Origin of the sequence: Ralstonia flaminis (assembly GCF_958415495.1) — a bacterium.
Lineage (GTDB): Bacteria > Pseudomonadota > Gammaproteobacteria > Burkholderiales > Burkholderiaceae > Ralstonia > Ralstonia flaminis.
Window position 1 is genome coordinate 340533 of the sequence record NZ_CATZLL010000002.1, and the last position, 57671, is coordinate 398203.

Consider the following 57671-nt stretch of genomic DNA (forward strand, 5'->3'; position numbering starts at 1 on the left):
GCTCGCGCCCGTCATGATCTACGGCGACGACGTCACCCACCTGCTGACCGAAGACGGCATTGCCTACCTCTACAAGGCGCGCTCGCTGGAGGAGCGGCGCGCGATGATTGCCGCCGTGGCGGGCGTCACGTCCATCGGCCTGCGACATGACCCGGCCAAGACCGAGCAGATGCGCCGCGACGGTCTGATCGCCCTGCCCGAAGACCTCGACGTGCGCCGCAGCGATGCCAGCCGCGAACTGCTCGCCGCCAAGAGCATCGCCGACTTGGTGGAATGGTCCGGCGGCCTGTACGACCCGCCTGCACGCTTCCGGAGCTGGTAATGGAGAAGACCTTGCATCGACCCTTGCCGGCCAGCCCGAAAGCGCGTGCCAGACGGTTGGCCGCACTGGTGGAATCCGCGCTCATCGACGAGGTGACGCTGTCGCCCAAACCCGGCCTGGTGGATGTGCGTGGCAATGGCGCGCATCACGATCTCGACTGGACGCTGATGGTGCATTCGGCCCAAACCCTGCGCCCGGCGTTTGAAGCGATGGCACTGGCTGGCGCACAGATCAACGCGCCGCTAGCGCTACGCGAACGCATCGGCCGCCTGGGCCGTGAAGGCGAAGCGGCCATGCTCGATGCCACCGGCGGCATCAACACACACCGTGGTGCCATCTGGGCGCTCGGCCTGTTGGTAACAGCTGCCGCGCAGGCACCGCATGCGTTGGATGCCGCCGCCGTTGCGAATCGCGCAGCACGCCTGGTCAACATCCCCGACCGCTTTGCGCCCTTCTCGACTGGCCACAAGGGCGAGCGCGCGTGCAACGACTACGGCGTTGGCGGCGCCAAGGGCCAGGCCTGTGCCGGCTTTCCGCACGTGATCAAGGTGGCGCTGCCCGCATTGCGCCAGGCGCGCGCCGCAGGCATCCGTGAAGACCACGCACGCGTAGACGCGCTGCTCGCCGTCATGGCCACGCTGGACGACACCTGCGTGCTCGCACGCGGTGGCGCGGAAGCATTGCGTGTCGTGCAAACCGGCGCCGCAACGGTACGCGCTGAAGGCGGGCTCGCAACGCCGCAAGGCCGCCGCGCCTTCCGCCTGCTCGAACAAGACATGCTGGCGCTGCACGTGTCACCCGGTGGTGCAGCCGACCTGTTGGCCGCCACGCTGTTCCTCGACCGCCTGCCCGCAAGCGCGCATGCAGCGTCTGATCTCGAATCCGCTCATCAGGAAACCGAACATGGAGCGTCTTGATTTTCAATTCACCGGCGGCGCACCTGCCAGCCGACGTGCGTATGCCGGCGTGGTCGGCTCGGGCGACCTGGAGGTGCTGCTCACCCCTGGCAACACCGGCCAGATCGACGTGGCCATCACTACCTCCGTCAACGGTATGGGAGCGACGTGGCAGGCGCAGCTTGCGCGCGTGTTCGGCTCGCATGCGTGGCCGGCGGCCAAGATCACCATCAACGACTTCGGCGCGACACCAGCCGTGGTGCGGTTGCGGCTCGAGCAGGCGCTTGAAGCGCTTGCCCAAGCGTAAGGAGAGGCCATGTCACGCAACCCGATTGAACGCGACAGCTTTATCGAACGCGATGCCCGCCGTCGCGCCATTGCCCTGCTCGACCCCGGCACCTTCCGTGAATTGCTCGATCCGTTCGAGCAGTTGACCTCCCCCTGGCTACCGCGGCAGGGCATCGTCACGCAGGCCGACGATGGCGTGGTCGTCGCACGCGGCACGCTGGGCGGCCAACCCGCCGTGGTGCTCGCCATTGAAGGCGCCTTCCAGGGCGGCAGCATGGGCGAGGTGTCCGGCGCCAAGATCGCGGGTGCACTGGAACTGGCGGCCGAAGACAACCGCAACGGCATCCCCACGCGCGCCGTGATCGTCTTCGAAACCGGCGGTGTGCGCCTGCAGGAAGCCAACCTTGGCCTCGCCGCCATTGCCGAGATTCACGCAGCCATCCGCGCATTGCGCGTGTACGGCCCGGTGATCGGCATCACCGCAGGCGTGGTCGGCTGCTTTGGTGGCATGAGCATCGCCGCCGGGCTGTGCAGCTACCTGCTGATGACGCGCGAGGCACGCCTCGGCCTCAATGGCCCGCAGGTGATCGAGCAGGAAGCCGGCATCGAGGAATACGACTCTCGCGACCGCCCCTTCATCTGGAGCCTGACCGGCGGCGAACAACGCGCTGCCACCGGCCTGGCCGATGTGTGCATCGAAGACGATTCTGTCTCGATTCGCGCGCAAGTCATTGCATGGCTGCAGGCGGGGGCGCCCAAACACCAGCGCAGCGAGCAGGTCGACCACTACCTCGAACAACTCGCCGCCGTCGACACCTCGCGCCAGGCCACGGCCGAAGATGTACGCACGCGCTACGCCGCCAAGGATCAAGCATGAGCCAGACCGAACTCTCTACGCGCGGCGCAACCTGGATGCGCGCACTCACCGGCGGCACGCCGGCTGCGGGCTACGGCAGCACGCTGCAAGTCATTGATGCCACACTGGCAAACCAGCCCGCGCGCTACATCGCCGTCGTACCCGATGCTCAACACCGCTTCCCGCGTGCCCGCAACGGCGAAGTCGGCCTGGTCGAAGGCTGGCAACTCGCCCGCGCCGTGCGCGATGTCATGGCAGAAGACGCCGGGCAAGAGAAGAAGCGCGCCATCGTCGCCATCATCGACGTAGCAAGCCAGGCCTACGGGCGCCGCGAAGAGGCGTATGGCATCCACCTCGCATTGGCAGCGGCAGCCGATGCCTACGCTGCCGCACGACTTGCCGGACACCCGGTGATCGGCCTGATCGTCGGCCGTGCCATGTCGGGCGCGCTACTTGCGCACGGCTACCAGGCCAATCGCCTGCTCGCACTCGATGATGCCGAAGTGATGGTCCACGCCATGGGCAAGGCCGCCGCCGCACGCGTGACGCTGCGCTCCGTGGCCGATCTGGAACGCCTAGCGCAAGAGATCCCGCCCATGGCCTACGACATCGCAAGCTTTGCATCCCTCGGACTTCTGTGGCGGTTGTTGAAGGTCAAGTCTGCCGACACGCCCGACGCCTCCGACATCGACACCGTGCAAAGCGCACTGGCAGCCGCGCTGTCCGACATTGCGGCAGACCCCTCGCGCGGCCTGGAGAGCCGGTTAGGCGCGCCGCTGCGCAAGGCATCGTCCGAAGTACGCGAGCGCCTACGCGCGCAATGGAACGCACAAGTGGAAAGCGCGTAGCGCATGGAGAAATGACCTGGCCGCTAACCCATGCGCCCAGACGGTGTGGCCGTACCCTGCCCTAGATGGCGCCTTGAATTTCTGTTGCAGGGAGGAAAAAGAAGGGAGGCTTGTCTGAGCGAAGCGAGTTTGCCTCCCTTCCCTCCCTGCGACAGAAATTCAAGGGAGGGGTCGCCATCTCGGGCGCGCCTTTCTTTGCTTACTTTCTTTGGCAAGACAAAGAAAGTGAGTCGGCCCCGGCAGGGGACGAAACACAAGATGCACCACCAGCAAAAAAATAGTCTTCCAACCTCGATCACAACAACCCAACAACAGGCGACCCATCGCCGTTCCCAAAGGAGACAAAACGTGATCATCTACGGTACGACCCTGCTGGCGCTCTGTCACATCGCCGGCCTCTTCCTGGGCGACTTGCTCGGCCAGGCCATCGGCGTCAAGGCCAACGTCGGCGGCGTAGGCATCGCCATGTTGCTGCTGATCTTCGCGCGCCTCTACCTCCACAAGCGCGGATTGATGCCAGCCGCCACGGAAGCCGGCGTCTCCTTCTGGGGCGCGATGTACATCCCCGTGGTGGTAGCGATGGCCTCCACGCAGAACGTGGTGACGGCGCTGCGCGGCGGCCCCGTGGCGCTGCTGGGCGCAATCGGCGCGGTGGCGGTATGCGGCGTGTGTATCGCGCTCATCAACCGCACCGGCAAGGCGGAAAACCGGCAACCGCTGCCGCCGCTGCCTGAATCCGAACAGGCCCGCGCCTAAGGAGACCTACCATGTTGTCAATGCTAGAGAAGGTTCTTCAGCACAACGGGCTGGTAGCGGCCTTTGCGCTGGTCGGCATCGTCATGGGCCTGTCGATGTGGCTATCGAAGAAGTTGACGTTTGGGCGCGTACACGGCTCTGCCATCGCCATCATGATCGGGCTGGTGCTGGCCTACTGGGGCGGCATACAGACCGGCGGCGAACGCGGCCTGGCTGACCTGAAGCTGTTCGGCGGCATCGGCCTGATGGGTGGCGCCATGCTGCGCGACTTCGCCATCGTCGCTACCGCCTTCGAGGTGCAGGTGACCGAGGCGCGCAAGGCCGGCCTGATCGGCGCTGTTTCACTGCTGCTGGGGACGGTGCTGCCGTTCATCGTCGGGGCCTGCGTTGCCTACGCCTTCGGCTATACCGATGCAGTGAGCGTCACCACCATCGGCGCGGGAGCGGTCACGTACATCGTCGGGCCGGTGACGGGCGCGGCGCTGGGTGCCAGCTCCGACGTGATGGCGCTGTCGATTGCCACGGGGCTCGTCAAGGCGATCCTGGTGATGGTCGGCACGCCCTTAGCGGCCAAGGCCCTGGGCCTGAACAACCCGCGTGCGGCCATGGTGTTCGGCGGGTTGGCGGGTACGGTCAGCGGTGTGTCGGCCGGGCTTGCCGCCACGGACCGGCGCCTGGTGCCCTACGGCTCGCTGGTGGCGACGTTCCATACGGGTCTTGGTTGCCTGCTCGGGCCGTCGGTCCTGTTCCTGGCCACGCAAGCGCTGCTGCGATGACACCCACGCCGCTGCGCGCGCACGATTTGCTGTGGGTGTCCGAGATGCCGGCAACAGCAGACGGCACACCCTTGCCGGACTGGGCACTTGCGGCATGCCGGCAGGGGGCGCCCGTTGTCGTGCGCCGGGCACCGCGCGGCCCTGATGGTGTGATCCCGGTGGGCCTACGCGGCAGCGCGCGGAGCGAGCGTTGCGCGGCCACCGTGGCCCTCAGGACCATCACACGCATCATCACGCCCGAAGCCCTGGCGTCCACAACCGCCACCATCGCTAACGATGCGCCATTTGCAGCACTCCGTACCTTGCATGCGTTGGCACCCGAACTCAGTGCACTCGGTTGGGCATGGGGTCCGACCGGCGGTACGGGCTTTACGCTCGCCAGCGGCTTGCCGGTGCTGCATGCGGACAGTGATCTCGACCTCGTCATGCGCATGCCGCACGCGCCATCCAGTGCGCAGCGCGATCACCTCGTCGGTCTGCTGAGCGATACCGAATGCCGCGTGGACTTGCAGATCGACACCGGCCACGGCGGCTTCGCCCTACGCGACTGGCTTGCCTCGCCTCACAAGACGCTGCTCAAGACTGACCACGGCCCCCGCCTCGTCGCAGACCCATGGAGCGATGTCGCATGAGCGTCCTCTTCATGTTCCCCGGCCAGGGCAGTCAGCGCGTGGGCATGCTGCGCGCGTTGCCTGAGGACCCCGCCGTCGCGCAAGCGCTGGCCGAGGCGGGCGACGTGCTGGGCGTTGATCCGCTCACACTCGATACCGCAGAGGCATTGCAGTCGACCGTGGCCGTCCAGCTATGCCTGCTGATTGCTGGTGTGGCCGTGGCACGTACGCTGGTTCGACAGAACGCCGCGCCGGATATGGTGGCGGGCCTGTCGATCGGCGCGTGGCCCGGCGCGGTCGTGGCAGGCGTGCTGGATTTCAGCGACGCACTGCGGCTGGTCCGCCTGCGCGGGCAACTCATGGAAGACGCGTATCCGAGCGGCTACGGGATGGCGGCCATCGTCGGCCTGGCCGAGCCGCAGGTGGGTGCCATCGTTGCGCAAGTCCACTCAGCGGCAACGCCCGCCTATGTGGCCAACCTGAATGCGGAGCGGCAGATTGTCGTGGCGGGCAACGATGCCGCGCTCGCGCAGGTCATGACACGTGCGCAAACAGCAGGTGCATCGACGGTGGCGCGGTTGTGCATGGCGGTACCGTCGCACTGCCCGTTGCTCGATGCGCAAGCTGCTGAATTGTCTGCTGCCGCTGCAAAGGTGACACCGCACGCGCCGCAACGCACTTACATCAGCAGCAGCCGTGCACGCGCGCTCTTCCGCGCCAATCTCATCGTCGAGGATCTGGCCTGGAACATGGCGCGGCCCGTGCTCTGGCATGACACGATGCGGCATGCGTTCGAGCGTGGCGCGCGGCTGGCGGTGGAGATTGCAGGCAACAGCGCGCTGAAGCGCCTTGCGCAGCCCGTCTTTGCGGACGATGCCGTCTTTGATACGAGCGGCGGGCTCGATGTCGTGCGGGTACGGATACAGCGCGCGAACAGCCGATAGCGCACAAAGAAAAAACGGGGCACTCGGCCCCGTTTCTTCTTGCTACTCGTCTTAAACGATTTCCCGCGTCTCCAGGAACTGAATGTCCGGAAACCGCTCCTGCGTCAACCGCAGGTTCACGTTGCTCGGCGCCAGGTAGACGTAGTCACCCGCGCCATCCAGGGCCACGTTGTGGCCAGCCTTGTCGATCAGCTTGTCGATGTCTTCCGGCTTGCCCCTGAGCCAGCGGGCGGTGGCGCATTCGTGCGGTTCGAAAATCGCGTCGACGCCGTATTCGTGCTCCAGGCGGTGCGCCACCACGTCGAACTGCAGGATACCGACCGCGCCCAGCACCAGATCGTTTGATGCAATCGGGCGGAACATCTGCGTGGCGCCTTCTTCGGCCAGCTGCTGCAACCCCTTCTGCAGCTGCTTGAGCCGCAGCGGATTGTTCAGCCGCGCACGGCGGAAGAATTCCGGCGCAAACGATGGGATGCCCGTGAACTTCAGTGCCTCGCCTTCGGTAAACGCGTCGCCCAGGCGAATCGTGCCGTGGTTGGGCACGCCGATGATGTCGCCGGCAAACGCCTCTTCCGTCGTATTGCGGTCCTGCGCCATGAAGGTGATGGCGTTGTTGATGGCCACCGTCTTGCCGGTCGACACTTGCAACAGCTTCATGCCGCGCTCGAAACGGCCCGAGCACACACGCACGAAGGCGATGCGGTCACGGTGCTTCGGGTCCATGTTGGCCTGAATCTTGAAGACGAAGCCGGTGAACTTCTCTTCCATCGGCTTGACTTCCCGTGTTTCGGTCGGGCGCGCCAACGGCTCCGGCGATTGGCCGACCAGCGCGTCGAGCAGCGACTGCACGCCGAAGTTGTTCACCGCCGAGCCGAAATACACCGGGCATTGCTTGCCGGCCAGGAAGGCCTCTTTGTCGAATGTGTGCGAAGCACCGCGCACGAGTTCGATGTCGATGCGCAGTTCTTCCGCCTGCGAGCCGAGCACGCGGTCCAGTTCGGGGTTATCGAGCCCTTGGATCAGGCCCGCAGTCGCACCCTTCTCGCTGTCGGCGTTCGGGTCGAACAGCTGCACCGTGTCGTTCACCAGGTGATACACGCCCTTGAACGACTTGCCCATGCCGATCGGCCACGTCATCGGCGCGCACTGGATCTGCAGCACGCTTTCGATCTCATCGAGCAATTCGATGGGCGCGCGGCCTTCACGGTCGAGCTTGTTGATGAACGTAAGGATGGGCGTGCTGCGCAGGCGGCAGACATTGAGCAGCTTGATGGTCTGCGCTTCCACGCCGTTCACGGAGTCGATCACCATCACGGCGGAGTCGACTGCGGTGAGCGTGCGGTAGGTGTCTTCCGAGAAGTCTTCGTGGCCCGGGGTGTCGAGCAGGTTGACGATGTAGTCACCGCCGTCGTTCTGATACGGGAACTGCATCACCGACGACGTGACCGAGATGCCGCGCTGCTTTTCCATCTCCATCCAGTCGGAGGTGGCGTGGCGGTTGGCCTTGCGCGCGCGCACAGCGCCAGCCATCTGAATGGCGCCGCCGAACCACAGCAGTTTTTCCGTCAACGTGGTTTTACCCGCGTCCGGGTGGGCAATGATGGCGAACGTCCGGCGGCGCCGGATCTCCTGCTGCAGCGTACTCACGGGCAAAAACCGAAAGGGAGGGGTGAAAAATGCGGATGAATGCACACAGGGTGTGTGCGCCGGCCGGCGGGGGTCATCCTGACGGCCGATGGACTGCCCGAGCGGCGTTGTCAATCCGGGGCAGCCGATATTGTACGCGATCGGCGACCTTGCTTAGGATCAACTGACCCGATGCACAAGCGAGGGAAACTCCGTAGGAACCGTCCGCCGGATGGTGGAGACCAATACGTTGTCGGAATGCTCCGACAACCCTTTCGGAGACGGTGTTATCGAAGTTGTCATGAAGCTCCCGTATTGTGGAGTCCGTCGCGAAACCCACACGGTGTGGTGCTTCGCGACATTGAAAGAAGTTAAGAAGTAAGGAGTCCAATCGTGCGTAGTCGAACCCCTGTCGATCCCGCAGTGCAGCGCATTCTCGAGACCACCCGCCGTGCGTGGCAACTCGACGCAGAAAGCCTGCGTGCGGCGCGTCAGCAGCGTGCCGCCAATCGCCGCAAGCGGATCAAGGCTTTGCCGCAAGACAGCCTGCGGGTACTCGCAGCGCTCGCGCTGCAAGCGGAAATCCTGGCCGTGCGCAAGACCGTGGTGACGGTCGGCTAGTTGCGCAGTTTTTTGCTTCACCCGTATCAAGGGCCACAAGTCGTGGCCCTTTTGCTTTGGGCCGGATGGCGTTGGGGGCATGGCAGTTGCTTGGCGGTATTGACCATTGCACTGCAGGAGCCCCTTCATGACCGAGCTCAACCCCAAACCGCCCGCCAACGGCGCCACCATCACCACCCTGCATCCGCAGATCGACCATACCGCGCAGCGTGTGAAAGACGCCACAGCCGAAGGCATTGACCGGCTGGCAGGCGTCGTCTCCAACGCGCTCACACAATTCGACCGGCGGGCCGAGCAGTTGAAGACATTGCACGCAAACGCGTCAGAACAGGCCAGCAGTTCCATGCACCAGCATCCGGTGCTGACCATTGGCCTGGCGTTTGTGGCGGGTGTGCTGCTGGAACAGTTGACGCGGGACTAGCCCCCGCTGTCGCGCGCGCCATTGGCCGTAGGGGCCGCATGGACCGTAGGAGCCGCGCCGGGTGCCAGCGCCGAATTGAGCAGCGCTGCCCGTGCGGCAGAACCGGTGATGGCCTCCGCCGCCCTGGCAGCCTCTTCCTGGCGGCTGCCGAACAGCAGCGCGTACTGGCGCGTCACCAGTGCGCCAAAGAAGAAAATCTGCGCCGAATAATAGATCCACAACATCAGCGCCACCACAGACCCGGCCGCACCGTACGACGACGCCACGGCACTGCTACCGAGGTACAACCCGATGAAACGCTTGCCGAGTGTGAACAGCAGGGCCGTCACCACCGCGCCCAGGGCCACGTCGCGCCAGGCCACGCGCGTCTCAGGCAGCATCTTGAAGATGGTGCCGAATAATAGCGACACCACCGCAAACGCAAAGACGGCAGACAGCGCCTCCGCCACCGGTGCGAAGAAGCCTGCGCCTGCCCAGATCTCCCCCCAGAAACGCTGAACCACCGCCAGCGCCGCATTGACGATGAGCGACACCAGCAGCAGAAAAGCCAGCACCAGGATCAGGCTGAACGACAACAGGCGCGCGCGCAGCAGCCCCCATAAGCCGGACTGTTGGCGCGGCGGCACCTCCCACAGTTCATCCAGGCTGCTCTTGAGCTCGGAGAAGGCGCTGGTGGCGCCAATCACCAGCAGCGCAACGGCCATCACAGCGGCAAACAGGCCGTGGCCGGAGCGCTTGGTGGCGGCCAGCACCGTCTCCACCGCCGCCGCACCTTGGTCGCCCACCAGGCCTTTGATCTGCCCGAAGATCTCGCCGCGCGCAGCCTGTTCGCCAAAGAACAGCCCGGCAATCGAGATGACCAGCACCAGCACCGGCGCCATCGAGAACAGCGTGTAGAACGACAGCGCCGCGCCCTTGCTGGCGGCGCGATGCACAGACCACTGCCGCGCCGCACCCATCAGCACGTGGGTGGAGCGCTTGAGCACGTCGCGGTCGATCAAGAAAGCGGCCAGGCGCATGAAGGGTCCTTGAGGAGGGCGGCACGCGCAAACCCGCGCCGCCTTCGAGCGTAGTCAGCCCGCAGCATACGCGCAAGCAGGGGCGCTGGCTCAGTCGCTCAGTCGTCACCGCCGCCCAGCAGCCGGCTCAGGAAAAAACCCGTACCGAAGGCCAGCGCGATCGTCGCCAGCGGATGCTTACGCATGCAGGCCACCGCATCGCTTGCAAAGCGCTGCCGTGATGCACGCCACTGCTCGCGACGGGCGGCGGCTTCATCGAGTACATCAGCAGCCGCGCCAGCGGTGCGGTCAATGGCCTTTGCGGTGGTCGCCTTCACGCGCTCGGCAGCCTGCGCCACGTCTTCGCGGATCAGGTTGCCGCTGCCATCGGATTTGGGAAACGGATGGGTCTGGGACGGTTCCATGGGTCTGCGCTCCTGAGATTGCATCGCGTGTGGATCGGTACGCGCACGAGGTTGGCTGCGCCCTCACCTGCGCCCGGCGACGAGGCCCCAAAGCAGACTCACCACGAACAGCACCACGAAGATCATGAACAGGATCTTGGCAATGCCGGCTGCGCTGGCAGCAATGCCGCCAAACCCAAGGGCGGCCGAGATCAGCGCGATGATGAAAAAGATGACGGCGTAACGCAGCATGGCAATCTCCTGTGCGGTGGGGTAGGTTTGCCGCGGATGCGGCAGAGACTCCCCATGGCCAGCAAGCGGCGTACCACGCCCGCAAAATCGTCGATACGCGCCGCCTATGCCTCGGTGGCGTGCGGTCGGCCCGACGCCGGGCCGGCGCTGTCGTCACCGTCTTCGCTGTTGCCGTATTCCTCCAGCCGGTTGTAGAGCGTCTTCAGGCTAATGCCGAGCAGCTCGGCGGCGCGCTTCTTCACACCACCACATTGCTCCAGCGTGGCCAGGATGATCTTCTTGTCGGCACTGGCCAGTGATGTGCCCACCGAAATCGTCAGCGTGGAGCCGGACGTGGCCTGCGTGCTCGACACCTGCAGCGGCACGTTGGCCGTGTCGATGCCCGCGTCGTCCGACAGGATGAACGCGCGCTGTACATAGTTGCGCAGTTCGCGCACGTTGCCCGGCCAGTTGTAGGCGCGCAGCGTGTCCATCGCGGGCGGCAGAAATGCCTTCTTGGTGTTGTTCTGTGCGTTGAGCTGATCCAGGAAATGCTGCGCCAGCAGTTCAACATCCTTGCCGCGCTCGCGCAGCGGGGGCAATTGCAGCGGGAACACGTTCAGGCGGTGATACAGGTCTGCCCGCAGCTTGCCGTCGGCCACGGCCTCTTCGGGATCGCGGTTGGTGGCGGCGATCACGCGCACGTCGGAATCAATCTCGCGGTTAGTGCCCACCCGCATGAACACGCCGGTCTCCAGCACACGCAACAGTTTCACCTGCAGCTCGATCGGCATCTCAGTAATTTCATCGAGGAACAGCGTGCCGCCGTTGGCGCGCTCGAAGTAGCCCTTGTGCTGCCGATCGGCGCCGGTAAAGCTGCCGCGCTCGTGGCCGAACATTTCCGACTCGATCAGGTTGGGTGAGATGGCGCCGCAGTTGACCGGCAAGAACGGCTGCTTGCGGCGCAGGCTCAAATCGTGAATCGTCTGCGCGGCCAACTCCTTGCCGGTGCCCGACTCGCCGATGAGCAGCACCGTCGCCTCGGTGGGTGCCACGCGGCTCACCTGGTCATACAGCGTCTGCATGACCGGCGAGTTGCCGAGCATCTGGCCGAACAGACCCAGCCGGCGCAACTCGCCGCGCAGGTTGCCGATCTCGGCTTTCAGATCCCCCGGGCGCGGAATGCGCGCAAGCACGGATTTGAGCCGCTGGAAATTGACCGGCTTGACGAGGTAGTCGGCCGCGCCCATGCGCAGCGCCTCGACGGCGGTCTCTACACTGGCATGGCCCGTCATGACGATGATCTCGGTGCCGGAGTGCGGCGCGATGTCTTCCATCAGATCCATGCCATTGCCGTCGGGCAGCAGCAGATCGATCAGGATGGCGTCGGGGCTGTGGCGCGACATCTGAATGCGCGCATCACGCAGTGAGCCAGCCTGCGCAGTGGTGAATCCTTCAGCGCTCACCAACTCACCCAGGGCGGCGCGAGCATTGGCATCGTCTTCGACAATCAGAATATGTGGCATCTCGATTCGATTGGTGGCCGGCGGTTCGATTGGACCGTCGGCGGTCAATGCGCGGGGCAACTGCAGGCCTTCCATGCGCGGGCAGGCGGCAGGTGCAAAAAGTATTCCATCGCATGCACGCTCGGCGACGGGCGCTGCGGTTGCGTCCCGAAGCCCTTGTCGCCAATGCGCAGATCGGTAACTTTTACACGCTCTCGTGCAAGAAAAGGCTCGGAGGCGTCACTCCGAGCGGTCGGCCCAACCAAACAGGCGTGATCTCAGCATAGATGAGAAGGTCACGGCTTCGCCACCCGCTGGCCCGAATGGACACGATAGGCCGCTTGAAGAGGAGAAGCGGGAGTAAAACCTGCGCCCCGCCAACGTTTCGGGCCTGTTTCTTGTCAGCGTTTGGCCGACAGGATGGCCGAAACGTCAGCGCATGCCTGACATACAACGCGCTAGGGCGGCCCCGATAATGGCTCAACTTTTTAACACAATGTGACGGGATGACGACGCGCCAAGCCACCGGGAGCCAGCATCGCTGAACAAGCGGCTCCGTGCCGGGACGTCCCCGTCGTGACCGACCAGAGGGAGCCATGTCCTTGAGCGAAGCCAACGCGTTCGATCGTGCAATCACTGCCGGGCGCCTACGTTGCCCCCCTGGCCTGGCCGGACTCGCCGAGTTTGACGATACCGATCACACGCCGGCAGAAGCCGACACCTCTGTCAGCCAAGTCAGACAGACCATCGCGGAACCCGATTTCGGCCACCTCTATGGCCGCTCGCCAGTGATGCGCGCGCTGTACAGCCAGATCGGCAAGGTGTCGAACACGCTGGCCACCGTGCTCATCATGGGTGAGTCGGGCACCGGCAAGGAATTGATCGCGAGCACGGTGCATGACATGAGCGCCCGTGCGGACCAAGCCTTCATCGCCGTCAACTGCGGCGCCATTTCGCCCAACCTGATCGAGTCCGAACTGTTCGGCCACGAGAAGGGCAGCTTTACCGGCGCAGCGCAGCGCCATATCGGCTACTTCGAGCACGCCAGCGGCGGCACCATCTTCCTGGACGAGATCACCGAGATGCCGGTGGAGATGCAGGTCAAGCTGCTGCGCGTGCTGGAGACCGGCGTCTTCATGCGCGTGGGCGGCACCGAGCCGATCCAGACGCGCGTGCGCATCATTGCGGCCACCAACCGCAACCTGATGGAGGCTGTGGCCGACGGTACGTTCCGCGAAGACCTGATGTACCGCTTGGCCGTAGTGCCGCTGCACGTGCCGCCGCTGCGCGATCGCGACGACGACATCGAAGAGCTGGCCCTGCACTTTCTTGCGCAGTTCAATGCTGCACACCAGACGGACAAGGTGTTCTCGCGCGCGGCACTCAGCGTATTGCGCAACCATGCATGGCCCGGCAACGTGCGTGAGTTGCGCAACGCCGTGCAGCGCGGCTACATCCTCGGCGAGAAGACCATCGAGCTGACCGCCCCGCTGGCATCGCCGCGCGGCCCCGCGCAGCCGAGCGTCAAGGAAGGTGTGCTGAGCCTGTCGGTGGGCGTGACGCTGGCCGATGCGCAACGCACGCTGATCCTGGCCACGCTGGCGCACTTTCATGGTGACAAGCGCCAGGCCGCCAAGACGCTGGGCGTGAGTTTGAAGACGCTCTACAACCGGCTCGATCTCTACCAGAACACCGCTGCCGCCGGCATGGCGGCCTGATCCAGCACGCCCTCGACGTTGCATATCGCACGCATCCACGCTGAGCACGTCAGCGTGGATGCGTGCGCGTGCGCTGGCCCGGGTGCTCATGCGGCGCGCGGCGCGGCACGGGCTCCGTGGTTGTGTGCGCGGCGCACGCCGTTCGGCCCGCCTGCGGTAGCGTCAAGGATGGGACTCGCATGGCGGGCCTCCTCATGGGTTGTTTGCTGGATGGGTCATTTAGAGCCGCTAACAAAACCCTCCTGGCGTCGTTACGCCTCCTTGCCGTACTTCTTGTACTGTCTGCGTCGGCGCGCCTAGCCAGGACCGCTACGCTGGGTTTTGTTAGCGGCTCTTACTGGCCCTGCTTGGCCGCACCCGACGGTGCCGCCGCGTCATTGCCGCCCGCTGCCTTGCCTGAACCCGCCGTATCACCTGCGCTGGCGCCGCCCGATCCGCCGGACTTGCTCGAAGATTTCGCGTGGTGCGACGTCTTATGCTTAGCCTTAGGCTTGGCACCATCGGCATTGCCGTCAGCGGCCATGGCATCCGCGCCCGTCTTGGACGCATTGTTAGGTGCATCTGCTGATGCGGGGCTGGTCTGGGCCTGGGCTGCCATGCCGAGGGCCAGGATGGCACCCGCGAGGGCAGCAGTCAGCGTACGTGGTTGCATCGGTTTCTCCTTACATGTGGCGGTGACGGAACGCGAAGCCGGCGTGCGGCCGGCTCCCTGGTCAGCGCAGCAACACATATACCTGCCATGCCACCCGTTGCCATTGCACGATACGGCCCATGTGTGCGGCAACACTGTCATGTGCCGGCAACAATGTGCATATAAAAACGACACGACCATGTAGAAACGGCGTGCCCGCCATCGGCAAAGCCTTGTCGCGTCTGCGTTTACTGACATGGCACACGCTTTGCATCTGAGGAAAGTCATGTCGGTCGCAAGACTGGCGCCCACTCACCCAAGGAGGCAAGGCGAATGGTCAAAGCCGCTCTCGAAATGCGTGCAAAGCAGCATCTCGCGCTGACGCCGCGACTGCAGCAGTCCGTGAAACTGTTGCAGTTGTCTGCCAACGAATTTGCGCAGGAAATGCAAGAAGCGCTCGCCAGCAACCCGTTCCTGGAAGAAGTCGAACAAGAGACTGGGCAGCAGGCCCAGGCCGACGGCATGCTGCACACAGGTGAGGTTTCCTCCGCCATCGGGCCAAACGACGTTGCTGCTGACACTACGCATGCAAATGAAGCACCGCTGGAGACCACCACCAGCGCCATCGAAACCGATCCGGCCATCGCTGCATCGGAAGAGTTTCCTGCTGACTTCAGCACCTATTACAGTCACAACGGCCACCACCATGGCGATGGTGAAGACAGCGACATCGGCGAGTGGGTACACGCCACCCCGAGCCTGCGCGAGCACCTGCACGAAGAACTGCTGAGCTACCGCCTGTCGGAACGCGACCGCGTGCTGGCGCAGACCGTGGTTGAAGCCCTGGACGACGATGGCTACCTGCGCCAGCTGCTCTCCGAGCTGATGCCGATGGCACCTGTAGAGCCCGTGCCCACCGAGAAGGAAATGCAGATCGCGCTGGCGCTGGTACAAAGCATGGACCCGCCGGGCGTGGCAGCGCGTGATCTGTCCGAATGCCTGCGCCTGCAGATCGAAGCACGCCCGGCCGATACCGAAGACGAAGAACGTATTCAAGAGATCGCGCTGGATGTCGTGCGCAGCCATCTGCCACGTCTGGCCAAGCGCGAGTTCGTGCAGATGCGCCGCGCACTCGGCTGCACCGAAGAGGAACTGCGCGACGCCTGCGCATTGATCCGTGGGCTGGACCCGCGCCCGGGGCAGCGCTTCTCGCAGGCGCATGCGGGCTACATCGTGCCGGATGTGTTTGTCACCAAGATCAAGGGCAAGTGGGTGGCCGTGACAAATCCGGCGGTCGCGCCATGCGCGCGCATCAACAAGGTCTATGCCGAACTTTTTGCACAGACGCGCGGCCACCACCGCACGCCGCTGGCGCACCAGTTGCAGGAAGCGCGCTGGCTGATCCGCAACGCGCAGCAGCGCTTCGCCACAATCCAGCGCGTGGCCGAGGCCATCGTCGCGCACCAGAAGCACTTTCTGGAATACGGTGAAGTGGCCATGAAACCCCTGGTGCTGCGTGACGTGGCCGAAGAGCTCGGCCTGCATGAGTCGACCATCTCGCGCGCCACCGGCAACAAGTACATGGCCACACCGCGTGGCCTCTTCGAGTTCAAGCATTTCTTCTCGCGCCAGCTCGCCACCGACACAGGTGGGGCATGTTCAGCGGCAGCGGTGCGGGCGTTGCTCAAGGAAATGATCGAAGCCGAAGACGCCGATGCGCCGCTCTCCGATGTGTCGCTCGCCAAGATGCTGGCTGAGCAAGGTGTGATCGTTGCGCGCCGCACGGTGGCCAAGTACCGCGGGCTGATGCGCATTGCACCGGCCGAGATGCGCCGCCAGGTCTGACCACGCTGCCCACCAACAGGAACCAACAGGACGCCCGTGCGCAAGCTGCCAAACCATCTCGCTCACCACGACCGCGCTGACGATGTTGCAACCTCGTCGCTCCACTTGGCCGATGTGACGATGTTTTGGGCGGCGGAGAGCGGCGGCGTCAAGCGCTACCTGCGCGCCAAGCACGACTTCCTGCGGGATACACGCTGGCGGCACACGCTGGTGGTGCCGGGCACGGCAGACGATGCATCCAACGAGGTTGCCGTGGTGCCCGGCGTACCGCTGCCGATGTCCGCAGGCTACCGTGTGCCGTTGCGTTGCGGCCCGGCCGAGCGTGCACTGTGTGCGCTGTCGCCGGACCTGATTGAAGCAGGTGACCCTTACTGGCTGGCGTGGGCGGCACTGCATGCGGGCACGCGGCTGCACGTGCCGGTGGTGGCGTTCTGCCATTCAGATTTGCCAGCCTTTTTCCGCCGCCTGGGCGGACCGCCCGCCGAGCTGGCAGCAGCAGCCTACGCACGCAACCTATATCCGCACTTCGACACGGTGTTCGTGCCCAGCCGCTACATCGCCCAGAAGGTGGCCGACCTGGGTGTGCAACGCATTGAACTGCAACCGCTTGGCGTGGACACGCGCCTGTTCCACCCCGCGCGGCGCTCGCTGCGCTGGCGCGAACAGCTTGGCCTGCCGCGTGACGCGCGCGTGCTGCTTTATGTGGGCCGCTACGCGCCGGAAAAGAACCTGCACGTGTTGTGCGACGCGGTGGACAGGCTCGACGATGGCAGCGTGCTGATCACCATCGGTTCTGGTCCGACGCCACCACGCGGCAAACACGTACGCGCCTTGCCATATGAAGGTGATGCGCAGCAGTTGGCTGCGGCCATGGCCAGCGCCGATGTCTTCGTGCATGCGGGCGATCAGGAAACGTTCGGGCTCGTCGCACTGGAGGCCATGGCCAGCGGCGTGCCTGTGGTGACGTGCTCGGCGGGAGGCTTGGCGGAGTTGGTGCACGAGACCGTCGGCTATGCCGTCCCGCATTGCCGCGCAGATGATTTCGCGCAGGCGCTGCGTGCGCTACGGCAACGCGATCTGGTGGCGCTGGCGCATGCCGCGCGCCGCCATGCCATGCAGTACGACTGGCGCGCGGTGCTGCCGCAGTTGCAGCACCGCTATCTGACGCTGCTCGGCCAGCAGGCAGACAGGGTGAAAGAAACGTCGCGCCCGGCCCATGAGCGCCTGCGCGCCAATCACAAGCGATAGCCCCAAAACAGACGAGCCCATCCCCATGTCGCGCTACTTGGTCATTGCCATGCACGATGTCACGCCTGCTACCTGGCCGGCGTGCATGGCCTTGCTTTCTGCGTTGGATGAAGTCTGCCCAGTACCGAAATCGCTGCTGGTGATTCCCAACTACCATCAGGCGCCCACCGCACGCAACAGCGAGCGCTTCTGCCGCCTGATGACCGAGCGCCTGGCCCTTGGCGATGAGCTTGTCCTGCACGGCTACGCACACCTGGACGACCAGCCCCCCGGCGGATTCGTAGACCAGTTGATTCGCACACGCTATACGGCAGGTGAAGGCGAGTTCTCGGCGATTCCGCTGGCAACTGCGCGTGCGCGCATGGAGGCCGGTGCCGCCTGGTTTGCCGCCAACGGCTGGCCGCTGCATGGCTTTGTCGCACCGGCGTGGTTGATGAATGCAGCCACATGGCAAGCACTCGATGCGCTACCGCTGCGCTACACGACCACGCTACAGCGTTTTTACTTGCTGCACCCGACGCGTGCGCTGAAGGCGCCCTGCCTGACCTACAGCGTGCGGACCAACACACGCCGGCTGGTGTCGCGCTATTACCTGCGCTGGCTGATGCGGCAGCATGCCAACACGCCGCTGCTGCGCCTGGGACTGCATCCGGCGGATGCCGCTTATCCAGACGTCATCCGCCACTGGCAGGACCTGCTGGCCGTCTGCCTGGAAACCCGCATGCCAGTGACCAAGAACGGCTTTGCGCAGGTGTTTGCGCAGGCCTTGATGGGCGGCCCGGAGACCTCCCCGGCCGGTCACCCGCTGACGTCCTATTAGGGGCTTGGCTGCAATCCTGCGAGCGCGATCTCGATACGCTCCTTCCCTTTGCCGGGGTTCTTGCGTTTGAGCGACAGCACGCCGATTTCGCCCGTCGTACGCGGGTGCGTACCGCCGCATGCCATGCTCGCAAAGCCTTCCACTTTCCAGTAGCGGCGCTGCAAGGCGACGTCGGTGTAGCCTGTCTGGATCGGCAGGTCAGCCAGCACCAACGCTTCGGTCTCGCTCAAAAGCGTCGGCAGCAGACCAGCGAGACTGGTGTCGTGCATGAAATCGATGCGCGCCTTGTCGGCAGAAATATGCGCGCCAATTCGCGTGATGCCCGGGACATGCTGATAGATCAACTGCAGCACCATCTCGGCGGCGAAATGCAATCGCATCAGGCTGTATCGTCGAGGCCAATCGATGACCACGTCCACCGCTTGACCGACCTTGAGCGTATGGTCCTCATGCAGTCGATAGATGATGTCGAGCGCGTCCTTGCGCGCCTCTTCAACGGCATACCCGCCGATGCTGCCGGCATCGCTTTCCTGTCCGCCCGAGAACGCGAAGAATATCGTTGCTTCCAAACGGACTTCGGCGCCGTCCACGCTGGAAACAGTCGGCCGATGTTGGGTCAGATAGGCGTCTTCCCAGAAGAGCTTGCGTGCCATGGCGCGTCAACAAGTCCGATGAATGGTGGTCGGCAAAGGTAGCACACAGGCTGGCGCATGAGGCGGCTCAGGGTTTGTGTTCGTCGGGGCTGTGCGAGGGCTTGCTAACGTCGCCACGCTTGTCGGCCAACTCATCGGCACTGCGGTTGGCGACCTGCCGATCATGGTCTTCGCGATTGGCTGTGCTGCGCTCGCGCACGACGCGTTCAATGCCCGGTGTGTTGTGCAGGTCAGTGTCGAGCTGCCCGCTCTCGATGCCACGTGCCGCTTGCTCGATGTTGGCGCCCGTCGCCTACAGCCGCGCCTGCACGCGCAACGCGCGCACCAGATCGTGCGGTGACACCGGTTTGACCAGATGCTCATGAAAGCCACTCGCCAGCGCGCGCACGCGGTCGTCCGGCTGCGCAAATGCGGTCAGGGCAATCGCCGCGATCGGTGGGGTGCCGGCGGACACGCGCTGCCGTTCCCACCAGCGGATCTTCTGCAGGATCACGTAGCCGTCTTCATCCGGCAGCGCGATGTCGCACACCATGACTTGCGGGCGCGCCGATGGCCCCCAGGCATCGAGCTGCAGGATGGCTTCCTGGCCGGAGCCAACACTGCCCACATCCGCCCCCACCTGCGCGAGCAACGTCGCCAGCGCATCGCGTGCGTCCTGTTGATCATCAATCAGCAACACGCGCAAACCGGCCAATGAAGGCAGTGGTCCGTCATGTGCAGGGGCGTCAGCCAGTGGTCTGGTTGTGAATTCGGCACCGGCATGCAGCGGAAGATAGACGGTGAACGTCGCACCACGATGTTCGCCATCGCTGTGGGCATGCAAGCGGCCGCCATGCAATTCGGTCAACCGCTTGACCAGCGCCAACCCGAGCCCCAGGCCGCCGGTACGCCGCGTGTGCGAGTCGTCTGCCTGACGAAACGGATCAAACAGATACGGCACAAAGGCCGGCGCGATGCCACGGCCGTTGTCGCGCACCACGATACGCGCGACATCACCCACCAGATCGGCCGACAGCCAGACGTCACCGCCTTCCGGGGTGAACTTGATGGCGTTGGTCAGCAAGTTCCAGACAATCTGCTGAATGCGATCCGCATCGCCATCAATCTCGTGGGCCGCCAAGGTGGAGGAAGCATGCAGCGTGATGCGGCGGTCGGCCGCCAATGCGCGCACGCTGTTGAGCGCACTTTCCAATGCAGTGCGCAGCGTGAAGGGCTCACGCGTCAGCCGCAGCTTGCCGCTCATGACACGTGTGGCGTCGAGCAGATCCTCGATCAACCGCACCTGCTGCTCCACACCCGCCTTGATCCCGGCCAGTGCACGCTGCATCAATGGCGCGCCACCCGAGATCTGGTTTTCGAGCACGTAGGCCCAGTTCTGAATGCCATTGAGCGGCGAGCGCAACTCGTGCGACACCACTGCCAGGAACTGATCGCGCGCCAGGGCTGCAGCTTCGGCCTGGGCGCGCGCGGCTTGTTCACGCAGCAGCAGCGCGTTGCGTTCGCGTTCGGCCTCGGTGCGCTCGGTCACGTCATAGACGATCAGCAACGCCGCCTCCATCTCGCCCAAGCGATCGGCCTCGGGAATCACGCGCGCGTTGTAGTGCGCAAAGCGTGTGGGCTCAACATTGGCTTCCAGGTGCAGCGTCAAGGTTTGCTCGGTGCCTGTCTCGAATGCCAATCGCGTTGCCTCATCGAGTGGGCCGGTCACGCTGGCTGGCAATGGCGACTCGGCGAGTGTCTGGCCAATCATATCGGCGGGTGTCACACCAAAGGCATCGGTCACGGCGCGGTTTACGTAGACACAACGCAGCTCACGATCGAGCCGTGCAATCACGTCCGGTGCATTCTCGACCAGGGTGACGAACTCGCGCTCATGGCGAAAGCGCTCACGCTCGACTTCCTTGCGCTCGGTAATATCTTCCACCATGCACACCAGCGCCTGCACGCTACCGTCCGGCCCGCGCTGCGGTGTGTAGGCGGCGTGCACGAAGCGGCGCCCAATATCGTGCGGATACTCCAGCTCCATCTCGAAATCGACACGGCGGCCGGCAAAGCCTTCGGCCAAATGAGCGAGCACTCGCGAATAGGCAACGTCCCCCATCAGTTCACGTAGATGGCGCCCCAAAACGTCGTCCATGGGCAGCCCGAAGCGTTGCGCGTAGGCGCGGTTCGCGAAACGCACGCAATGCGCGGTATCGACCTGCACCAGCGGAAACGGCACGCTCTCGGTCAGCCATTGCAACTGGAATTCGGATTCAACGAGCGTGGTCAGCGCCTGCTGGCGCTGCGTCACGTCTTCGAGCAGACCCACGGCGTGGGCCGGTGCGCCTTCGGTGTGCGGCATCAGATAGCCGCGCTCGCGCGCACGGCGCTCAAGCTGATCGGCATCGATCCAGCGATACTCAAGCGTGAAGCCCTGCCCACGTGACAGGCCACCCCAGGCCGCGCGCAACGCTGCGTGATCATCCGGGTGAACATATGCCAGCCAGTGCTCGCGGGTACCACACAAGGCGTCAGGCTGTACCCCCCAACTCCGGGCGGCGGCGCTCACGTGCAGCCGTGTCCCCGCCAGCGGATCATCAACCCAGAACACATCGAGATGCCGGCGGCCGGCGGGCGCAGGCATGGCAGGCTGCGTGCCGTGCGGCGTTGCCGGCAGATTGGCTGCTGATTCGCTCATCCCATCCCTTTGGCCCGCCGGGCGTGTGCCGGCACATGATCATCCTATCTAGGGCCAGCAGTTTTCGTTCCCGGGCCGGCACAAACGAGCAGTGCCCGGTGTTGGCGGGCGCCCGCAACGCGCGAACGCGCTTATTTTTATTTCGACGGCAATTCGGAAGCCGTCTGCGAGGCGCCATTGGCCTGCGCCACCAGCACCCGAATGGCGTTTGGCGTGACCGCCCCTAAGCCACCGGCAGGCAGGGTAGTGATCAGCCAATCGGCATTGTTGGCCAGACTGAACGGTTGCGATGCGAAGATGACATTCTTCGTGCCCGCCGTCGTCACGCTCACTTGGTACGTGCCGCCGTCCAGATAGATCGAGTCCTGCGTGCTAACCGGCGATGCGGAGCCGTATGCCGCGCCTCCCATGGTTGGTGAGAGGGTGGTGATGTCGGCGTTCGGCGCGGTCACGTACACGTCAACGTTGTTCGCGTTGTACGACGCGTTGAAGGTACGCACACGCGCCTTGTCCGAGAGAATCGACTTGTTGTACGGATCATCGATGATCGACAGGCTGGTCGCAGTGCCGGTGGCCGCGACGATGGCCAGTGCGGTGTAGCGATGCCCATTGGCTGGGGAAAAACTCGCCGATGCCAGTGGCGCTGAGGTGCCTGCGCTCGCAACGGTCGCAACAGCTGACCCCGAATCGATGCCGAAATAGTTGCTGACGCTCTTGAAGCCGACATTGGCAATCTTGACGGTGCCGTTCACGCCAAAGTCAACGTTCTGGATGAACGGATTGGCATGCACCGTGCGGTATTGCGGCGCGCTGGTGCCGATGATCTGGCCGATGTCGTCATCGCCACCACCGCACCCCGCCAGTACGCCCAGTGAGCCCAACGCAAGCACCGTGGCAATCTTCCTGATCTGGTTCTTCATCATCTTCAACCTCGGAGGAGAGTGTTTTGGAGCGGGCGGCAACCCTGCTGCGCACCCGCGTGTGTTGTCGTCCAATGCAACGCTCCCGTACCGAGCACAGCGCGTGCCTGCGCTGTTGAATCACCACTCCAATTACACGCGCACCGCTGTATCCGAGCCCGCCTCGCTATACTTGCGCGATCCGCTCCTCCCATGCACACGACGCGTTCCAGCATGTCCGAACCGCGCCCGGCAGACGCCGCGCCTCCTCCCGAGAAAGCCGCCTCCCAGGCGGATCTGCAAGCATTCGCACAGGATCGCGAGCGCGTGCAGGCATGGCTCGAAGCACGGGCAACGGGCGGACGCGCAGTCAGCGCGTCAACGCTGTCGCAGTACCGTGTGGAAGCAGAGCGCGTGTGCTGGTATGCGCGCACGTTCGGCAAGCCAATCGCCCGTTGGCTGCGCGATGACGCCATCGCATATCTGCGCTTTTTGCAAGAACCACCTGCCTGGGCCATCAGTGCGCGCGGCATCGAACGCGACGACGCCAACTGGACACCGCTGCGCGGCGCGCTCTCGGCACGCTCCACTCGCCAGAGCAGCGTGATCGCAGCCAACCTGTGCGGCTGGCTGCTGCGCACCGGCTATCTGCGCACGAACCCGTTTCTCGACGACGACGCGATGGTCATCACCGTGCCGGAGCCGGCCGCCACGTCCTCAGCACCACCAGTACCGCCAGTGGTGGCCGGTGCATCCGAAGCCGCGCTGAATGCCTCCGACATGACGCTGCTGGTCGATGCGGTGCGTGCACGTGTGGCGCTGGGGCGGGAAGCCCGACTGCGTCAGGCACGCGATCGCTTCCTCGCGGAGCTGCTTGCGCATGCGGGCCTGCGTGTGTCGGAACTCGTGAGCGCGCGTATGGGCGATGTCGCGCTGCATGCTGTACCCACAGCGCAAGCGCCATCCGACGATGCGCTGCCGACATCCGTCTGGTTGCTGGCGGTCGGCAGCGGACGTGCACAGCGGTGGCTACCGTGCGATGCGTTGATGGTCACGCTACGCGAGTACCGCGCGGCGTTCGGCTTGCCGCCGCTGCCGTTGCCAAACGAAAGCACGCCGCTGCTGCTGTCAATCCGCAAACGCTCACCACGTCGTGCCGACGGCAGCATCATCGACTCTCCCGCCCTGCGCCGCGATTTTGGTGAGCGCAAAGGCATTGCCTCACGTTCACAGCTGCTGCAGATCGTCAAAGCCATGTTGATCGAAGCCGCGGACTACGCACGCACCCTCGGCCAGACCGAAGCGGCGATGCGTCTGGCGAATGCCTCGCTGCGCGGTGTTCGTGGCGCGCACCTGCGCGAGCGGCTTGCCGCGGGTGAGGCGGTGGCCGACGTGGCCCATGCGCTCGGCCTAGCAGCGTTGCCGACGACCGCAGCACGCGCACGTGAAGCCAATCTGACCGCCAGCATTGCCGAGGCGGCACGCAAACTGGCCACACCGTCGGCCTGACATTCCTCCACATATCACGCAGAAACGGGTACGCAGTACGTGCTTTCTCCGTGTTCGCACAGATCGTCGAGATCGATTGTTGACTGCATTCTCGCAACAGTTGTCGCTCACATCGTTCGCAGAATTGGGTACGCCCGGCCGCCCGATCGTTCACATCCTTACGCAGAAACGGGTACGCTCACACCCAAAATTGCACGCAGAAACGGGTACGCTTTGGGCACTCGGCCATAAAAAACGCGGACCCGAAGGTCCGCGCTGTCTGATTGGCGACTGGCAGCACAACGTGCTCAGTGCCCTCCCGAGAGGTAGAAGAAGCGGAACAGGAACACCGCCGAGATGATCCACACGATGATCGGCACTTCGCGCATACGGCCCGTGAACAACTTCAGGCCCGAATACGTAATGAAGCCGAACGCCACGCCGTTGGCGATCGAGTAGGTGAACGGCATCATCAGCGCCGTCAGCACGGCGGGCACAGCCTCGGTGGTGTCTTCCCAGTCCAAGTCAACCAGCTCGCGCAGCATCAGGCACGACACATACAGCAGCGCGGGCGCCGTCGCGTAGGCAGGCACCACGCCAGCCAGCGGCGAGAAGAACAAGCACAGCAGAAAGAGCACCGCCACCGTCAGCGCGGTCAAGCCCGTGCGGCCACCGGCCTGCACGCCCGATGCGCTCTCGATGTACGCGGTGGTCGACGACGTGCCCAGCAGCGAACCGGCCATGATGGCCGTGCTGTCGGCCAGCAGCGCCTTGTTCAGGCGGTCCATCTTGCCCTGCTTGAGCAGGCCCGCACGGTTGGCCACACCCATCAGCGTGCCCGTGGCGTCGAACAACTCCACCAGGAAGAACACCAGCACCACGTTCAGAATGCCCACCGACAGCGCACCCATGATGTCGAGCTGCATGAACGTCGGCGCCAGCGACGGCGGCATCGACACCACACCGTGGAAGGTGTTGCCGGCAAAGAAGAAGCTCGCCGCCGTCACGGCCAGGATGCCGATCAGGATGGCGCCTTTCACGCGCAGGTGGTCCAGCGCCACGATCAGAAAGAAGCCGATCACCGCCAGGATGACCGAGGGCTGATGCACATCGCCCAGCGTCACCAGCGTCGCCGGGTTCCCGACGATCAGCCCCGCGCCACGCAGCGACACGATGCCCAGGAACAGCCCGATACCCGCCGTGATCGCCACGCGGATCGAATGCGGAATCCCATTGACGATCATCTCGCGGATGCGGAACACGCTCACCAGCAGGAACAGACAGCCCGAGATGAACACCGCGCCCAGCGCCGCCTGCCACGTAAAGCCCATCCCTTTGACCACCGCGTACGCAAAGTAGGCGTTCAGGCCCATACCCGGCGCCATCGCGATCGGGTAGTTCGCGTACATCCCCATGATGATCGTGCCGGTCGCCGCGGCGATGCAGGTCGCGACGAACACGGCGTCGTGCGGCATGCCTGCGTCGGCCAGGATGTTCGGGTTGACGAAGATGATGTACGCCATCGTGAGGAACGTCGTCAGCCCGGCGAGCACTTCCGTGCGGACGTCGGTCTGGTGTTCCTCGAGTTTGAAGGTGCGTGTGAGCCAGTTCATGCGGGTTGTCTCCTCTTGTTGTGAAGTGTCATCGCTGGCCAGCCCAGGGTAGGGCCGTGTCCCCCAATGCACGCCCACCACGGGGCGAGGCTACTCTGAACATGATTCCGGCACACCAAAGCGTGGCGGTCAAAATGCTGTGCATTCGAATGAAATGATGGAAAACGCGTCGACCACGTGCCAGTCGGCCGGCGCACGGGATGCGCATGATGCCCGAAACGTAGGCGCTCTGCACGCGCGCTTCCTCGCATGTCCACCTGTCGGAGCGTGGCCAGCCGCGCCACATAGAGCGTACCCATTTCTGCGAAACCGCAATGTGGAGCGATCGGGTTGGCGATTGGCGTACCCGTTTCTGCGCAGCCTCTCGCAGAAACAGGTACGTGTTGCAGGAAAATAGGTGTCGTGCAGCCCAGGCACTGGGGACTACGGCTCGGGCGTACCCGTTTCTGCGTGGCTCCCGTTGGCGATACGTACCCGTTTCTGCGCGCCAACACATCTTCCGCCTAGTGAGAAGCGAACCTGTTTCTGCGAGCCGAAACGGATTGGCGCGTACCCAAATCTGCGTGCCTGCTCGCAGAAACGGGTACGCAAGCGATGCAGCTCATAACGGCAAGCCGTTGGCGAATAAGGGTTTTTACCCGCAGAAACAGGTACGCCCCTGCCAGGCGACTCCCGTTCGGCAGATCTCCGTCCAAGCGGCCACCCTCAAGTTTCAGCGATGAAAGTTCTGGTGCCTGGTGCAAGCCGACATTCAGGAGACTCGACGCCGATGCCATCACCAATCTGCACTTTCGCAGAAACGGGTACGCATAGGTTTGATGAACTTGCAGCGAAGCTGGCGCTCGCTTTTCCATAGAACCTAGTAAATCAATGCATGTAGAGTGCGCATCTTTCGATGGCGCGCAGATTTGGGTACGCGTGAACGCTAGCGGCCCGCCGATTGGAGCGCAGAAACGGGTACGCTTTGGGCCTTAGCGCACTTTCTGGCACGTAGACATGGGCGTTTCGGCCGCAGAAACGGGTACGCATCGCCAGAGACACTGCGGATTTGGACCGCCTGCGGCCATTTTCTGTGGATAACACTGTGGACAACCTCATGTTGTCCCCGCAGAAATGGGGACGGGCTTTGCGCAGAAGCGGGTACGGTTTCGCGCAGAAGCGGGTACGCAAGCACGCAGAATCTGGTTCGCACCCTCGCAGAATTGGGTACGAAATACCCCCCTGAACCCAGTGCTGGCAAGGCTTTGCGGGGCGCGTATACGGTTTACTTGTAGTAAACGTAGAAGGTATAGATAACTTGTAGTCAGGAAAGGTCTTCCGTGGACAACCCTTCAGGTTGCCCACCGACGCCCTTCCCGCAACAACGAATGAAAATCGGAGAACGTACCCAATTCTGCGTGACAAGGCGAAGGCGTTTTAGTACAAAGGCTCTGAACAAATCTTGCTCACCATGGTCACGAAACGCCTTACACCCAACGGGAAGCCGGACGACAGTTCGCCTGGCCGCATCATCGTCCCCTCGGGAGGGCAAGTCATTGCCGCACCAGAAAAATTCCAGCGACTCTTCGACGAAGCTCAGGCGATGGAGCGCGAAGACGCGTGGCAAAGCGGCGAAGTCGGTTTCCTCAGCCGTGCCAGCGTGCAAGTCACCCTCCCCTACCGTGCTCCCAAGGGCTCGCCACCCGTTTGGACGCGCTCAAGCGGCAATATCTCGCTGATGATTCAACCTGGGTACTTCACCCAGCAGCGCTCCGAGCGAGCCACCAATGGGCGGCAGCGCATCGTCTCGGAGACGGTCTCGTTTGGCTATCCCTATGGCTCCTATCCACGGCTGATGCTGGCCTGGATCGGCAAGGAAATCATGGCCAAGAAAAAACGCGGCGAATTCCAGGGAACAGTGGAAGACCGGCGCATCTCGCTCGGCAACTCGCTATCGGAGTTCATGTACAACCTGGGCATTCCGATGGCCACGGGAGGAAAGCGGGGCACCATGACGCTGGTGCGCCAGCAGATGATTCGCCTGTTCTCGGCAACGATTGCCATCGTGCAGAACAAGTCAGCACCCAGCAGCCAGAATCAGAACCAGGAACCACTGTCGATCGACCGTATCGGCTACCTGTTGGCAGATCAACTGTCGACCTGGTGGGACCCGATGCAACCGGGGCAGGGGTCAATGTTCGAGAGCTTCGTGGTGCTGTCCGAACCGTTCTTCAACGAGCTCGTGAATCGTCCAGTGCCGGTAGACATGCGGGCGTTGAAGGCGCTTAAGCAATCGCCGTTTGCGCTCGACGTCTATTCGTGGCTCACCTATCGCTTCTTCACAATCCAGAAGCGTACAGAGATCCCTTGGGAAGCCCTGCAGATGCAGTTCGGCACCGAGACCGAAAGCGAGCGGAAATTCCGCGCGCTATTCCGCAAGGCGTTGAAGGACGTGCTGGTGGTCTATCCGGATGCCAAGGTAGACGCGGACTCATCGAAGGCGCTGATCCTGCAGCCGTCGCGCACCAGCGTACGAAAGCTAGCCTGAAGCAGAATTCATTTGCTGCAAGCAAAAGAAAAGGGGAGCCGAAGCTCCCCTTTTTCATCTCAGGCAATCAACCCGAAATGCTTATTCCGGCTTGATTCCAGAGGCTTGCAGACCCTTCGGGCCTTGCTTCACCTCGAAGGTGACCTTCTGGCCGTCCTTCAGGGTCTTGAAGCCCGAACCCTGAATTTCGGAGAAGTGCGCGAACAGATCTGCGCCGCCGCCGTCCGGAGTGATGAAGCCGAAGCCTTTGGTTTCGTTAAACCATTTGACAGTACCCGTGGCCATGCAAAAATTCCTTTAAATAACAAAAAACACGTCGTCCAGCCGATCCGGACATCGCACGAAGAGTCCGGCTGATTCCGAATCCTGCGTAGACAAAGTCTTCAGACGACTGTCTAAGCATCATAACCAGTTTGGAGCACAGTGTCGATGGTCCGTATTTCTTTGAAATGTCGCTTTTCCGCACGCGCTGGTAAACACCTACGATGCCCGCAAGTACCGGGCAAACACAGGACGTTATGCGCCAAAGACGACATTTACATCTCAATTTAGGCGGGTTGAACTCCGCTTGCACCTAGTCGACCGTATTTTTTATTTATATAAATTGAATTTTATTGATCTTGTGTTTTCTCGGCCTCTTCCCTAAGATGAGCGCTGCTGACTTTCAGCGCTGAAAGTGGAGGGCCAGTGAGCGCCAAGATCGTAACGGTATTCAATCAGAAGGGCGGGTGCGGCAAGACAACGGTCAGCATGCACATTGCCGGAACCCTCGGCCTACGCGGCAGTAAGACGCTGCTGGTCGATATGGACGAACAAGGCACGGCCACCCGATGGGCGGCACAGGCGCCAGACGAGAAACCGTTTCCCGCGTCGGTGATCGGCCTTGCTCCATCTGGTGGTGCTATGCACCGGGAAGTTCGCAAGTTTGTGGGTGACTATGACTACATCGTGGTCGATTGCCCACCTGCAGTACATTCCCCCTCTTCATCCAGCGCGTTGCTCATTTCTGACATCGCCTTGATTCCAGTCGTGCCCTCACCGCCGGATCTCTGGGCGGCGGTCGCGGCAAAGGCGCTTGCACAGCAGGCGCAAGTAACCAACGAAACACTGCGGATTCGCGTGCTGGCCAACATGGTTCAGCGACGGGTATCGCTCGCCAAACAAGCCATTGAAATTCTTGGTGACGACGGTGACATCCCATTGATGGATTCCATGATCGGTTCTCGCTCGGCCTTCCGAGAGTGCCAGGCAATCGGTGCCACTGTGCATGGCGTGCATGGCGCGAGAGAGGCGATCAATGAGGTCGACATCATGGTCGACGAGGTGTTGCAGTTGTTGCAGGAGGAACGTGTATGAGCGCGAAGTTGAAATCGCTCAAGGATGGGATGCTGGCGGGTATCGCGGCAGAGAAAACCAAAGCGACTCCGGTTGACCGGTTTGCATTGGCTGAACAGGCCATCACTTCACATCCGCGCGGCTTGCTCGGGCAGCCCGCGGCACCTGCTTTCAGCGCTGAAAGTCCTGCCCCCGCGAACACTTCCGAGCGCCGCGTCGTCAAGGTTCCGCTGGAGCGCTTGCAGGAGAACCCGCTGAACGCCCGGCGTATCTACGATCCGCAGATTGTGCAGGAACGGGCGGCTTCGATTGCCACGCACGGCCAGCAGACGCCTGGCTTGGCAGCGCCTGATCCCAAGAAGCCGGGCTGGTATGTCCTGATCGACGGCCACTACCGCAAGCGCGCTCTCGCTGCCGCAGGTAAAGCCGAGATGGACTGCTTCATTGAAGACGGCCTGTCGGACATCGATTTTTACCGCTTGTCGTTTGTTCTGAACGAACAACGTTCGGGGCAATCGGTGCTGGACAATGCAATCGCCTGGCGGCAGTTGTTGGACGAAGGAAAAGTAAAAAAAGAAGAAGATATTTGTGAGATTACCGGCGTGTCGGCAGGTACGGTCAATAAGACTCTGGCTTTGCTGAAGCTGCCGGAAACCGTGCTCGACGTCATGAAAGAGCGCCCCGCGGGGATCGGAATTGCAACCGGCTACGAGTTGACGTTGTACTTCAAGAGCGCGGGAGAGGAACGTACACGCGAACTGGTGCATCGCGTGTTGGAAGAAGGCTTGTCAAGCCGCGACGTTGAGCAGATCCGAAAAGTGGCCCAGGAAGGGCGTACCCGGAAGGTCAAGGAAGTCAGCCGGCAATACAAGATTCGCAGCAGTGAAGGTGATCTTCTCGGCACAATCAAGGAGTGGGATTCCGGCCGGGTCATGCTGGACGTGAAGTTGGAAGATCGGGCTTCTCGCGAGTCCCTGGTGGAAGCGCTGAAAAGCCGCTTCGGCTTGGACATCGCCCTGCTGTAATACCCTTTCAGATCATCAGAAGCGCCCCTCGGGGCGCTTTTTTTTCGCCCATACGCCCGCTCGCCGGTCCTCGAGAGGGGAGGGCGTACCCATTTCTGCGTCCCCGTTGCCTGCATGCTCGGTTGTCAAGCAAGCCCCATTGCACCGCCGAAAGCGCTCCTGCAAACGCATTCCGAAGGCTTCTTTTGCCGCCCCGAGCATGAAAACGCCGCTGCAACTATATAAAATCACTATGTGAATAATGACTACTTACTATCTAATATTGATGTTTTTAACCCTTGATGTACACTGTTCGAACATTAGATTCATCCATCATGTCCAGACCCGGTCTCCATTTCTCGCCTGAACAGCAGTTGCGAATCGTTGATGCGATCCAGCGTCTGGATGTCGCCTTCCCGCATGACAACGCGGTGTTTCTCGATGAGGTGATCGAGGCGGTTCATGCTGTGACACGTCGCGTGTATGGCGCACGCCGATACGCACAGTGGTTGGCTGAAGCCGGGGTACAGCGTCGGCCAAGCAACACCACGTTGCAGAAGGCGGTGGATCGTGCGCGGGGCCGTGGTGATACGTCCGCGGGTTCCGCCGTGGAAGCGGTCTCACCATGGCCGATTCCATGGACGCTCGCAGAAACGGGTACGCTTCCGGCGCCAACTGGTCACTCGGCCCGTGAGGAGCGTGATCGGGTGGCGTCACGTGCGATCGGTGCGCCAGGCGCTGGTGCTGAGTGGATGGAGGCACGTATCCGCGCCGAAGTTGCCGAACGTGCGTTGGAGCACGAAGCCGCGCGCAACCGACAACTGCAGGCGGCAATGGCGGATCTGGAGCGCCGCCTTGGGGAGGCCCTGGCGACGGCGCCGGCCACCCCGCCCAAGCTGACGGATGCGACGCTTGAGCGTCTGGAGCAAACCTTCGAGACCGTCGCGCGCCTGGAGGGCGCTGCCAGCGCGCTGGCCGGCACCGAGCGCTTCCTGCGCCTGCAGAACGACGCCGTGCGCCAACAGACCCAAACTGAAGCTGACCAACTGCGCCAGCGTATCCGTACGCTGGAAGCCGAAGTCACACAACTTCGTACCCAAATCGATGCCTACCGCCGAGTTCCAGAACGGTCCGCGCCGGTCTCGCGCGGCTGGGTCAAGCCGTCTTCCTGATGCGCTGTTAGCGTGTGCTTACTGGTCCGTCGCACCGCAAACGGGTGTCGATGGTCTCGCAGAATTGGGTACGCTTTTCAACTTTCGGCGCTGAAAGTTGGGTCGGCAGACTTGCAATCGCTTGTAGGAACGGCTCGCCGGACAGCGCTCGAATGCGCTCGGGAACTGTCCATCCCGCTCCGCCAAAGGGCTGACCCGCAGGCACATGGCTTGCTCATGACGTTACGTCGCATCGATGGAGTTGTCATGAACGAGAAGATCACCAAGGCCGTGTTTCCCGTGGCGGGGCTCGGTACGCGCTTTCTGCCCGCCACCAAGGCCAGCCCGAAAGAGATGTTGCCGATTGTCGATAAACCGCTGATTCAATATGCGGTGGAAGAGGCGGCAGCTGCGGGCATTACGGAGATGATCTTCATCACCGGTCGCGCCAAACGCGCGATTGAAGACCACTTCGACAAGGCGTACGAGCTGGAATCGGAGTTGGCGGCCAAGAACAAGCAGGCCCTGCTGGAGATGGTGCAATCGATCAAGCCGCCCGGCGTCGAGTGTTTCTATGTGCGCCAGCCGGAAACGTTGGGGCTGGGCCATGCGGTGCTGTGTGCGCAGAAACTGGTACGCGACGAGCCCTTCGCCGTGATCCTGGCGGACGACCTGCTGGACCACCAGCCGCCCGTCATGCAGCAGATGACGGAGCTGTATGACCACTACCGCTGCTCGATCGTCGGTGTTGAGACGATTGCACCGCAGGCGACGCGCTCGTACGGCGTGGTGGCGGGTCGAGAGTGGGATGACCGCTTGGTCAAGCTCGACGGCATTGTCGAGAAGCCCGCGCCAGAGAACGCGCCGTCCAATCTAGGCGTCGTCGGGCGCTACATCCTCACGCCGCGCATCTTTGATCATCTGCGCAACTTGAAGCCCGGGGCGGGTGGTGAATTGCAATTGACGGATGCCATCCAGAGCCTGCTCGCCGAAGAGCAGGTTTTGGCGTACCGCTATCGCGGCCAGCGCTTCGACTGCGGCAGCAAGCTTGGCTACTTGCAGGCCACGGTGGAATTTGCGCTGCGCCATCCGGAAGTGCGCGCTGACTTTGAGGCGTACCTAGCCACGCGTATGGATCTGCTGCTAGCGCAAGAAATGGTGGATGAAGCGGCCCCGCTGGTGCGCGACACCATTCCGCTGGGCGTGGCCGCTTGACGTTCCTTGATGATTGTCCCCGATCGACCGTGCGGGTTTTCGCACAGCCTCCACGGCCGATTCTGGAAAGCCGCACACTTTCCTTGTTCTCGTTGATCCGGTGATCTCCTGCAAAGCCTTGTCCCAAGGGCATTTGCAGCGGATTGTTGTGTCTGCGTTCCGCATGGAATGCTTCTTGAGTAAGAGCGACACCCATAAACCGGCGGGCCTTCGACAGCGCCGCCGCAACGCTCCAAGGAGACACCATGACGCAGCCCCAGGCTGGCGCGGTCACGGGCGAATTCACGCCCACCCAAGCCCCCACCAAAGACACCCCCGCAGATGTGCGTCGCCGTCTGCGTTCGATTTTTTCCGGCTCGGTCGGCAATCTGGTCGAGTGGTATGACTGGTATGTGTACTCGGCGTTTGCGCTGTACTTTGCCAAGTCGTTCTTCCCCAAGGGTGACCAGACTGCCCAGTTGCTGAATACCGCGGCGGTGTTTGCCGTCGGCTTCCTGGCACGCCCGGTGGGCGGCTGGCTGATGGGCATCTACGCCGACCGCTATGGCCGAAAGCGCGCGCTGTTCTTCTCGGTGGTGCTCATGTGCATGGGCTCGCTCATCATTGCGCTCACGCCAAGCTACGCGACCATCGGCGTTGCCGCACCGGTGCTGCTGGTGCTGGCGCGCCTGCTGCAGGGCCTGTCGGTGGGCGGGGAGTACGGTACGTCCGCCACCTACCTCAGCGAGGTCGCCAACAAGGAAAACCGCGGCTTCTTCTCCAGCTTCCAGTACGTCACGCTCATCGCCGGGCAACTGGTGGCGCTGGCGTTGCTGATCGTGCTGCAGCAGTTTGTACTGACGCATGAGCAGTTGGAGGCATGGGGCTGGCGCATTCCGTTCTTCATCGGCGCGTTGTGCGCACTGATCGCAATGCGCATGCGCTCGCACATGGAAGAGACGCAGTCGTTCACCGCTGCGAAGGACAACAAGAAGCGCGGCACGCTGGCCGAACTCGCCAAGCATCCGCGTGCGGTGGCCACCGTGGTGGGCCTGACGCTGGGCGGCACGGTCGCGTTCTACACGTACTCGATCTACATGCAGAAGTTCCTGGCCAACACGGTCGGCCTGTCGAAAGACCAGGCCACGCTGGTGTCCGGCGCCACGCTGCTGCTGTTTGCGATTCTGCAACCGATCGTGGGCGGATTGTCTGACCGCATCGGCCGTCGTCCGATCCTGATCGCGTTCGGCGTGCTGGGTACGCTCTTCACGGTGCCCATCATGACCGGCATCAGCCAGACGACCAACGTATGGACGGCCTTCTTCCTGATCATGGCCGCGCTGGTGATCGTCTCGGGCTACACGTCGATCAACGCGGTGGTGAAGGCCGAGCTGTTCCCGGCGGAAGTGCGTGCGCTGGGCGTTGGCCTGCCGTATGCCCTCACGGTGTCGATCTTTGGCGGCACGGCCGAGTACATCGCGCTGTGGCTCAAGCAGGCCGGCCACGAGTCGCTGTTCTACTGGTATGTGACGGGCACGATCTTCATTTCGCTGATGGTGTACGTGTTCATGCGCGATACTCGCAAGCACTCGCGAATCGAACATTGATGCATTCATGACCCAACCCGACGGCCACGCCGACCTTGCCCACCCCGCACGCGGGCGCGGCTGGCGGCTGGCCGTTGCGCTGGCGATGGCCGCGTGCTGCGCGGCGGCAGGGTGGGGCGCCTACGCCGTCGCCCTGCAACGCTACGTTGCCACGCGCGCTGAAGAAGCCGGCCAGCGCACCACCTTTTACGCGCAGAACCTGCGCAGCACGCTGGCGCGCTATGAATCGCTGCCGCGTCTGGCTGCACTGGAGCATGTGCTACACGTTGCGCTGCTGGAAGGCTCGCAGGCGGGGGACGCCACCATGCGTCGTGCCGCCAATGCCTATCTGAAAGAAGTCCAGGCGGCCACCGATCTGGCTGCCGCTCACCTGATCAATACCACCGGCCTCACGATTGCGGCCAGCAACTGGGATCTGCCGACTTCCTTCGTCGGCCAGAACTACGCGTTTCGCCCGTACTTTGCCGAGGCCATGCGCGAGGGCCTGGGCCGCTTCTACGGCGTGGGCAACACCACCGGCGAGACGGGCTATTTTGTGGCCGCCCCTGTACGCGAAGGCACCAAGCCGATCGGCGTGGTGGTCGTGAAGGTCAACCTGGACGCCTTCGAGGCATCGCTTTCGCGCAGTGGCGACACGGTGCTCCTGGTGGATCGCCATGGCGTGATCTTTCTGTCTTCCGTGCCTGAGTGGAAGTACCGCACACTCGGTACGCTGAGTCCCGAACAGCAAACTGCCCTCGACGCGACGCGCCAATACGCGCCGCACACCCTCACGCCGCTCGACACACAAGCCGGGGGCGTACCCTTTTCTGCGGACCGGCCACCCCAGGCCGTACGCGTTGCGCTGCCCGGAAAATCGGTGTCGACACTGCGTGTGCAGTACCGGCCCGTGGGATTGCTTGGCTGGCAGGTCGTCGTGCTGATTGACCCGCGCGATGAGCAACGCACCGCCCTGGTGGCCGGTGCCAGCGCAGCGTTTGCGATGGCATTGGTCTTCTCCGTGTTCGTCGCGCTGCGCCTGCGTACCCGCCGACGCGAAGAGCAACGCCGCGCACGCGCTGCCCTGCGTGAAGTCCAACGCGACCTGGAAGCGCGCATTGCCCAGCGCACGGCTGAACTGACTTCCGCCAACACCGCGCTCGCCAGCAAGGTCGAGGCACTCGACGCCACGCAGCGCATCCTGCGCGAGACGCGCGATGCTGCTGTGCAGGCGGGCAAGCTCGCGGTGCTGGGTCAGATGGCCGCCGGCATCACGCACGAACTCAATCAACCGCTCACCGCGCTGACTACCCTGTCCGACAACGCCAATCAGCTTGCGGAGCGCGGCCGCATCGACGAGGTGCGCGGCAATCTCACCCTCATCAGCCAGCTTGCCAATCGCATGGGGCGCATCGTCTCTCACATCAAGGCGTTCTCACGCAAGGGTGATGCGGCGCGTGCGGCGGTGTCGGTGGACGAGGCGATCCGCCAGGCGCTGATGCTGGTGGAAACCCGCCGCCGTCAGGTGGGTGTGACGGTGACAGCCCCACCGGTGTCGGCCGACCTGGCTGTCTGGGCCAACGCCGTGCGCCTGGAGCAGGTGCTTGTCAACCTCATTCGCAACGCCATTGATGCGATGGCCGAGACCTCACAACCAGAATCCGCCGCTGTCCATGTGAGCGTTGAGCCCATCGAGAATTGGGTACGCATCACCGTGCGCGACTTCGGCCCGGGTATCCCCGCCGACGTACTGCCGCGCCTATTCGAGCCCTTTTTCACCACCAAGGACGACGGCCAGGGCCTTGGGCTCGGGTTGGCAATCTCACTGGCCATCATCGAAGATTTTGGCGGACGGCTGGTGGGCCAACATGCCGACGACGGCGCTGGCGGCGCAGAATTCGTCATCGAGCTGGAACGTGTCGTAAAACCGCATGCCTGAAAACGTCTCTCCTGATCTGTCTTCCCCCATCGATCACGCGCCTGTCTTCCTGATCGAAGACGACGACGTGGTGCGCCTGGGCTGCGAGCAAGCGCTGACGCTGGCGGATGTGCCAGTGCAATCCTTTGCCGATGCGGAAAGCGCGCTCACAGCGCTCGGCACACAAACACCGGCCGTGGTTGTCACCGATGTGCGCCTGCCCGGCCGTGACGGCCTGGCCGTACTGCGCGAGATGCTGCAGCACGATCGCCAATTGCCCGTCATCCTCATCACCGGCCATGGTGATGTGACGATGGCCGTGGCCGCCATGCGCGCCGGTGCTTACGACTTCATGGAGAAGCCGTTTCACTCCGAGCGTTTGGTCGACGTGGTGCGGCGCGCGCTGGAAAAGCGCAGGCTCACGTCCGAAAACCTGCGCCTGCATGAAGCGTTACAGGCGGCGCTGCAAGGCCGGCAGGCGTACCCACTGATCGGCCAGAGTGCGGCCATGCAGAACGTGCGCCGGCTCGTCACCGCGCTGGCGCCGACCGACGCCGACATCCTCGTCACCGGCGAGACCGGCTCGGGTAAGGAAGTGCTCGCTCGCGCCATTCACGAGGGCAGCCGGCGGCGCGGCCCGTTTGTCGCGCTCAATTGCGCGGCACTGCCCGAGTCCGTGTTCGAGAGCGAGATGTTCGGCCACGAGGCGGGTGCCTTCACCGGCGCGAACCGCCGTCGCATCGGCAAAATGGAATACGCCAACGGCGGCACGTTGTTTCTCGACGAGATCGAATCGATGCCGCTGGCGTTGCAGGCCAAGCTGCTGCGTGCGCTGCAGGAACGCAGCATCGAGCGGCTCGGCAGCAATGCCAGCGTGCCGGTCGATTGCCGCGTGGTGGCAGCAGCCAAGGTGGATCTGAAGGAGGCGTCGGATCGTGGTGCGTTTCGCGCGGACTTGTACTACCGCCTGAACGTCGTGTCGATTGCGCTGCCGGCTCTGCGTCAGCGCGCGGAAGACATTCCGCTGCTGATGGCCCACTTTCTGCAGCAGGCGGGCCTGCGTTATGACCGCGCCGTGCCGGATTGGTCCGCGCAGGACATGATGCGCTGGCAGCACCACGACTGGCCCGGCAACGTGCGTGAACTCAAGAACGTGGCCGAGCGCTTCTGCCTGGGGTTGGACGACGGCCTGGTCGCAACGGAGGCGAGTCAGCACTCGTTGGCCGGTCGCATGATGGCGGTGGAGCGCGCCACCATTGAGGAGGCGCTGCGTGCCACCGAAGGCAACGTCGCCCGCGCTGCCGATCTGTTGGCCGTGCCGCGCAAGACGCTGTACGACAAGCTCAATCGGCACGGTATCGAGCCGGATCGCTTCCGACCCAACTAACGCAGTGCCCTAACGCAGCGACGACTCGCCGATCTTCCTGCCGCCCTGCGGCGGCCAGCACGTTGCTGCCAGCAGCACGGCAACCACGGCGTAGACGGCCTCCGTTACCGCCAGCGGCAGCACGTGCACCTGATAAAGCGCAGCAGGCAGGTCGGCCAGTGCGTGCAGCAGAATTGCCAGCACGACCATCGCAAAACGCCGCTGCCGCACCGCGTACCACACCACCAGCGTCAGGGTGAACTGGATCAGCATTGCCGCGATGCGTTCGACCGCCGCACCCGCAGCCAGCCACGGCGAGAGCTGCATCAGCATCGCGTGTATCGTGCCGATCATGGATTCGGCGCCACTGGCCGCCAAGCGCGTGTCCAGATCGCCCCGTTTGGCGGCGATGCCAAACATCACCGTCTGCGCTTGTGATGCCGTGCCGACCAGCCACGCCTCGATGCCAGCATGCCCGAGCGCGTAGGCAACGGGGGTGGCTGCGCCACCGGGCTTGCGCGTGAGAAAGCGCAGACCCAGCCAGCGGCCGAACTCTTCGAACAGCCCCGCCATCAGCGCCCCATAAATGACGAACAGCGCGGGTGCGCGCAGCCATTGCGCCGTCACCGGATTGAGCTGCAGCAGATAGACATGCAGCAGGCGCTCCAGCACCAGCGCAAATACGACGAATACCGCCGCACCTACGAAGATGTCGCGCCACGCCAGGTCAAAGCGCCGGCGTAGCCAGAGCCACGCGCCAATCGGCACACAGGCGATCAGCACGGCGGCAAAGGCATGGGCGGCAAGGGTGGTAAGTGGAACGGTTGGCATGGCGGATGACGCAGATCAGGTTGCCCGCATGCTACCTGAGGGGCGTGGCCGCCTCGGTGGGCACCGCCGCGCGTCCCTGACGGGGCGATTGTTACAATGTATGCGGGCGGCAGCAGGTGCCGCGCTTCTTGGCAGGGCAGACGGTCGTGAAACGCATGTTTTGGCGGTGGATCTGGGTGTGTGGCGTGGGCATCGGTGCCATCGGCATGGCCGTACCCGCACGGGCGGCGCGCTGGCACGAGTACCTGACGACGACCTCGGTAGCGGCCTCGATCGACCGCAATTCACTGCGCTCGAACCATATCGGCCACAAGACCTTTCTGGCCCGCACCGTGCTCAAGCGGGGTGAGCGCCGTGCTCATGGCACCCGCTATCGGCCAGGTACGGTGATCCTCTCGCGCCAGGAGATCGACTGCCGCCGGCAGCGCATCCGCCTGGTCGACTATGTGGTACGCGACCCTGGTGGCGCCACGCTCGACTCCGATACTGCCGCCGGCGCACACTGGATGCGCATCCGGCCGGGTACGCTGGCAGCGCGTTCGGCCGCCTACGTCTGCGCGCGTCACTAGACCGTTGCGTGCATGCGCCGTCGGCGCACTGGCAACTCGACACCAGCCTGCGGGCATAGCACTATGGTGAGCGCTCCCTATCACTGTTGGCTGGCTACTGTTCCTGTCCAATGAAACTCACCCTGAAGTCGCAGGCGGCCATCATGGCGACCGTCATCAGCGTGACGGCGGTGAGCCTGTTTGGCTGGTCGCAGCGCGAGCCGATCCGCCGCGAGATGATGGCGCAGATCAAGGCGCAGCAAACCACGCTGGTGCGGGAATCCGCCGACGATCTCAAGCAGCGGCTCGATGCTTACCTGGGTGTGCTGGAGCGCACCGCGCAGCAGATGCATACGGTGCGATTCGAGACGCCGGAGCAGCGTACCCATTTCTTCGAGTCCATCCTGCCCACCAGCGGCCTGTTCAACGGCATGTTCCTGGCGTCGGCTGACGGCAAGGTCACGGCAACCTCGCCGTACCGCGAAGGCGTGATCGGCATCGATATCACTGACCGGGACTACTTCAAGCAGGTCATGGTGGTCGACCAGCCGACCATCTCCGAACCGCTGCACAACCGCGTGGGCGGTGAGCCCGTCATCATCCTGGCCGCCCCTGTGCACGACAAGGATGGCCGCCTCATCGGGCTGATCGGCGCAGCGCTGTACCTGCTTCAGCCGAACTTTCTGGGGGACCTGCGCGATATGCGCGTAGGCCGGACAGGCCATGTCTACCTGATCGAGCGCGGGGAGCACCCCGTCTACATCGTGCACCCCGATGCCGACAAGACGCTCGCACCGCTTGATGCCGATCCGGCCATTGCGGCGGCGTTTCGCAGTGATCTGGCCGCGCTGCCAGGGCCCGGCGGCGACGTCGTCACCACGCAAGACATCATCGCCACCGGCTGGACACTGGGTGCCGTGCTGCCTGGTGCCGAGGCCAACCGGCAACTCTTCATCATGCGCCAGCGCTTTCGCTGGTCACTCGTGCTGCTGGCTGCGCTGATTGGTGTATCGGTGTGGGCGGCGATGCTGTGGCTGCTGCGCCCGCTGGGCCGCTTGCATGCCGCCATGACGCAGCTCTCGCGCACCGATTTGCGTGACGCGCAGCCGCTGGCGTTGCCCAGTGCTTCGGCGGAAATCGAAGCGGTTTCCACCGCGTTCCACAAGCTGATGGGCGAGGTGACCCGCCAGCGCGCCGAGCTGGAAGCCGTGAACGATGCATCGCCGATGGGCCTGTTCCGTACCGATGCTGCTGGCCGCACGGTCTACGCCAACGAGGCGTATCGACAACTGCTTGGTGCCACGCATGAAGAGGCGCTGGCCGACGTGTGGCTGGCCCGCCTGCACCCGAACGACCGGGATGCCAGGGAAGCGGGCTGGCGCGATGCCGTCGCGCACGGTACCGGCTACAGCGCCGAGCAGCGCGTGATCGTGCCGAGCATTGGCGAGCGTCTGCTCGTGGTCAATACCGCGCCTGTGCGGGTAGATGGCAAGGTGGTCGGCCACGTCGGCGCAATGGAGGACATCACCGAACGCGCACGCGCCGAGCAGGCCTCGCGCGTGCTGACCAAGATTCTCGATTCCACCACCGACTTCGTCGCGCAGACCGACCTGCTCGGCAATGTCACCTACATCAACCCGGCTGGCCGGCGCTTTGCCGGCATCCCGCTGGAGGCCGACGTGCGTACCCTGACCGTTGGCGATTTCTATCCGCCGGAGACGCTGGATTGGCTGCGTGAAGTGGCCGTACCCGCCGCAGCGCGCGACGGCGTGTGGATTGGCGAGACCACCGTGCGTGGCGTCAACGGTGAGGTTGTGCCGATCAACCACATGATCATCGCGCACCGCAACCCGGGCGGCTGGATGGAACACTTCTCGTCCATCATGCGCGACATCACGCAGGACAGAGCCGCCAAGGAAGAGCTGCAGCGCAGCCGCGAAACACTGCAGACGGTGACGGATGCACTGCCCGCCCTGGTGTCCTTTGTCGACACGAATGAGCGCTTCCGCTTCCTGAATGCCGCCTACGAGAAGGCCTACGGACGGCCTGCCGCCACCATGCTCGGGCAGACCGTGCGCGAGGTGGTGGGCGAGGACGGCTACCGTAGCCTGTGTGACTCCCTGCGGCGCGCGCTGGCCGGCGAGACCGTCGTCTTCGAACGCGAATATCGCGGCCGTGACCTGTACCGCTGTGAAGAGGTCAGCTACCTGCCGCAGTTCGATGCACAGGGGAACGTGGCCGGCGTGCACGCTGTCACGCTCGACATCACCGAGCGCAAAAAGCAAGAGCTACGCTTGCGCGCGCTGACCACCACCGATCACCTGACAGGCCTGCTCAATCGCGCCGGCTTTGATGAGCGCTTGCTCGCCGCGCTGGATCAGGCGCGTGTGGCTGACACCGTGGGTGCGCTGCTGCTGCTGGATCTGGACGGTTTCAAGGCGGTCAACGATACGCACGGCCACTCCGTGGGCGATGCACTGCTGCGCGCCTTCGCGCAGCGCCTGGCGCGCGCCGTGCGGCCGTATGACGGCGTAGCGCGCTTTGGCGGCGATGAGTTTGCTGTGGTGCTGGAGCAGCTCCCGCACCTGGACGATGCCAAGACTGTCGCGCGCAATGTCCTTGCTGCGTGCAACAAGCCGTTTCGCCTGGGCGAGATCACCGTGCAGATTGGCAGCAGCATCGGCCTGGCGGGTTTTGATGGCCGGACGCTGGCGCAGAGCGTGGTCTTCGAGGCCGCCGATGAGGCGTTGTACGAAGCCAAGTCGCGCGGCAAAGGCCTGTTTGTGAGCGCGGACGAGCTTTCGGCGGGCTGATTTCGCGCTGCCGCACAGCACGCAGAAACGGGTACGCTCGATGGCGTTTTGGCGCTGCTGTGCGGTCAATGCTGCATCACAACAACCGCCCCCCAGGCTGGGCGGCGGACAATCCCCTATCGCACGGTCGTGCGCTTTCCGGTAAAGTCCCGCGACTGACTGCGCGTGCCGGCCACCCTGGCGCGCCGCACAAGAGCGCTGTACCCATGGCGCCTTCGCTTCACACTCCGACGCACTCCGATGCGCGCATGCCCGATCCGGCATCGCTCGTCGGGCAGGTCTCTTGCGGTCTCGCCAACACTGTCTTGTGACGCGAAACCCGGGCAGACACGCGGCCGGACGCGATGCAGGGCGCATGCGGGGGAGCGACGGTGTTGGGCCAGCGCATCTTCGAGACGAATCGCATTCACGCAATCGCGACGGACAAACAAGGAGCAGGTTCGCATGCAAAAAATGATCAAACGGCTGCTGTTGACGGCAGTGGCTGCGGGGGCGGCAATCGCAACGGGCGCAGCATCGGCAGCCCAGGACATCAAGATCGGTGTGGCTGAAGCACTGTCGGGCGGCGCAGCCCAGTACGGCGTGGCCATCCGCAACGGCTTCCAGCTGGCGGCTGACGAGATCAACGCCGCCGGTGGTGTCAACGGCAGCAAGATCGCGCTGGTGATCGAAGACGAGCAGGGCAAGAAGGAAGAGGCCATCAACGTCTTCAAGAAGCTGATCTTCCAGGACAAGGTGGCAATGGTGTTTGGCCCCACGCTGTCCAACTCTGCGCAGGCGGCTGACCCGATCGCGCAGGCCGCCAAGACGGTGGCCTTCGGCACTTCCAACACGGCAGACGGCATCACCAGCATTGGCGATTACGTCTTCCGCAACTCCGTGACCGAAGCCGACGTGCTGCCGGCCACCATCCAGACCGTGGTGAAGAAGGCTGGCGTGAAGAAGGTTGCCGTGCTGTACGGCAACGACGACGTCTTCACCAAGAGCGGCTACGACAACTTCAAGAAAGCCCTGGAAGACCTGAAGATTCCGGTCACGACCACCGAGACCTTTGCCAAGGGCGACGTGGACTTCAAGGCCCAGCTCACCAAGATCAAGGCAACCAACCCAGATGCGATCGTGCTGTCAGCACTGATTGCTGAGGGTGGTCCGATCATGGTGCAGGCTCGCCAACTCGGCTTGAACGTGCCGGTCATTGGCGGCAACGGCATGAACTCGGTCAAGGTGTTCGACCTGGCCAAGGACAAGTCCGATGGCCTGTGGGTGGGCAGCCCGTGGTCGATCGAGAACCACACGCCGGAGAACACCAAGTTCATCACCGCTTACACCGCCAAGTACAAGGCTGCGCCGGACCAGTTCGCAGCGCAGGCGTATGACGCGATGTACATCGCGGCTGCAGCGCTGAAGACGGTCAAGTTCAGCGGCAACCTGGAAGCGGATCGCAAGGCCGTTCGCGATGCGCTGCCGGCAGTCAAGCACACGGGTGCGACCGGTGCGTTTGCGTTCCGCCAGGTGACGGCACGCGGCAAGCCGGCCGGTTATGACGCTGTGCAGACCCCGATCGTGAGCGTGACCAAGTCGGGCAAGTACACGATCGAGAAGTAATCTTCGGTTCTCCTGGAGACCGAACAAGCGGGGCGTAGCTAAACCTACGCCCCATCGCTTTTTTGTGGCACGCGGGGCAACCTCGGCCACCCCTTCATCTGACTCATCATGCTGGAACAGCAACTCGTCAATGCGCTGTCGCTCGGTTGCGTGTATGCGTTGTTCGCCCTGGGATTCACGCTGGTTTTCGGCATCCTGGGCGTAATCAACCTGTCGCACGGCGCGGTGTTCATGCTGGGTGCCTATGCGGCGCTGCAGGTTGTGACGCACTTTACATTGCCGCTATGGGCGGCGCTGGCCGTCGGCTTTATCGTGAGCGGCGTGGCCGGGCTCATCATCGATGTGCTGCTGCTGCGCCCGCTGCGCCGCCGCAACGCGCCTCACCTGATCCCGATGATCGCCACCATCGGCGCGGGCATTGCCATCAACAACGCCATGCAAGGCGTGTTTGGCGCGGAGAACATGCGCTTTCCGGCCGGGCTCGTGTCGGATGCCTCGCTGGACCTCGGCGGTATCCACCTCACGCCGCTGGAGCTGGGCATCATCGTGTTGTCGTTTGTGCTGATGGCGGCGCTCATGCTGCTGCTCAAGCGCACGCAATTGGGCCGTGCGCTTCGCGCGATTGCAGAGTCGCCCAAGGCGGCGGCGCTGCTGGGCATTAACGTGGAAGGCCTGTTCCTGCTGACCTCGTTTGCGGCGGCCGCGCTGGGCGGATTGTCGGGTGTGCTGATCGGCCTGTACTCCAACGCGGTGTTCCCACTGATGGGCCAGCCGATGCTGCACAAGGGCATCGCGGTCATCATCCTGGGCGGCTTGGGCGATATTCGCGGCGCGATGCTGGGCGGGCTGTTCCTCGGGTTTGCCGAGGTGCTGTCGGTGGCCTACATCGGCTCGACCATGCGTGATGCGGTGGCGTTCGGTCTGCTGTTCCTGATCCTGCTGGTGCGGCCGCAAGGGCTGTTCGGCAAGGTGCTGGAACGCAAGGCATAAGGAGGCCGACGACATGGAATGGTTCGACAATTTCTGGTCGGTCTACAGCAACCTGGTGCTGACGCTCGGCATCAACGCGCTGCTGGCGCTGTCCATCTATCTCACGCTGTCGTGCGGCTTGCTGGCGATGGCGAATGCGGCCTTCATGGGCATTGGCGCCTATACGGCGGCGCTGCTGACGATGAATGCGGAGATGCCGTTTTCGGTGGCACTGCTGGGCGGTATGGTGGCGCCGGCTGTGGTGGCGATCGTCATCGGTCGGCCGACGCTGCGCCTGTCTGGTGTGTACCTCGCCATGGCGACGCTGGGCTTTGGTGAGGTGGTGCGCGTGCTGATCCTGAACACCGAAGACTGGACCGGCGGCGCGCTGGGCCTGAACGGCATTCCGCAGCTCACGCAGTGGTGGCACGTGGCGCTGGCCGTGTTGCTGACGCTGTTCGTGCTCGCGCGCATGCGCCGCTCGAAGGTGGGCCGCGCGTTCGAGGCCATCAAGGAAGATGAGACCGCCGCCGGCCTGATGGGCATTAACGTGGCAGGCACCAAGCTGCTGGCGTTCACGCTGGGCGCGGCCATCGCCGGGCTGGCGGGCGCGCTCAATGCGCACCTGACGTTCTTCATCGGCCCGAACGAATTCGGCTTCGACCGCGGCGTGGAAATCCTCACGATGACCATCCTGGGCGGCACCAATGGCCTGACTGGTCCAGTCCTCGGCAGCCTGATCCTCTCGCTGCTGCCGGAGTTGCTGCGTGCGTTCAAGGATTTCCGCCTGGTTGTCAACGGCGTGATCCTGATGGTGATCGTGTTGTTCTTGCCGAAGGGCATTTGGGACCCGGCGCGTTTCGCGCGCTGGTTTGGCATTAAGCGCGGTGGCACGATGCCGAGTACCGGTGACACCCGGGCTGCTTCCAACGAATCGCGCTGAGGCCGCCATGCTGAAACTTGCATCGATTTCCAAAAGCTTTGGCGGCTTGTCGGTTCTGCAGGACGTCAATATTGAAGTGCCGCAGGGCAGCATCTTCGGCCTGATCGGCCCGAACGGGGCTGGCAAGACGACAGTGTTCAATTTGATCACCGGCCTGCTTGCACCGACCGGTGGTTCGCTCACCTTCAACGGCGAAAACCTCGTCGGCAAGAAGCCGCACCAGATCACGCAGATGGGCATTGCCCGCACGTTCCAGAACATCCGCATCTTCAAGGAGATGACGCTGCTGGAGAACGTGGTGGTCGGTATGCACCGGCATCTGGATTACGGCGCGCCGGGGCTGCTGCTCTCGCTGCCCAAGTACCGCGCCGCCGAGCGCCGCGCGCGCGACCGTGCGCTGGAGCTGCTCTCGTGGGTCAAGCTCGACCACAAGGCGCACGATATTGCTGACAACCTCTCATACGGCGACCAGCGCAAGCTTGAACTCGCGCGTGCGCTGGCGACCGAGCCCAAGCTGCTGCTGCTCGACGAGCCCGTCGCCGGCATGAACACCGGCGAGAAGGTCGACCTGATGGCCGAGATAGAGAACATCAAGGCGCGCGGCTACACGATCTTCATGATCGAGCACGACATGCGCTTCGTGATGGGCCTGTGTGAACGCATTGCGGTGCTGAACTTCGGCCGCATCATCGCCGAAGGGCCGCCGGAGGCGATTCGCAACAACCCGCAAGTCATCGAGGCCTATCTGGGCCGTGACGATGATGATGCTGAGGAGGCAACGGCATGACCACGCTGCTGGAAGTCAAAGGGCTGGACGTGTCGTACGGGCACATTGCAGCCGTCAAGGGCATCGACTTTGCGCTCAAGACTGGCGAGATCACCTCGCTGGTGGGTGCCAACGGTGCAGGCAAGTCGACCACGCTGCTGGCGCTGTCGGGGCTGATTCCGAGATCGCAGGGCGAGGTGCGCGGCCAGATCCTGTTCGAGGGCGAAGACGTCTCGCAGTGGTCGCCCCACAAGCGCGTGCAGCGCGGCCTCGTGCAGGTGGCCGAGGGCCGCGCCACGCTGACCACCATGACGGTGCGCGAGAACCTGGAGCTGGGCGCGTACACACGAAACGCGCGCAAGGACCGCGCCCAGATTGCCTCCGACCTGGAGCGCGTGTTCCACCTGTTCCCGCGCCTGAAGGAGCGCATCGATGGGCTGGCCGGCAACCTGTCGGGCGGCGAGCAGCAGATGCTCGCCATCGGCCGTGCGTTGATGGCCCGCCCGCGCGTACTGCTGCTCGATGAACCGTCAATGGGCCTGGCGCCGATCATCGTGCAGGAGATCTTCCGCATCCTGCGCACCATCAACGCTGAAGGGCTGACGATCTTCCTGGTGGAGCAGAACGTGCGGCAGGCGCTGAAGATCGCACAGCATGGCTATGTGCTGGAGACCGGCCAGATTGTGCTGGCCGACAGCGGGAAAAACCTGCTGGGCAATCCGCGCGTGCTCGAAGCCTACCTGGGCGGCTGAGCCTGTAAAAGACAACCGGCACCCTCTCTTGGTGCCGGTTTTTTATCCCAAAGCGTACCCGTTTCTGCGTACGCCTCCACTAAAGCGTACCTGTTTCTGCGTACGTTCAATGCCCCGCTAAAACGTGCCGCTGTGCGTCGAATAACGCGATCAGCGCATCGGCCACCGCCCGCACGCGCGGGGAGCGGCGCACATCGGGGTGGATCGCCAACCAGATTTCCCGGTGCAGTGCGGGGTGGTCGACCGGCAATCGGCGCAAAAGCGTACCCGTTTCTGCGGGTGCGCCCAGGAAGTGCGGAAGCGCTGCCACACCCAGTCCGGCGAGTGCTGCCTGGTGGATTGCCGCCAGATCGCTACAACGCAGGACCACGCGGCGTTCGCCTGCGTACTCATCCAGCCAGCGTTGCTGCGGCACGTGGCGCAGGCGCTCGTCATAGCCGATGAACTCCCATTCCGCTTCGGGTTGCGCCAGTACCTCAGGCATTGCATACAGCCCATAGCCGAGATCGCCTAGCGGCCGCGTGGCCAGCGTGGATGCAGTCGGGCGCGACAGCCGGATGGCGAGATCGGCCTCGTGTGCCATCAGGTTGGCGTTGCGCGTCTCGCCCAGCAGGACCAGGCTGATGCCCGGCCACTGGCGGTGCAGCGCGGCCAAGTGCGGTGCAATGAAGTGGCTCGCGATGGTGGGCGGCGCCGAGATGCGCACCGTCCCGCGCAGGCTGCCCGCACCCGCCGCTGCGCGGGCGAAGCCGGCGGCCTCCTGCTCCATGCGCTCGGCGCGCTCGGCCAGCGCACTGCCCTCGGCGGTCAGGCGCCAGCCGCGCGGCAGGCGGTCGAACAACCGCACGCCCAGCGATTGCTCCAGCGCATCGGCACGCCGCGCCACAGTGGTGTGCTCCACCGCCAGCCGCCGCGCTGCGGCCGACAGGCTGCCCTCACGCGCCAGCACAAGGAAGTAGCGCACGTCATCCCACTGCAAGGAGGAAGAAGATTCGGCCACCACCGCACTTGTGAGCATGCGTTTCGGTCGATCCGGGCTTTTTTGCACAGAAGATGCTCAGTTTTTGAGAATTCCCGGGCGATTCTGAACGGAATACGCTTGTTTCACAACATGACGGCAGCAATACCCATCGTCATGAAACTGAAAAGCGTACCCATTTCTGCGAGGACATTTGTCATGCATGCCAAGGTCATTCAACTTCGTGAACCCGCTTCTGCATTGGGTTTGCAGCCCGCCAGCCTGATGCTTTCACCACCTGCACCCAATGCACTGACGGTGCGCCACACCGCCATCGGTGTGAACTTTGTTGACGTATATCACCGTGCCGGGCTGTACCCGGTGCCGGCGTTTCCCGCGGTGTTGGGAGTGGAAGGCGTCGGGGTGGTGGAAGCACTGGGGTCGGACGTGCGCGGCTTTGTGGTCGGCCAGCGTGTGGCCTGGGCCGGGCTGATGGACGGCGCGCCCGGCGGTTATGCAAGCCATCGCAACATTCCTGCGGAGCGCGCGATCGCGCTGCCGGATGCGCTGGACGACGAAACCGTCGCCGCTACGCTACTGCGCGGCATCACCGCGCACATGCTGCTGTCTCGGGTACGCCGGGTACAGGCGGGCGACACGGTACTCGTGCATGCGGCAGCCGGTGGCCTGGGCCTGCTGCTGGTGCAGTGGGCGAAGCGCCTGGGTGCGCGCGTGATCGGTACAGTCGGCAGCGAGGCCAAGGCGGCCACCGCACTCGGCCATGGCGCAGACCACGTCGTGCTGTACCGCCAGCAGGACGTGCGTGAAGCCGTGCTGCAATTGACCGATGGTGAAGGCGTCGACTACGCCATTGACGGTGTAGGCGGGGCGATGTTGCAAACGTCTCTGTCAGTGACGCGGCCATTCGGCATGGTGGCGAGCATCGGCCAGGCGAGCGATGTCGGCAATACGCAAACGCACACTCTTGACCTCTCTGAGTTGGGGCCATCGCGTTCCATTGCGCTGGCGCGGCCGGGCGTGTTCCGCTACATGGCGGATCTCTCGCGCTACCGCGCCGGTGCGCAGGCCGCGTTGCAACGCATGCTCGAAGGTGTGCACGTGCCGGTGGGCGGTACCTATGCGCTTGAAGAGGCGGCCACTGCGCACGCGGCGCTGGAGGCCGGCCAAACCTCTGGAGCATTGCTGCTGCGACCATGACCGTACCCATTTCTGCGGCGTACCCGTTTCTGCGAGGTGCTCGGCAGTGTGGTGCCTCGCGGCGCGTCGTATTACCCCCTTCACGCATCATGCACAAGAGTCCTCCCATGCTGTACCTGATTCTTTTCGCCTATCGCGCACCGTTGTCCGAGATGGACCGCGTGCTGCCCGCCCATCGCCAACACCTGGACACGCACTACGCGAGCGGGCACTTCCTGATGTCCGGACCGCTGGTCCCGCGCGAAGGCGGCGCCATCCTCGCGCGCGCCGCGTCACGCGAGGAGATCGATGCCATCGTGGCGCGCGATCCTTTTGTGCTGGAACACCTGGCCGATGTGCGCGTCATTGCATGGAGCCCGAACCGGCGCGTGGCTGGCTTGCCGCAAGCGTGGTTTGTTGATGGCGCCGTGCATACGCCGGCGTAATCCCTGCGCAACTCGCCCGCTATCATGATGGTCTGCCGTTTACGGGGCCGTCATGACCCACATTCCGGATACACCAACGCCATCGCCCACCCCATCACCGCGCCCAGCGTGGTGGCAGCGCGTGGTCGCGCGGTTGCCGTTCGGCAGCGAACATCTGGTGTTTGTCTACGCTGCCGTGATCGGCTGCGCGGGCGCCTTGTCGACGATTCTGTTTCGCGAGTGCCTGCGCCAGCTGCAGTGGTGGCTCTCCGGCACCGATCAGGGGCTGGTGGCCACGGCCCGCGCACTGCCGTGGTGGGCGCGCCTGCTGGTGCCGGCCATCGGCGGCGTGCTGGCGGGCCTTACGCTGCAGGTCGGGCTGAAGTGGATTCCACGCAAGGGCTCGGAAGACTATATGGAAGCCATCGCTGTGGGCGACGGTGTGTTGAGCGCGCGGCAGAGCTTGGTACGCAGTGCGTCGTCGCTGTGTTCGGTGGCCAGTGGTGCGTCCATCGGGCGGGAAGGGCCGATGGTGCAACTGGCGGCGATGTGCGGTTCGCTGCTGGGGCGCGTGCTGAGGCGCGGGTTTGGGCACATCAGACCGGTCTCAGTCGAGCAACTGCGTCTGCTGGTTGCGTGTGGGGCGGCAGCTGGTATCACCTCCGCCTACAACGCGCCGATCTCAGGCGCCGTGTTCGTGAGCGAGATCGTCTTCGGGGTCATCACCACGGCCACGCTGGGGCCGCTGCTGGTGTCGGCCGTGACCGCCGACATCGTGTTGCGCCAGTTCTTCGGGTACGGCGCGGTCTACGAGATGCCGCATTTCGATTTCGTGTCTGGCTGGGAAGTGCTGACCTATCTGGGGCTCGGCCTGGCGGCAGGCATGGCGGGACCGCTGCTGTTGGGGCTGATTGACCGCGCACGTGATGCCTTTGCCCGTACCAAGTTGCCGCTGACGTTGCGGTTGGCACTGGGTGGGCTGATCGTTGGTGCGCTGTCGACGCAATTGCCTGAGGTCTGGGGCAACGGCTACAGCGTGGTCAACAGCTTCCTGCACCAGCCGTGGCTGTGGCAGACCGTGGCGCTGGTGCTGATCTGCAAGGTCGTGGCGACGGCGGCCAGCGCGGGTTCGGGCGCGGTGGGCGGTGTGTTCACGCCCACGCTGTTCTGTGGTGCGGCGCTGGGCTTGCTGTACGGCACAGGCATGCACGCGCTGCTGCCGGGAGCGGCGCCGGTTCCGATCAGCTATGCGGTGGTCGGTATGGGCGCGTTGCTGGCGGCCACCACGCATGCACCGCTCATGTCGATCCTGATGATCTTTGAGATGACGCTGTCGTACCAAGTGGTGCTGCCGCTCATGCTGGCGTGCATCACCGGCTACGTGACTGCGCATGCGGCGGGTGCGCCGTCGGTGTATGCGCGGGCGCTGGCGCAGAACAAAAAGGAAGCGCACGAGGATGCGGGTGAGGGTGCCCAGCCCTTGCCGTAGTCCCCGGCTTCGAGCGGTACGCAGAAATAGGTACGCTCCGCCGATTTCTGCGTCGCTCGCGAACCCAGACACGCTTTCCACACGGCAACAAGCGTGTTTTCTCAGCAAAACCCAAGCAAAAGCGATCTTTGGATCGCTTTATGGTGTGCGTTTTCAGGAACTTTTCATAGAAAATGTGATAATTGATTGCTGTTGCGAATCATTATCATTTATATTTGCGTCCGCATTTCGTAGTGCGCTCTTGTGCACGGCGGCACGGGCGCAGGAGGGCGTTCCGCAGCGGCTGGCATCCAGAAGGAAGGGCGCCGCCCGGAGAAACCACCCAGATGAACCGCCCCAATCGCCTGAACCCCAGGCCCGTCGCCAGCGCCCTGCTGGCTTTGTTTGCCACGCCTGCCGTCGCACTCGCTCAGCAAGCCGCATCCACTCCTGTCGTTGCCAACAGCGCCGCCACTGCCACGGCTACGCTGCCCGAGGCCGTGGTCAAGGCCACCGCCCCGCGTGATGACTACAACGCCGCCAAAAGTTCGATCTCCAAGCTGCCCGAGAACCTGCGCGACATTCCGCAGTCGGTGACGGTGGTGCCCAAGGCACTGACCGATGCGCAGGGCGCCAGCTCGCTGGCCGATGCGCTGCGCAATGTGCCGGGCATCACCATCGGCGCGGCCGAGGGCGGGCAGATCGGCAACAACATCAACCTGAACGGTTTTTCGGCGCGCACCGACATCTACCTGGATGGCTTTCGCGATCGCGGCCAGTACTACCGTGATCTGTTCGCCCTCGATTCGGTGGAAGTGCTGATGGGCCCGTCGTCGATGCTGTTCGGGCGGGGTTCAACCGGCGGCGTCATCAACCAGGTGACGAAGAAGCCGTCGCTGAAGGCGGCCACGGAAATCACCGGCTCGGTTACCACCAATGGCCTGGTGCGTACCACGGTAGATGTCAACACGCCGACGTCCGATACGTCTGCCTTCCGCGTGGCTGCCATGGCGCAGAACGGCAAGACCAGCACCCGCGACGAGATGACCGCGCAGGACTTCGGCATTGCGCCGTCGTGGCGCTTCGGCATCGGTACGCCCACCGAAGTGACCCTCTCCGCGCTGCTGCAGCACAACCGCGACATGCCTGACTACGGCGTGCCGAACCTCAACGGCCACCCGGTCAACGTTGATCCGAAGACGTACTACGGCTTCACGGACGACCGCACCACGCAGGACGTGGCTGCATTTTCGGCCAATATCGACCACAAGTTCTCGCCCAACCTGCGCTTGCGCAACCAGACGCAGTTCAACTACGTGCAGACCGATGCGCGCGAGACGGCGCCCAATGCGGTTGGCACGGTGAGCCCGACGGGCGTGTTCACGGCGCTGACCAACAGCAATCTGCCGCTGTCTGCGTTGTCGGTACGCCTGCAAAGCCACGACCGTCGCATCCGTGACTACTCGCTGTTCAACCAGACCGAGCTGACGGCCAAGTTCGATACGGGCTCAGTCAAACACACGCTGCTGGTGGGCACCGAGTTCGGCCACGATGGCTACGACAACCAGAACTACTATCGCAACGGCTCGTGCAACGGCACGCCGCTGGTGCAGTCGAGCATGACGAGCGGGTTTGTGTCGTGCGAGCCGCTGGTGAGCCCGAGCTATACGAACTCGCCGTCGAATGCGCCGTCCATGCTGGGCAACGTGCAGGGTGGTTCTGCCAACACGGTGGCGGCGTACTTCAACGATTCGATCGAGTTCACCAAGCAGTGGAAGGCGGTGGCGGGTCTGCGCTATGACCGCTACATCGCCAGCATTTCGAACTCGCTGAACGCGGCCAACACGCCGGCATCGGCCAAGATCACCGCGCTACCGTATGCGCAGCAGACGGTGAACTTCGTCAGCACGCGCCTGGGTGGCATCTGGCAGCCGACGGACTGGCAGTCGTACTACGTGTCGTACGGCACCTCGTTCAACCCGTCATTGGAGCAACTGGTGGGTACGACGGGTCAGCAGAATCTGGACCCGGAGAAGAACAAATCGTATGAAGCCGGCGGCAAATGGGATTTGCTCAATGGCGACTTGTCGGTGTCGTCGGCGGTGTTCCAGATCACCAAGGACAACGCGCGCACGCAAATCGACAGCACGACGTACACCTCTGCCGGCAAGATTCGCGTGCGCGGCGCGCGCCTGGGTGCCACGGGCCACGTGACCGACAAGCTGCAGATCTTCGCGGGCTACACGTACCTGGATGCGGAGATCGTCAACGGTATCGCCGCGGGCACGCAGGGCATGGCGCCGGCCAACACACCCAAGCATGCTGCTACGGTGTGGACGAGCTACACCTTCATGCCGAACTGGGAAGTGGGTGCGGGCGCGTTCTACATGTCGCAGCGCTACGCCAACAACACCGACACCGTGCAGGTGGGCGGCTTCGTGCGCTGGGATGCGATGCTGGCCTACCACCAGCCCAAGTACGACGTGCGCCTGAACGTGTTCAACCTGTTCAACAAGACGTATTACGATGCGCTGATTCCGTCCGATGGCGGTCGCGCCGTGCCGGGTACCGGCCGCGCGGCGATGCTGTCGGTGGTGTATCGCATGTAACGGCTTGGAGGGATGGACCTTCAGGCCCCGTCCCTCACCGCTTGATTGGCGCACGCACCATGCTTGTCTGTATTCCCAACGTCTTCAACGCCGCGCAGGTGGCTGCGCTGCGCGAGCTGCTCGACAACGCGGGCGATGCCTGGGTGGATGGCCGCGTGTCGGCCGGCTATTCAGGGGCGCCGGTCAAGAACAACCAGCAGATTGATGAGCGCACCGAAGTCGCCCTGCAGTGCCAGCAGCTCATTCTGAGCGTGCTGGAGCGGCACCCGCGCTTCATCAGCGCAGCGTTGCCGAACGTGGTGTACCCGCCAATGTTCAACCGCTACGGCGAGGGCATGACCTTCGGCGCGCACGTGGATGGCAGCGTGCGCATCCACCCGCACAACGGTGCCAAGCTGCGCACGGACATCTCGGCCACGCTGTTTCTGTCAGACCCGGCCAGCTACGACGGCGGCGAACTGCAGATCGAAGACACCTACGGCATGCACAGCATCAAGCTCAATGCCGGCGACTTGGTGATCTACCCGGCCACGAGCCTGCATCAGGTCACACCCATCACACGCGGCGTGCGCGTGGCGAGCTTCTTCTGGATCCAAAGCCTGATTCGCGATGACGCGCAGCGCGCCATGCTGTTCGACCTGGACAACGCGATCCAGACGCTTAACCAGACTGACGCGGATGCCACCGCGCGCCGCACGCTGATCGGCGTGTATCACAACCTGATGCGGCAGTGGACTGAGACCTGAGCTGAGGGGCTCGCGTCACATCCTAAGAATGGTGCGGCGCAAAAACGCAAGCGGGCTTAGCGGCCCGAACGGCGATACAGCTCGGCCATCATGCCGCAGCTTTCCACGTGCAGCGCGATGGCGCGCGAGGCTTCACGGCGCAGGATTTGCCAGAAGCGAGCAAGGCGGGACGTGGGGGCGGTGTTGAGTGCGGAGGCTTTCATGGCGATTCCTTTCTGAGCGATAACCTAGGGATTACCCTAATGTTAGTCGCAATATTGCGACGCAGCAAATTCATGGCCGGCGATGTGGCCCGGTCACCACAGCAATGTGATTGAGTCGCCGCTGGCCAAGCCCGGCGCGTCCGCAACCGGGACAGCGCTACACTCGTGCGTCACTCACAGCCATCCTGACCGACCATGTCTGCACTGCGCACGCTGTATCCGCCCATCGAACCGTACGAAACCGGCATGCTCGATGTGGGCGATGGCCACACCATCTACTACGAGCGCGTCGGCACGCCCGGTGCCAAGCCAGCGGTGTTTCTGCACGGCGGGCCGGGCGGCGGCATCTCGGCCGACCACCGCCGCCTGTTTGACCCGGCACGCTATGACGTGATGCTGTTTGACCAGCGCGGCTGCGGGCGCTCGACCCCACATGCGGGGTTGGAGGCCAACACCACCTGGCATCTTGTAGATGACATTGAGCGCCTGCGTGCCATTGCCGGTGCGGAGCGCTGGCTCGTGTTCGGCGGCTCCTGGGGCTCAACGCTGGCGCTGGCCTACGCGCAGAAGCATCCCGAATGTGTGAGCGCGCTGGTGCTGCGCGGTATCTACACCGTTACGCAGGCAGAGCTGCGCTGGTACTACCAGTTCGGCGTGTCGGAGATGTTCCCCGAGAAATGGGTATGCTTTCAGGCGCCCATCCCCGAGGCGGAGCGTGACAACATGATTGCCGCCTACCGCAAGGTGCTTACCGGCGACGACGTCGCCAAGCAGATCGAAGCCGCCCGCGCCTGGAGCGTCTGGGAAGGCGAGACCATCACGCTGCTGCCTGACCCGAGCAACAGCGCCAAGCACGCCGACGACCATTTCGCGCTGGCTTTCGCACGGCTGGAGAACCACTACTTCACCCACCAGTGCTGGCTGGAGGAAGGGCAGTTGCTGCGCGAGGCGCACAAGCTGGCCGGCATTCCAGGTGTGATCGTGCACGGCCGCTACGACATGCCGTGTCCGGTGCGCTACGCGTATGCGCTGCACCAGGCGTGGCCCGACGCGGATTTCCACCTGATCGAAGGCGCGGGTCATGCATGGAGCGAACCCGGCATCCTCGATCAGCTTGTTGCCGCTACCGATCGCTTTGCCGGCAAGTAAGCCATGACCGACTCCGCCGATCTACGCTTCCTGCTGGCCATCCAGGAAAACGGCAGCCTGGTTGCCACGGCGCGGGCGTTGGGCCTGACGCCATCGGCGGTGTCGCAGCGTTTGCAGCAGTTGGAAAAGAAACTGGGCGTGCGGCTTGTTGACCGCACCGCGCGCAGCCTGCGCTTTACGCAAGAGGGTGCACTGCTGTGCGAGCGCGGTGCGGAACTGATCCGGCAGCTCGATGCGTTGTCGGAGGATCTGCAAACGCGCCAGGGTGGCTTGGTGGGGACGCTCAAGGTCAATGCGCCGCTGGGTTTCGGGCGGCGCTATATCGCACCGGTCATCAGCGACTTTCAGCAGGAGCATCCCGACGTCGACATCGAACTGACGCTCTCCGATGCCCCATTGACGGAAGCCGCTGAGCGCTTTGATGTGGTTGTCCATATCGGTGCGCTGCAGGTGTCCAACCTCGTGGGCTATGCGATTGCGCCGAATGCGCGGTTGCTTTGTGCGTCGCCCGCGTTCATCAAGCGCCATGGCTTGCCCGAGACGCCCGACGATCTCGCCGCGCTGCCCTGCATCGTGCTGCGCGAGAACAAGGAAGATATGTCGCTCTGGCATTTCAGCAGGGGCCGGACGAGCCGTAGCGTGCGCGTGCAAGCCAAGCTGATCTGCAATGACGGCGATGTGATCCGCCGCTGGGCCTGCGAGGGGCGTGGCGCGATTTTGCGCTCCGAATGGGATGTAGCGGACGATCTGCGCGCCGGCCGGCTGGTGCGTCTGTTGCCGGGCTGGAAGGCGCCCGACGCCAACGTGATTGCACTCACGCACAATCGCGCGGGGCTGCCGCAGCGCACGCGCCACTTCATGCAGTTCTTGCAAAGCCGCTTCAAACCACAGCCGCCGTGGCGCGCATGATGCAGCAGTGCTGAATCTTTGAATCAAACCAGCTTCACCTAAAGCCCGCCAGCGCTGCCTACAATCGGTCGCACCGATCAACGCCGATTTGCAGGTGCCACGCGTGAACTCCTCCACTTCTTCCCCGGGCTATCCCAAGGCCATCCTGTTCGACCTGCTGACTGCGCTGCTGGATTCGTGGTCATTGTGGGATTGTGCTGCTGGCACGCAGCAGGCTGGCCGTACGTGGCGCGCGGAGTATCTGCGGCTCACATACGGCTGCGGCGTGTACGTCCCCTATGAGGTCATGGTGCGGGAGGCGGCGCAGAACGTCGGTTTGCCGGCCTCGGCCCCCGATGCTCTGGAAGCCGGCTGGTTACAGCTTGAACCCTGGAGCGGCGCTGCCCAAGCGCTGAAGCAACTGCAACCGCACTGCAAGCTGGCCGTCGTGACCAACTGCTCGGAGCGGCTGGGCCGGCTGGCGGCAGCGCGGTTGCCCGTTGCATGGGATGTCGTTGTCACCGCCGAGCAGGCGGGCGTCTACAAGCCCGATCCCAGACCGTATCGCATGGCGCTGGAACAGCTTGGTGTGGAGGCGGCAGATGCCGCGTTTGTGGCCGGTTCCAGCTATGACATGTTCGGCACGGCAGCGATGGGTTTGCGCACCTACTGGCACAACCGCATCGGCCTCTCGCTGGTAGACGACGCGCAGCCGCCGGAAATCGAATCGCCGACACTGGACGGGCTTGTGCCCTGGGCCAGCCGCTTTACCGAATGAGGAGCGCAACCATGACCTCCAGCACGATCACCCTAGATGCACTCGACACGCCCGCTGCAGTCATCGACCTGCCGCGCATGCAGCACAACATTGCGCGCATGCAGCAGCGCATGAACGCGCTGGGCGTGACATTCCGTCCGCACGTAAAGACCACCAAGTGCCTCGACGTGGTGCGCGCGCAGGTGGCGGCCGGCGCGCAGGGCATTACCGTCTCGACATTGAAGGAGGCCGAGGCGTTCTTTGC

54 protein-coding genes (2 of these 54 cut by a window edge) are annotated in these 57671 nt (G+C 63.8%); 40 read left to right on the forward strand and 14 right to left on the reverse strand.

Annotated elements, in window-relative coordinates; genetic code table 11:
- The 9 genes from mdcA to mdcH form a co-directional block, all read left to right on the forward strand.
- Positions 1–322, forward strand: partial view of a malonate decarboxylase subunit alpha gene (mdcA, locus tag R2N11_RS04165; RefSeq protein WP_316680249.1) — the 3' end only. Its footprint begins 1358 nt before the window's first position; only the last 322 of its 1680 coding nucleotides appear in the window; its start codon lies off the left edge, out of view; it ends in the stop codon at positions 320–322.
- Positions 322–1239 carry a triphosphoribosyl-dephospho-CoA synthase gene (locus tag R2N11_RS04170; protein ID WP_316680250.1) on the forward strand — a complete coding sequence of 306 codons (918 nt, stop codon included), beginning with the start codon at positions 322–324 and terminating at the stop codon, positions 1237–1239. Before mdcA ends, R2N11_RS04170 begins: the two co-directional genes overlap by 1 nt.
- Positions 1226–1525, forward strand: coding sequence for a malonate decarboxylase subunit delta (locus R2N11_RS04175; RefSeq protein WP_316680251.1), 300 nt, complete (start codon positions 1226–1228; stop codon positions 1523–1525). The genes R2N11_RS04170 and R2N11_RS04175 overlap by 14 nt, the downstream gene beginning before the upstream one ends.
- A gap of 9 nt (positions 1526–1534) precedes the next feature.
- Positions 1535–2383: a biotin-independent malonate decarboxylase subunit beta gene (locus R2N11_RS04180; protein WP_316680252.1), complete on the forward strand. Its 849-nt coding sequence runs from the start codon at positions 1535–1537 to the stop codon at positions 2381–2383.
- The gene (gene mdcE, locus R2N11_RS04185) at positions 2380–3210 is read left to right on the forward strand and encodes a biotin-independent malonate decarboxylase subunit gamma (protein ID WP_316680253.1); all 831 of its coding nucleotides are present in this window, start codon (positions 2380–2382) and stop codon (positions 3208–3210) included. Before R2N11_RS04180 ends, mdcE begins: the two co-directional genes overlap by 4 nt.
- 348 nt (positions 3211–3558) lie before the next feature.
- On the forward strand, positions 3559–3966 hold the full coding sequence (gene madL / locus R2N11_RS04190) for a malonate transporter subunit MadL (RefSeq protein WP_316680254.1): 408 nt from the start codon (positions 3559–3561) through the stop codon (positions 3964–3966).
- Positions 3967–3977: 11 nt separating this feature from the next.
- A complete protein-coding gene (gene madM / locus R2N11_RS04195) occupies positions 3978–4742 on the forward strand; it encodes a malonate transporter subunit MadM (protein ID WP_316680255.1) in 765 nt (254 codons plus the stop codon).
- The gene (locus tag R2N11_RS04200) at positions 4739–5374 is read left to right on the forward strand and encodes a malonate decarboxylase holo-ACP synthase (protein ID WP_316680256.1); all 636 of its coding nucleotides are present in this window, start codon (positions 4739–4741) and stop codon (positions 5372–5374) included. Before madM ends, R2N11_RS04200 begins: the two co-directional genes overlap by 4 nt.
- Positions 5371–6297 (forward strand): malonate decarboxylase subunit epsilon, encoded by a 927-nt coding sequence (mdcH, locus tag R2N11_RS04205; RefSeq protein WP_316680257.1) that lies wholly within the window; start codon positions 5371–5373, stop codon positions 6295–6297. The genes R2N11_RS04200 and mdcH overlap by 4 nt, the downstream gene beginning before the upstream one ends.
- A 51-nt stretch (positions 6298–6348) precedes the next feature.
- Here mdcH and R2N11_RS04210 read toward each other — a convergent pair whose 3' ends face one another.
- Positions 6349–7944 carry a peptide chain release factor 3 gene (locus R2N11_RS04210; RefSeq protein WP_316680258.1) on the reverse strand — a complete coding sequence of 532 codons (1596 nt, stop codon included), beginning with the start codon at positions 7942–7944 and terminating at the stop codon, positions 6349–6351.
- 372 nt (positions 7945–8316) lie between these two features.
- Here R2N11_RS04210 and R2N11_RS04215 point away from each other — a divergent pair, with 372 nt between their 5' ends.
- Positions 8317–8544 carry a hypothetical protein gene (locus R2N11_RS04215; protein ID WP_199028097.1) on the forward strand — a complete coding sequence of 76 codons (228 nt, stop codon included), beginning with the start codon at positions 8317–8319 and terminating at the stop codon, positions 8542–8544.
- 127 nt (positions 8545–8671) lie between these two features.
- A complete protein-coding gene (locus tag R2N11_RS04220; RefSeq protein ID WP_316680259.1) occupies positions 8672–8965 on the forward strand; it encodes a hypothetical protein in 294 nt (97 codons plus the stop codon).
- Here R2N11_RS04220 and R2N11_RS04225 read toward each other — a convergent pair.
- The 4 genes from R2N11_RS04225 to R2N11_RS04240 all read right to left on the reverse strand — a co-directional run bounded on the left by R2N11_RS04225 (position 8962) and on the right by R2N11_RS04240 (position 12124).
- Positions 8962–9984, reverse strand: a complete 1023-nt coding sequence (locus R2N11_RS04225) for a YihY/virulence factor BrkB family protein (RefSeq protein ID WP_316680260.1) — start codon at positions 9982–9984, stop codon at positions 8962–8964. The genes R2N11_RS04220 and R2N11_RS04225 overlap by 4 nt on opposite strands.
- Before the next feature lie 98 nt (positions 9985–10082).
- Positions 10083–10388 (reverse strand): hypothetical protein, encoded by a 306-nt coding sequence (locus R2N11_RS04230; protein ID WP_316680261.1) that lies wholly within the window; start codon positions 10386–10388, stop codon positions 10083–10085.
- Between the two features lie 63 nt (positions 10389–10451).
- The gene (locus R2N11_RS04235) at positions 10452–10619 is read right to left on the reverse strand and encodes a DUF1328 domain-containing protein (RefSeq protein ID WP_199028090.1); all 168 of its coding nucleotides are present in this window, start codon (positions 10617–10619) and stop codon (positions 10452–10454) included.
- A gap of 104 nt (positions 10620–10723) precedes the next feature.
- Complete coding sequence (locus R2N11_RS04240; protein WP_199028088.1) at positions 10724–12124, reverse strand: sigma-54-dependent transcriptional regulator; 1401 nt, start codon at positions 12122–12124, stop codon at positions 10724–10726.
- A 575-nt stretch (positions 12125–12699) separates the two neighbouring features.
- Here R2N11_RS04240 and R2N11_RS04245 point away from each other — a divergent pair.
- Positions 12700–13821 carry a sigma-54 interaction domain-containing protein gene (locus tag R2N11_RS04245; RefSeq protein WP_316680262.1) on the forward strand — a complete coding sequence of 374 codons (1122 nt, stop codon included), beginning with the start codon at positions 12700–12702 and terminating at the stop codon, positions 13819–13821.
- A gap of 334 nt (positions 13822–14155) precedes the next feature.
- On the opposite strand, the gene R2N11_RS04250 is transcribed toward R2N11_RS04245, so the two are convergent.
- Positions 14156–14473 (reverse strand): hypothetical protein, encoded by a 318-nt coding sequence (locus R2N11_RS04250; RefSeq protein WP_199028084.1) that lies wholly within the window; start codon positions 14471–14473, stop codon positions 14156–14158.
- Between the two features lie 312 nt (positions 14474–14785).
- Between R2N11_RS04250 and R2N11_RS04255 the strand changes: the two genes are divergently transcribed.
- From R2N11_RS04255 to R2N11_RS04265, 3 genes are read left to right on the forward strand one after another with little or no spacing between them, the layout of a single operon-like run.
- On the forward strand, positions 14786–16297 hold the full coding sequence (locus tag R2N11_RS04255; RefSeq protein WP_316680263.1) for an RNA polymerase factor sigma-54: 1512 nt from the start codon (positions 14786–14788) through the stop codon (positions 16295–16297).
- Between the two features lie 36 nt (positions 16298–16333).
- On the forward strand, positions 16334–17545 hold the full coding sequence (locus R2N11_RS04260) for a glycosyltransferase family 4 protein (RefSeq protein ID WP_316680264.1): 1212 nt from the start codon (positions 16334–16336) through the stop codon (positions 17543–17545).
- A 25-nt stretch (positions 17546–17570) separates the two neighbouring features.
- The gene (locus R2N11_RS04265; RefSeq protein ID WP_199028080.1) at positions 17571–18365 is read left to right on the forward strand and encodes a DUF2334 domain-containing protein; all 795 of its coding nucleotides are present in this window, start codon (positions 17571–17573) and stop codon (positions 18363–18365) included.
- Here the strand turns inward: R2N11_RS04265 and R2N11_RS04270 are convergent.
- From R2N11_RS04270 to R2N11_RS04280, 3 genes are all read right to left on the reverse strand, one after another.
- Positions 18362–18955 carry an alanyl-tRNA editing protein gene (locus R2N11_RS04270; protein ID WP_316680265.1) on the reverse strand — a complete coding sequence of 198 codons (594 nt, stop codon included), beginning with the start codon at positions 18953–18955 and terminating at the stop codon, positions 18362–18364. The two genes, R2N11_RS04265 and R2N11_RS04270, sit on opposite strands and share 4 nt — an antisense overlap.
- 355 nt (positions 18956–19310) lie before the next feature.
- Entirely contained in the window at positions 19311–21698 is a 2388-nt protein-coding gene (locus tag R2N11_RS04275; protein ID WP_430715410.1) for a hybrid sensor histidine kinase/response regulator, read from the reverse strand.
- Between the two features lie 137 nt (positions 21699–21835).
- Positions 21836–22618, reverse strand: coding sequence for a DUF4397 domain-containing protein (locus R2N11_RS04280; RefSeq protein ID WP_199028124.1), 783 nt, complete (start codon positions 22616–22618; stop codon positions 21836–21838).
- Between the two features lie 213 nt (positions 22619–22831).
- On the opposite strand from R2N11_RS04280, the gene R2N11_RS04285 reads away from it, so the two are divergent.
- Positions 22832–24106 (forward strand): site-specific integrase, encoded by a 1275-nt coding sequence (locus R2N11_RS04285; protein WP_199028072.1) that lies wholly within the window; start codon positions 22832–22834, stop codon positions 24104–24106.
- A 287-nt stretch (positions 24107–24393) separates the two neighbouring features.
- On the opposite strand, the gene R2N11_RS04290 is transcribed toward R2N11_RS04285, so the two are convergent.
- Positions 24394–25698, reverse strand: a complete 1305-nt coding sequence (locus R2N11_RS04290) for an NCS2 family permease (RefSeq protein ID WP_316680266.1) — start codon at positions 25696–25698, stop codon at positions 24394–24396.
- A 1450-nt stretch (positions 25699–27148) separates the two neighbouring features.
- Between R2N11_RS04290 and R2N11_RS04295 the strand changes: the two genes are divergently transcribed.
- Positions 27149–28225 (forward strand): replication protein RepA, encoded by a 1077-nt coding sequence (locus R2N11_RS04295; RefSeq protein WP_199028068.1) that lies wholly within the window; start codon positions 27149–27151, stop codon positions 28223–28225.
- 81 nt (positions 28226–28306) lie between these two features.
- Here R2N11_RS04295 and R2N11_RS04300 read toward each other — a convergent pair whose 3' ends face one another.
- On the reverse strand, positions 28307–28510 hold the full coding sequence (locus R2N11_RS04300) for a cold-shock protein (RefSeq protein ID WP_199028067.1): 204 nt from the start codon (positions 28508–28510) through the stop codon (positions 28307–28309).
- 402 nt (positions 28511–28912) lie between these two features.
- Between R2N11_RS04300 and R2N11_RS04305 the strand changes: the two genes are divergently transcribed.
- From R2N11_RS04305 to R2N11_RS04335, 7 genes are all read left to right on the forward strand, one after another.
- The gene (locus R2N11_RS04305) at positions 28913–29581 is read left to right on the forward strand and encodes an AAA family ATPase (protein WP_316680267.1); all 669 of its coding nucleotides are present in this window, start codon (positions 28913–28915) and stop codon (positions 29579–29581) included.
- A complete protein-coding gene (locus tag R2N11_RS04310; RefSeq protein WP_199028063.1) occupies positions 29578–30585 on the forward strand; it encodes a ParB/RepB/Spo0J family partition protein in 1008 nt (335 codons plus the stop codon). Before R2N11_RS04305 ends, R2N11_RS04310 begins: the two co-directional genes overlap by 4 nt.
- Before the next feature lie 314 nt (positions 30586–30899).
- Positions 30900–31736 (forward strand): coiled-coil domain-containing protein, encoded by an 837-nt coding sequence (locus tag R2N11_RS04315; RefSeq protein WP_199028061.1) that lies wholly within the window; start codon positions 30900–30902, stop codon positions 31734–31736.
- Positions 31737–31982: 246 nt separating this feature from the next.
- Positions 31983–32930 carry a UTP--glucose-1-phosphate uridylyltransferase GalU gene (gene galU, locus R2N11_RS04320; protein ID WP_316680268.1) on the forward strand — a complete coding sequence of 316 codons (948 nt, stop codon included), beginning with the start codon at positions 31983–31985 and terminating at the stop codon, positions 32928–32930.
- A gap of 245 nt (positions 32931–33175) precedes the next feature.
- On the forward strand, positions 33176–34516 hold the full coding sequence (locus R2N11_RS04325; protein ID WP_199028057.1) for an MFS transporter: 1341 nt from the start codon (positions 33176–33178) through the stop codon (positions 34514–34516).
- A 7-nt stretch (positions 34517–34523) separates the two neighbouring features.
- Positions 34524–36434 (forward strand): sensor histidine kinase, encoded by a 1911-nt coding sequence (locus R2N11_RS04330; RefSeq protein ID WP_316680269.1) that lies wholly within the window; start codon positions 34524–34526, stop codon positions 36432–36434.
- Positions 36427–37800, forward strand: coding sequence for a sigma-54-dependent transcriptional regulator (locus R2N11_RS04335; protein ID WP_316680270.1), 1374 nt, complete (start codon positions 36427–36429; stop codon positions 37798–37800). Before R2N11_RS04330 ends, R2N11_RS04335 begins: the two co-directional genes overlap by 8 nt.
- 9 nt (positions 37801–37809) lie before the next feature.
- Here R2N11_RS04335 and R2N11_RS04340 read toward each other — a convergent pair whose 3' ends face one another.
- A complete protein-coding gene (locus R2N11_RS04340) occupies positions 37810–38610 on the reverse strand; it encodes a YhfC family intramembrane metalloprotease (RefSeq protein ID WP_316680271.1) in 801 nt (266 codons plus the stop codon).
- A gap of 128 nt (positions 38611–38738) precedes the next feature.
- Between R2N11_RS04340 and R2N11_RS04345 the strand changes: the two genes are divergently transcribed.
- The 7 genes from R2N11_RS04345 (at position 38739) to R2N11_RS04375 (ending at position 47006) form a co-directional block, all read left to right on the forward strand.
- Positions 38739–39179, forward strand: coding sequence for a surface-adhesin E family protein (locus tag R2N11_RS04345; protein WP_199028122.1), 441 nt, complete (start codon positions 38739–38741; stop codon positions 39177–39179).
- 110 nt (positions 39180–39289) lie between these two features.
- Positions 39290–41971, forward strand: coding sequence for a sensor domain-containing diguanylate cyclase (locus R2N11_RS04350; RefSeq protein WP_199028049.1), 2682 nt, complete (start codon positions 39290–39292; stop codon positions 41969–41971).
- Between the two features lie 444 nt (positions 41972–42415).
- Positions 42416–43576 (forward strand): ABC transporter substrate-binding protein, encoded by a 1161-nt coding sequence (locus R2N11_RS04355; RefSeq protein WP_199028047.1) that lies wholly within the window; start codon positions 42416–42418, stop codon positions 43574–43576.
- Between the two features lie 108 nt (positions 43577–43684).
- Positions 43685–44566 (forward strand): branched-chain amino acid ABC transporter permease, encoded by an 882-nt coding sequence (locus R2N11_RS04360; protein ID WP_199028045.1) that lies wholly within the window; start codon positions 43685–43687, stop codon positions 44564–44566.
- 13 nt (positions 44567–44579) lie between these two features.
- Positions 44580–45488 (forward strand): branched-chain amino acid ABC transporter permease, encoded by a 909-nt coding sequence (locus tag R2N11_RS04365; RefSeq protein ID WP_199028043.1) that lies wholly within the window; start codon positions 44580–44582, stop codon positions 45486–45488.
- Positions 45489–45495: 7 nt separating this feature from the next.
- Positions 45496–46275 (forward strand): ABC transporter ATP-binding protein, encoded by a 780-nt coding sequence (locus tag R2N11_RS04370; protein ID WP_199028041.1) that lies wholly within the window; start codon positions 45496–45498, stop codon positions 46273–46275.
- The gene (locus tag R2N11_RS04375) at positions 46272–47006 is read left to right on the forward strand and encodes an ABC transporter ATP-binding protein (protein ID WP_199028039.1); all 735 of its coding nucleotides are present in this window, start codon (positions 46272–46274) and stop codon (positions 47004–47006) included. Before R2N11_RS04370 ends, R2N11_RS04375 begins: the two co-directional genes overlap by 4 nt.
- Positions 47007–47112: 106 nt before the next feature.
- On the opposite strand, the gene R2N11_RS04380 is transcribed toward R2N11_RS04375, so the two are convergent.
- On the reverse strand, positions 47113–47985 hold the full coding sequence (locus tag R2N11_RS04380; RefSeq protein WP_199028120.1) for a LysR family transcriptional regulator: 873 nt from the start codon (positions 47983–47985) through the stop codon (positions 47113–47115).
- 198 nt (positions 47986–48183) lie between these two features.
- Here R2N11_RS04380 and R2N11_RS04385 point away from each other — a divergent pair, with 198 nt between their 5' ends.
- The 5 genes from R2N11_RS04385 to R2N11_RS04405 all read left to right on the forward strand — a co-directional run bounded on the left by R2N11_RS04385 (position 48184) and on the right by R2N11_RS04405 (position 54409).
- Positions 48184–49182, forward strand: coding sequence for a quinone oxidoreductase family protein (locus tag R2N11_RS04385; protein WP_316680272.1), 999 nt, complete (start codon positions 48184–48186; stop codon positions 49180–49182).
- Between the two features lie 107 nt (positions 49183–49289).
- Positions 49290–49607 (forward strand): YciI family protein, encoded by a 318-nt coding sequence (locus R2N11_RS04390; protein WP_316680273.1) that lies wholly within the window; start codon positions 49290–49292, stop codon positions 49605–49607.
- Positions 49608–49668: 61 nt separating this feature from the next.
- Positions 49669–51075, forward strand: a complete 1407-nt coding sequence (locus R2N11_RS04395; protein ID WP_199028118.1) for a ClcB-like voltage-gated chloride channel protein — start codon at positions 49669–49671, stop codon at positions 51073–51075.
- A gap of 326 nt (positions 51076–51401) precedes the next feature.
- The gene (locus tag R2N11_RS04400) at positions 51402–53663 is read left to right on the forward strand and encodes a TonB-dependent receptor (protein ID WP_316680274.1); all 2262 of its coding nucleotides are present in this window, start codon (positions 51402–51404) and stop codon (positions 53661–53663) included.
- Between the two features lie 59 nt (positions 53664–53722).
- A complete protein-coding gene (locus R2N11_RS04405; protein WP_316680276.1) occupies positions 53723–54409 on the forward strand; it encodes a Fe2+-dependent dioxygenase in 687 nt (228 codons plus the stop codon).
- Between the two features lie 56 nt (positions 54410–54465).
- Here R2N11_RS04405 and R2N11_RS04410 read toward each other — a convergent pair whose 3' ends face one another.
- Positions 54466–54612, reverse strand: coding sequence for a hypothetical protein (locus R2N11_RS04410; protein WP_316680277.1), 147 nt, complete (start codon positions 54610–54612; stop codon positions 54466–54468).
- A 195-nt stretch (positions 54613–54807) separates the two neighbouring features.
- Here R2N11_RS04410 and pip point away from each other — a divergent pair, with 195 nt between their 5' ends.
- The 4 genes from pip to R2N11_RS04430 form a co-directional block, all read left to right on the forward strand.
- Positions 54808–55761 (forward strand): prolyl aminopeptidase, encoded by a 954-nt coding sequence (gene pip / locus R2N11_RS04415; protein ID WP_316680278.1) that lies wholly within the window; start codon positions 54808–54810, stop codon positions 55759–55761.
- 3 nt (positions 55762–55764) lie between these two features.
- A complete protein-coding gene (locus R2N11_RS04420) occupies positions 55765–56670 on the forward strand; it encodes a LysR family transcriptional regulator (RefSeq protein ID WP_316680279.1) in 906 nt (301 codons plus the stop codon).
- Between the two features lie 103 nt (positions 56671–56773).
- Entirely contained in the window at positions 56774–57427 is a 654-nt protein-coding gene (locus tag R2N11_RS04425) for an HAD family hydrolase (protein ID WP_316680280.1), read from the forward strand.
- Positions 57428–57438: 11 nt separating this feature from the next.
- A protein-coding gene (locus tag R2N11_RS04430; protein WP_316680282.1) for a DSD1 family PLP-dependent enzyme crosses the window boundary here: on the forward strand, positions 57439–57671 show its 5' end (the start). 916 nt of this gene lie beyond the right edge of the window; 233 of the gene's 1149 nt are visible here — the first part of the coding sequence; the start codon lies at positions 57439–57441; the stop codon falls past the right edge of the window.

Coding starts and splice junctions, on each gene's coding strand:
- R2N11_RS04350 (WP_199028049.1), top strand. CDS start 39,290: ATGAAACTCACCCTGAAGTCGCAGGCGGCCATCATGGCGACCGTCATC.
- R2N11_RS04240 (WP_199028088.1), bottom strand. CDS start 12,124: ATGCCACATATTCTGATTGTCGAAGACGATGCCAATGCTCGCGCCGCC.
- mdcE (WP_316680253.1), top strand. CDS start 2,380: ATGAGCCAGACCGAACTCTCTACGCGCGGCGCAACCTGGATGCGCGCA.
- pip (WP_316680278.1), top strand. CDS start 54,808: ATGTCTGCACTGCGCACGCTGTATCCGCCCATCGAACCGTACGAAACC.
- R2N11_RS04385 (WP_316680272.1), top strand. CDS start 48,184: ATGCATGCCAAGGTCATTCAACTTCGTGAACCCGCTTCTGCATTGGGT.
- R2N11_RS04365 (WP_199028043.1), top strand. CDS start 44,580: ATGGAATGGTTCGACAATTTCTGGTCGGTCTACAGCAACCTGGTGCTG.
- R2N11_RS04280 (WP_199028124.1), bottom strand. CDS start 22,618: ATGAAGAACCAGATCAGGAAGATTGCCACGGTGCTTGCGTTGGGCTCA.
- R2N11_RS04255 (WP_316680263.1), top strand. CDS start 14,786: ATGGTCAAAGCCGCTCTCGAAATGCGTGCAAAGCAGCATCTCGCGCTG.
- R2N11_RS04325 (WP_199028057.1), top strand. CDS start 33,176: ATGACGCAGCCCCAGGCTGGCGCGGTCACGGGCGAATTCACGCCCACC.
- R2N11_RS04220 (WP_316680259.1), top strand. CDS start 8,672: ATGACCGAGCTCAACCCCAAACCGCCCGCCAACGGCGCCACCATCACC.
- R2N11_RS04315 (WP_199028061.1), top strand. CDS start 30,900: ATGTCCAGACCCGGTCTCCATTTCTCGCCTGAACAGCAGTTGCGAATC.
- R2N11_RS04405 (WP_316680276.1), top strand. CDS start 53,723: ATGCTTGTCTGTATTCCCAACGTCTTCAACGCCGCGCAGGTGGCTGCG.
- R2N11_RS04335 (WP_316680270.1), top strand. CDS start 36,427: ATGCCTGAAAACGTCTCTCCTGATCTGTCTTCCCCCATCGATCACGCG.
- R2N11_RS04340 (WP_316680271.1), bottom strand. CDS start 38,610: ATGCCAACCGTTCCACTTACCACCCTTGCCGCCCATGCCTTTGCCGCC.
- R2N11_RS04275 (WP_430715410.1), bottom strand. CDS start 21,698: ATGAGCGAATCAGCAGCCAATCTGCCGGCAACGCCGCACGGCACGCAG.
- R2N11_RS04235 (WP_199028090.1), bottom strand. CDS start 10,619: ATGCTGCGTTACGCCGTCATCTTTTTCATCATCGCGCTGATCTCGGCC.
- R2N11_RS04290 (WP_316680266.1), bottom strand. CDS start 25,698: ATGAACTGGCTCACACGCACCTTCAAACTCGAGGAACACCAGACCGAC.
- R2N11_RS04200 (WP_316680256.1), top strand. CDS start 4,739: ATGACACCCACGCCGCTGCGCGCGCACGATTTGCTGTGGGTGTCCGAG.
- R2N11_RS04265 (WP_199028080.1), top strand. CDS start 17,571: ATGTCGCGCTACTTGGTCATTGCCATGCACGATGTCACGCCTGCTACC.
- R2N11_RS04175 (WP_316680251.1), top strand. CDS start 1,226: ATGGAGCGTCTTGATTTTCAATTCACCGGCGGCGCACCTGCCAGCCGA.
- R2N11_RS04410 (WP_316680277.1), bottom strand. CDS start 54,612: ATGAAAGCCTCCGCACTCAACACCGCCCCCACGTCCCGCCTTGCTCGC.
- R2N11_RS04370 (WP_199028041.1), top strand. CDS start 45,496: ATGCTGAAACTTGCATCGATTTCCAAAAGCTTTGGCGGCTTGTCGGTT.
- R2N11_RS04355 (WP_199028047.1), top strand. CDS start 42,416: ATGCAAAAAATGATCAAACGGCTGCTGTTGACGGCAGTGGCTGCGGGG.
- R2N11_RS04400 (WP_316680274.1), top strand. CDS start 51,402: ATGAACCGCCCCAATCGCCTGAACCCCAGGCCCGTCGCCAGCGCCCTG.
- R2N11_RS04420 (WP_316680279.1), top strand. CDS start 55,765: ATGACCGACTCCGCCGATCTACGCTTCCTGCTGGCCATCCAGGAAAAC.
- R2N11_RS04245 (WP_316680262.1), top strand. CDS start 12,700: ATGTCCTTGAGCGAAGCCAACGCGTTCGATCGTGCAATCACTGCCGGG.
- R2N11_RS04225 (WP_316680260.1), bottom strand. CDS start 9,984: ATGCGCCTGGCCGCTTTCTTGATCGACCGCGACGTGCTCAAGCGCTCC.
- R2N11_RS04285 (WP_199028072.1), top strand. CDS start 22,832: ATGTCCGAACCGCGCCCGGCAGACGCCGCGCCTCCTCCCGAGAAAGCC.
- R2N11_RS04170 (WP_316680250.1), top strand. CDS start 322: ATGGAGAAGACCTTGCATCGACCCTTGCCGGCCAGCCCGAAAGCGCGT.
- R2N11_RS04330 (WP_316680269.1), top strand. CDS start 34,524: ATGACCCAACCCGACGGCCACGCCGACCTTGCCCACCCCGCACGCGGG.
- R2N11_RS04230 (WP_316680261.1), bottom strand. CDS start 10,388: ATGGAACCGTCCCAGACCCATCCGTTTCCCAAATCCGATGGCAGCGGC.
- R2N11_RS04375 (WP_199028039.1), top strand. CDS start 46,272: ATGACCACGCTGCTGGAAGTCAAAGGGCTGGACGTGTCGTACGGGCAC.
- R2N11_RS04310 (WP_199028063.1), top strand. CDS start 29,578: ATGAGCGCGAAGTTGAAATCGCTCAAGGATGGGATGCTGGCGGGTATC.
- madM (WP_316680255.1), top strand. CDS start 3,978: ATGTTGTCAATGCTAGAGAAGGTTCTTCAGCACAACGGGCTGGTAGCG.
- R2N11_RS04250 (WP_199028084.1), bottom strand. CDS start 14,473: ATGCAACCACGTACGCTGACTGCTGCCCTCGCGGGTGCCATCCTGGCC.
- R2N11_RS04295 (WP_199028068.1), top strand. CDS start 27,149: ATGGTCACGAAACGCCTTACACCCAACGGGAAGCCGGACGACAGTTCG.
- R2N11_RS04390 (WP_316680273.1), top strand. CDS start 49,290: ATGCTGTACCTGATTCTTTTCGCCTATCGCGCACCGTTGTCCGAGATG.
- mdcH (WP_316680257.1), top strand. CDS start 5,371: ATGAGCGTCCTCTTCATGTTCCCCGGCCAGGGCAGTCAGCGCGTGGGC.
- R2N11_RS04180 (WP_316680252.1), top strand. CDS start 1,535: ATGTCACGCAACCCGATTGAACGCGACAGCTTTATCGAACGCGATGCC.
- galU (WP_316680268.1), top strand. CDS start 31,983: ATGAACGAGAAGATCACCAAGGCCGTGTTTCCCGTGGCGGGGCTCGGT.
- R2N11_RS04300 (WP_199028067.1), bottom strand. CDS start 28,510: ATGGCCACGGGTACTGTCAAATGGTTTAACGAAACCAAAGGCTTCGGC.
- R2N11_RS04360 (WP_199028045.1), top strand. CDS start 43,685: ATGCTGGAACAGCAACTCGTCAATGCGCTGTCGCTCGGTTGCGTGTAT.